The sequence below is a fragment of the Amphritea pacifica genome, from assembly GCF_016924145.1.
GTDB classification, from domain to species: Bacteria; Pseudomonadota; Gammaproteobacteria; order Pseudomonadales; family Balneatricaceae; genus Amphritea; species Amphritea pacifica.
Genome location: NZ_JAFFZO010000020.1, coordinates 1 through 57,671, shown reverse-complemented (window position 1 = coordinate 57,671; position 57,671 = coordinate 1). Strand labels below are relative to the sequence as shown.

Here is a 57,671-nt window from a genome sequence, read left to right as displayed (position 1 = left end):
CCCAGTTTACGGATCAGTTCAGCGACACTCTCCGGTGGCGAACAGATGATCGCCAGGTCCGGCATCTCTGGCAGTTTGGTTAATCCGCTGTAACAGGTGACACCATAAACGGCGTCATAGCCACGCTTGTTAACCGCCATAAGCTTACCCTGAAACCCGCTATCCAGCAGGTTTTGCAGCACCACGCCGCCCATGCTGTTCTCTTTCTCAGAGGCTCCGAACACCGCAATCGATTTAGGCTTAAAAAAACGTTTGAGATATTTTGTACTCAAGAGACTTACTCCGCAGACCTTCAGGACTGTCCCGTTAATCTGATCGAATGACTGAATCTATATCTTCCATATTACGCAGGTGCAGCACAAACATTATTGCGCGAATAACCGTGATTAAAGTCATAAAGCCATGCCAAAGTGGGTAAAAATACACGCTCAAACCAATAATGCTGCCAACTGGTAAGTAAGTTACCAGTTCAGTCTAGCAACGTCTGCCGCACCGGCAACACTTCACAGCGGACAGCCTGCAACCACGGGAGTAACAGCAAAGCTTAATAATCATAAGAGACAATAGCTGTTCTGGCCCCACATTTGCTATATAAATCCATATCAAGCCTGATACCGCCCTCTGGCCGGTCGGCTATCATTACCCGATAACCGTAAATTAATAGAATAAAAGGTAGCACAGATGAAACTCAGCCCTATGATCATGTCCAGTGCAGCACTTATCACACTGATAACCGCTGTGCCAGCAATGGCCCATACCGGTCACAGTGCCGGGTCAGGTCTTCAGTCCGGCCTGCTACACCCGCTCTCAGGCCTTGACCATCTGTTGGCGATGCTGGCAATCGGTTTCTGGGCTGCGATGCAGAACAGAGCGCAGCAGATCAGCATCCCTGTCACCTTTATCCTGTTTCTTGCCGTCGGTTTTTTTATGGCAACCGGAGGCGTAGTGCTGCCCCTGGTTGAGCACACTATCGCAGCCTCTGTGCTGGTTTGCGGCCTGATCATTGCGACCGCCGTGCGACTACCCGCCATCGCAACGCTGACACTGACAGCCCTGTTTGCCTGTGCCCATGGCCAGGCCCACGGCGCTGAGGTATCAGGAGCGTCAGTGCTGCTGTTTGCCGCCGGCTTTATGAGCAGCTCTGCAATCCTTCATCTGACAGGGATGGGAATATTTAAAGCAAGCCGGACATTAACCCCGCGGCTGGCTCATATCGCTGGTGCAGCGATCGCCAGTGTTGGCAGCTATCTGTTGCTAACAATCTGACTGACAGGCCGCTGCAATGCTCTCTCACAGATCACACACCTGATCCTGCTGTCCGGTTTCTCATGGCCCGTCAGCCTGATATGTCTTACGCGTCCCCGTAAGACCTCCGCTGTACTGTTTTGATCACCCAAAACAGCTTAAAGCACTCTTTACAGCCGGGCTCTGCCCGGCTTTTTTTACTCAGATAAAAGAAAACCCGCAGCTAGCGGGTTTCAGGTTGTGCCATCAGCCAGGCTGGTTTACAGCGCGTTCATCTCTTTGAAACGGGCAACCAACTCAGCAGGGTACTGTTTCTTGTTACTGTCATTCAGAACGAAAACAACCGTCTGCCCTTCCGGCCCGGTACCAATCTGCGTCAGGCGGAAAGCGGCTTCACCGTTCTGACGAACCTCCTGCATATCTTCCAGAGTATTAAAAACGTACAAGCGACCATCTTCTGCACGCATTTCACCGTAAAAATCTTTTGCTGCAGGCAGCTTACCATTGTACATATCAACGCCAGCCAGACCTTCAAGCTTCTTCTTGTCTTCGCTGCGCAGACCAAATACCAGAGATTCACCGTGCGGCCCGGCACCGATAAATACTTTACGGAAAGAGGTTTCGCCCACTTTCAGGAAGTCCTGATAAACCGCAAAGTCATCAAAAACATAATGCCGGCCTTCATGATCAACTTCATACAGATCCTGGTTATTCAGGGCTGGTGCCTTAACCATCTCCTGTTTAACTTCATTGGACTGGCATGCAGTCAGTGACAGTGTTACACCTGCAATCGCTGCGGCTACAGCGGCTCGTTTCAGAAAGGACATGTTTTCTCCCGGTTTAATATGGATAGCCTGAACCGATCTATCGTCAGACTGAAAATATTCCACCCGAAGGGTAAACAGGAAAAATGACAATCAGGTTGCTGGGTTATTGCTATTTGATGACAACAGTGAGATCAGCCTCTGTCAGGCTGACTGAATCAACGGTGTATCTTCTCTGCTAAGTGCTTTCACTCAGCTTCATCCAGTAATGAAAAGGAGATAAAAGTGGTGAACAATCCCAGTCCAATCACCACCGGCGGGGCGGGAATGGCCAGCATCAACAGTCCGGAACCGATCCAGATACGATACACCCAGCGCAACCGGGCTTTATAGGCTGAAGTGAATTTTCGCCGGAAGAAATGACTGCTATCAGGGTGAGTGACATGCATCCATTCCGGTAGCATCAGGCGCAGATAGAACCATATTAATTCAAACCCCATAGTGGTACTCCCTTCAAAGCAGTCCTTTAAGCTTATCAAAGAATCTGAATTTTGCCTGTCCGGCAGATCACGTTGTGCAATACAGTGAGGTTTATATCAGTAATCGGCTACCCGGTAGAGAATCGCATCCCGATAGCCTGTAACAATACGGATCAATCCTGAAAGCTGATGGTTAAGCTCGGCATCACCACTGTCAACAATCAGGGGGCGGCCTTCCAGCTCTTTAATCTTGCTCTTGGTTGCCACCACTATAATATTTTCACGGCCGATACGCTTGAGCAGCTCGACACTGAGCTGCTGATTACCCCGACCGATAATATGCCCCTGACCACCAATCACGGTAATCACCAGCCGGGTATCAGCCCCCTCAGTCATATCCAGTAGCTGTTGCGCGGTCAGATCGCTGCCGATCAGTTGACCATTCTCGATCAGATCCACGCCCAGCAGGGTATTGTCCAGCCCCAGATGATCCATAATCGCCTGAACAGTAGAGCCGGACCCCATGATATAGCGCACGTTATCCTGCATGTTTTCAGTAAAGTCGGCGGCGATATCATCCAGCACCAGCTCCTCTACTTCACGACCACCATTTTTAACATGCTGAAGAAAGCGTCCCTCCTCCGGTACCAGCAGTTCACCGTAATACTTAGCCCGGACCCGGCCTGCACGAAACGCCTCTTCGTCGATATCCCGCACCTCCTGATCCGCCAGTGTCACCAGCTCACCCCGCACCAGCATGGCGACGACATCCCCGGCCGCTTTCGGGGTCACCGCGTACACCCCGGAGTGAATTTTGACGCCCGCCGGAATCCCCAGCACCGGGGTAGCATCGCCAATCGCGTGACAGATATTGCGGGCGGTGCCATCACCGCCGGCGAACAGAATCAGATCAACCCCCTGCTTCGCCATCTCCCGGGCCGCACGCTCAGTATCTTCAGCACTGGTGTGACCCGGAGTAATAGCTCCGATCACCCGTGGCTTAAAACCAGCGATACGAGCACTGTCCTCGCCCATCTCGCCGGGATAGGTAATCAGTTCAATATCCAGCCCTGCCAGGGGTTCCAGTGCCTGCTGGGTGCGCAGATTGGCTTTTGGTTCGGCTCCCAGTGCCAGCGCCTTCAATGCGGTCGCTTCACCATCACTGCCTTTAAGGCCTACACTGCCCCCCACACCTGCCAGCGGATTCACAATCAAGCCAAGACGAAACATCTACAACTCCTGTCCGGTCTGATCGAGATTGCCCGTCTCAACCAGAAACTGCTGATAAACAAATGCGGTAATAATCAAACGGGTATCTTCATCCAGATCGAGAAACTTAAAACCATGATTGAGCACACTGCTCGACTCAGCCGGACTGCTGTGCATATTTCTCAACTCAACCGGCACCAGTAAAACCTGATCAATATCACCGATCTGTAAACGTGTCGTCAGATAAAAACGATCCCCTACACTGCCCAGGGCATAGGGCAACTGCAGACAGACGCCTTCGCGGCTGATATCAACACAGAGCGCGTTTGCCGGAAGGCCATCACTTTCCGCCATCTCATCGTAATCATCGACAGAGCAACTGAGATTCACGGGAATCCGGCTGTGCTCCCTGATCTGTCTCAGCTCAATCGTTGCGGGGTATTCCAGCAGCCAGTAACTGAATGGCTGATCGTATTGTTTCAGTATTTTACTGGTGAAGTTGCAGATCCGGTTACCACTGATCAGACGCAGACTGGCGAGATTGCCCTCATTTATCAGTGTCGGCACACCACTTTTCGGCGGTGGCGCTGAGATCATAACCCCGCCGTTCTCCGCATAGCCCAGCAGTTTAGCGGTATATTTTACCCGGGGAGCACGGATCTCTACCCGAACCGGCTCCCCTACCTGCAGACGCAGATCAGCCAGCTTTTTGTCCGTTTGAATGGGTTCCAGTTTCAGCGCCATCAGAGCCTTATCGTGTTGCGGATTATTAAGAAAATATTATACAGATCAGTCAGCTTGCTAAACTAACCCATCAACGCTTATAAATGAAAGTTTTCTCAGCAGACTGCTCAGTCCGGGCAAAACCCCACCGCCTGCAACTGCTTTGCAAGCTCAGGTGAAGGCTTGTCACCAGACAACTTTGCCGCGACAAACTCCCGGCGCACCGGATAGTTTTTCCTTAGCAGATCAAACGCCTGCGGTTGCAGGTCAGTATCCACCAGCGAGGCCATAAAGCGCTGAAAATCGGCCTCCGGCTGATAGATAGCGTGAACGATATCGGTCAGCGTCTCCGACCCATCCAGCTGAATGTCAGGTGCCGGCCCGGCACTGGCCAGACAGTCCGCCAGTTCAATATCCGGGGTTATCCCCTGTTGCTGGCAAAACGCCCGATATAGCATCCAGGTGCCGCGAATTTTACCATCGAGGCTATAACCGGCGATATGTGGTGTGCCGATGCGCACCCGCTGCGCCAGCTGCGAGTCCACCACCGGCTCCTCCTCCCAGACATCCAGTAACAATGTCACATCTGCACGCCCCCGGTGCCAGTTAAGCAGCGCCTTATTGTCGATGACCGGTCCCCGTCCGGCATTCAGTAATATCGCCCCGGGCTTAATATGTTCGAGATTATCCGCATTCAGCAGATGAAAGCTGGGATGATCTCCTGTTTTAGTCAGTGGCGTATGCAGACAGATAATATCGGCCTGCGCTAATAGCGCAGAAAGCGCGATAAACCCGGTTTCGCCTGCAGCAGCCCGGGGAGGATCATTCAATACTAATGTCACCCCCAGATCGGTCAGCCGCTGCTGTAAACGCCGGCCAACATTACCCACCCCGACAATACCAACAACACGCTCTGTCAGCTTAAAGCCCTGTTCTGCGGCTACCAGCAGGAGATTACTGATAACGTACTCAGCCACCGCATCGGCATTACAACCCGGTGCGCTGGAAAAGCCGATGCTATGCGCCTGTAGCCAGTCGGTATCGATATGGTCCGTACCGATAGTCGCGGTGCCGACAAATCTGACCGGGGTATTCTCCAGCAACTGCTGATCTACCCGTGTGACTGAACGCACCAACAGCATGTCAGCCTGTTGCAGATCGCTGTTCTGAATGGTTCTGCCCGGCAACGTGCGAATCTCGCCCAGATGGCCAAATAAACGCGTCAGTGCAGGAATATTTTCATCGGCCACGATGTTCAGTCGGGATAGTTTCAATGATCACTCCAAAGGTTATAAAATCAGCTGGTTAAGGGGCGAAACGCCGATTATAATGGCGCGCCTTACGGTTTGACATCATTTCCGGACAAATTTACTCGGGTAGTTTTTTGATTATTCGCTGGCGCAGACAACAGGATTATTTCATTGTCCGACTCTATCAGGATCTGATGGGGGACTGGGTGCTGAGTGAATCCTGGGGCAATACCCTGAATAACAAAGGGTCTGTGCATCACACCATCTTTCACTGTTACCATGAAGCCCGGGCGCAGCTACGGGAGATCAGCCGAAAGCAGAAATCCCTTGGGTTTAAAAAAACCGTTTCCAAAGAGCAGCAGATCGAACTGGATTTCGGTTAACCTGCGCCGGCTCAACAACCCGGTAATTAATTAGACTCAACAGTTGGCATCTGCGCACCGCAGCGATATATTCCTCTCTACATAATACAATAAATTCAAATAATCGTTGCCGACGGTATCACAACATTGGCCGTCAGATATGAGCTAAGAGAGGTCTTATGAGTAAGTTTGATTTTGCCCCGATGCCAGACAAAGAGGGCTATTTCGGTAATTACGGTGGCCAGATTATCCCCCCGGAACTCAAGCAGGTGATGGACGAGATCGATCAGGCTTATGAAGAGATCCGCAACACAGAAGCGTTCCAGAACGAACTGATGCAACTGAACCAGGACTATGTTGGCCGCCCCAGCCCGATCTACCATGCCAAACGTCTGAGTGAAAAACTTGGCGGCGCACAGATCTACCTGAAACGGGAAGATCTCAACCACACCGGTGCCCACAAAATTAACCACTGCCTGGGCGAAGCCCTGCTGGCAAAATTTATGGGTAAAAAGAAAGTACTGGCGGAAACCGGTGCCGGTCAGCACGGTGTCGCCCTGGCAACCGCCTGTGCACTGGTGGGAATCCCCTGTGAGATCCATATGGGCCAGGTGGATATCGAGAAAGAACATCCCAACGTCACCAAAATGAAAATTCTCGGCTGCAAACTGGTACCGGTCACCCGTGGCACCGCCACCCTGAAAGACGCGGTCGACAGCGCCTTCGAAGAGTATCTGAAAAACCCTGAGGAGTTTATCTACGCCATCGGTTCTGTGGTTGGCCCTCATCCCTTCCCGAAAATGGTGCGTGATTTCCAGAGTATTGTTGGCCGTGAAGCCCGTCAGCAGTTCAACGAGCGGCATGGCAAAAATCCGGATATCATCACCGCCTGTGTCGGTGGCGGCTCTAACGCGATGGGGCTGTTCACCGCTTTCCTGGAAGATGAAGATGTGAAAATCGTCGGCGTCGAGCCGGCCGGTAAAGGTCTGGATACCAAAGATCACTCCGCCACCCTGACAAAAGGCACACCCGGTGCGATCCACGGCTTCAAATGCTATGTCCTGCAGGATGAAAATGGCGAGCCACTGCCGGTTCACTCCATCGCATCCGGTCTGGACTACCCCGGCGTCGGCCCGCAGCACTGTTACCTGAAAGATATCGAGCGGGTTGAATATGAATCGGTCACCGACGAAGAGTGCCTCAACGCCTTTATGACCCTGTCTCAGGTGGAAGGCATCATCCCGGCACTGGAAAGCGCCCACGCCGTCGCCTGGGCGATGCGTGAAGCGCCGAAGCTCGGCAAGGATAAAACCATTCTGATCAACCTGTCCGGCCGGGGCGATAAAGACGCCGATTACGTGGCAGAGAAGCTGGGGCTGTAACGTTAGAAAACAAAGACATATCTTAAAATACAAACGGTTGCACTCGCAGCCGTTTTTTATCATTTCTGCGTATCGTCTCTATATTTCCCTACATTCACACGAAAATCACACAAGCATCACACGAGCACTTCTGTGCGATTTAATTTTGGGAGGAAGTCAGCCCAGCTGTATCTGGCAACAACAATTCTGCGCTATCTTGTGTGACATTTTGTCACCAAGGGTTTATTATAAGCATTTACAGACAGTATATACATCGACTAAATCTCAGATACTAATTGCTAACCATTAAAAACAGAACAAACAAGACAAAGACCAAGAGAACTGACTTATGACAACAACCATTGAGCGTAAATCTGAGCGCATTACCGCTCGCGTAGCGCCAACGGCGCTTGAAAAAATAGAGTATGCGGCATCCATACAAGGCGCTACAGTCAATCAGTTTTTGGTCAGTAGCGCTCTTGAAACGGCTGAAAGTATTATCGAGCATGAGCGACGGATTACATTATCAAAGGCAGAAGCCCAGAAATTCATGTCTATTCTCGCTCGCTCACCACAACCTAATCAGAAGCTAAAAGCAGCATTCCAGAGCTTTCAGGAAGACTCTCTGAATGTCGAACGTAAAGATTGAAGAACTAAGCAAACATCATGATCGCAAGGGCTTTGACTGTGAGGTGGAAGCCCTTAATCATTACTTAAAAACCATGGCTCTACAGCACCATAGTCGTGATATAGCAAAAACCCACGTACTGACCTTTGAAGATGATAGTGGCCCTGTCATTGCTTATGCGACGCTAAACGTCTGTGAGCTAGATCTTTCTGCAGAAAGGCAAACACCTTTGCTAAAGAAACTACCTATAAATGCTCCTGCCGTTCGCCTATGCAGGCTTGCAGTAGACAAAGAACATCAAGGTAAAGGGCTAGGCCAGTACATGCTGGGTTTCACACTGAGTAAAGCGCTAGAGGTCAGTCAAAACGTTGGCTGCAGCGGAATAGTGGTTGATGCCAAAGATGAAAGTGCCCAAACGTTTTATGAGCAGTTTGGATTCATCTCTTTTACATCTAATCCCCTCAGGCTATTCCTGCCGATGAGAACGATTACAGCACTGGTCGAAAAGTAATCATTTCAACAGTTTTCTCCTTTAATACCAATGATACATGCGGCCACTCTCTCGCTAATCTGTGTTGTCGAATCAGGCATGACCACAAAACAATCATAGACCTTCTCAAATGGAATAGGATTATTAATTAAAGTATCTTGCAAATCGGTCAGTAAAATAGCTTTCCGTCCACGCGCTGTAGTCAGTTTCTCGTACCACACTGGACGCACCATCTCCAACCAGAGGTCAGCCAACAGTGACCAATTAACCGCTCGTTGTGTTTCAACCTTCTGCGCTAATACATCAATAAGTTTTTGGTAAAACCGAGCTTGCTCTTCGTCTGCATTTAATATCCATTTGCGTAGAATGAGCTCCATCTCTGACAACGCAACCTGCTTTCGTCTTGGCAGTAAACTTCGCTCAATCGAAGCTAACCGCTCAAGATAGCTTTCCACTCCCCTAAAACAATGCTCTGATCTAAGGTCAAACGCCTCAGTATTCTCTTGAAGATGGGATGATAGAAAACCAGATATCAGTTTCAAATCGATCACAGGGGCTTTATCGGTTTCAGTCAAAAGCACCCATTTCGGTGCGCCAAATTCAGTGCCCGCAATACAGAAGAACCCCCAATTATGATCGGATACCACCGCACTTATCCTTGTACAGGTTTCCTCAGTGGACGCCATACTTTGATAATGCTCATCAGATACCAAACCACGATCACCGCCAATTAATCCCCGAACAGGCTCGAATGCATCCTGTATCCCATCCCAGGTAACACTCTGCTTTTCGGCCAGATCGATTATCTCCTCATAATCGACACGCTTGTCTACCATCTCTTCAGGCAGATAGAAGTTCGAACCTATCAGCATCTCATTCGCTTCAAAACGCTCAATCAAAAGATCATCACTACGAAGGGCAAAAACATCATGATCCATAGGCCAGAACACCTGTATAGACTCATGAATACTGTCCATGCGATCCACTCGCCCAATGCGTTGTTCTACCAGGCGCACAACGGATGGCATATCAAGATGTACCACCACTGAAGCATTCTGAAGGTTATAACCTTCTGACATTGCATCAGAGCAGAATGCCAACACCTGTTCCGTTAATGCATTATCATTATTCAGATAGCGGTCGACCTCTTTGCGCTCGGTTTTGCCTGAATCCCCTGAAGCCCGTAACAGCTTAACACCCTTAAGCATGCCCTCCTTCGCTGCCAGATGACGCAGATATAGCAGTGTCATTGGGTGTCGATCAAATGCGATAACAGCTAACGGGGTGTTTTCATGAAACAAGGATTCAATCAGTCTTAGCTTTGCCAACTCACGTGAATTATCAAGCGTCTCCAGGAGCGTAAGGATCTTTCGATAGATATGGATCTCGTACTCACACGCCTGTTTATAGGCTAGAGGGTCAACCAGCCATTCAGGTATATCACAGTCACAGCTAACCCCTTCGGGAAAGCTGACGCCAGGGGGCTGATCATACTCTTCCAGCTTAGGTATCTTTCCTTATGTCCCTTGAGCTCTTTCGCCTCGATGTCAAAAAAGTCAGCAACAGCATGATCACCTGCAATATGCGCATAAGCGGATACCCTGGAAGAGCGCAGGTGAGACATAATCTGATAGACAGCACTCCGCTTTGCCATCCCCAACCGACGTTTAAAAACGCGTTCAGGTTCTATTGGCTGCCCTTCCGGTGTCAGAAAAGCACTCTGATCAATCTCTCCTGTAATGTAGGCGACACCCCTGAGTTGCTCAGATAATCCCCTGATCTGAAGTCCAATCGCAATTGCCGCTTCAGATTCACCGGTAGCATAAGGAACGGCCTTATGCTCGGGATACCGGCAGGGAACATTATGCTTATTGTGATAAGCCGCAGGTTGTTTATCGATCAGTCGATTCAGCTCACGCTTCGTCCTGCGAACCGTGAAACGTGCTATCTCACTTTTGAGTTGTTCAAGTTGCTCCTCACGCGCAGCACGCATACTCTTTACATCTAATCTAAGCCAGCGATTAAATTGATCGATCACCTGCGGATCGAAGTTATCAGCGCCAAGAATATTGACCAGACACAACAGATCCGAAGCACTCCGATTGATCGGCGTTGCCGTGAAAAGCAGAACATGATCAGCCAGATTGCGTAACAATACCTGAGCCCGTTTAGCCCCCGCATTAAGGTAATTGTGAGCTTCATCGACACTGAGTATCTGCGCCTGCTTAATCGACTGGGTAACAAGATCATCGATCCGTTCCCGATCAGCAAAGCTCAAAGCCGCTTGTGACAGTGGACGATGACTCAGGCCATAGCTGAGAATTTCCTTCTGCCATCCAGCCACAACTCCCGGTGGGCTGATCAGTGACATCCCCCCGCCACGCAGATTGCCAGTTCGCACCAAACGATCAAACACCGCACGTTGCAACGCCGTCCCCATGCGGGTTTTACCACTACCGGTCGCATCTGCCACTAACACACTGCCTAAGTTTTCAATAATCCAAAGGGCTTGTGCTACCCCTTGTCGCTGAGATGGCCATAACGCCATATCGGGATTGCTCAGACTCGTGTATGTTGTGTATTTTTTCGCCCAATGCCCCTCCAACAGTTCAGAACAGGCTCTGGCAATACAATCCTCCCAGCTCGACTCTTTAAGGAGTGATTCCAGCAAAGCCTTCAAATGTTCACGGTAATCATCAGCCAGACTGAACAACGCCTCAGCATAGTCCCTGACTTCCTCATATCGCACTGTCTCATCTTCGCGCTTAAAGCGAACATTGGCTTCAATATTCCGCCTTAACCCCGCATCAGAAAAGTTCGATGACCCAAGCATGGCTATATCATGGGTAATCACCATCTTCGCATGCATCATCCGTCCGGGAATCTCCAGGAAGACCGCGTCCACCTGTCCCATCCGCATCTTCTCAAGGGCGTTAAACACTTCTGGGTATTGAAGCAGTGAGATGCGTTTCTTTAGCCAATACTCCTTAACCTCTTCAGGAAATGTCACCGGTGCAAGTGACATAGGTGCATTGGCTATTGGAAACGGCTCATTACCGATCAGAAGACGCAGATCCTGCTTCTCAGAAAGGCCTGATATGAGTTTTACAACACGCAATAAAGAGGTATAACCAGTGACAATGAAGGGCTCTTTTTCATATTTAAGGTCGGTACTCAGCACCTCATCGACGGTATAACGGCCATAGTTATGCGGCAGACGACTCACTTCAGGAAATGCCCCTTCAGAAGGCTCTCTGCGCTTCTCACTGTCGGGAGAAAATTCATCCTTAAAATACTGGTGGGGTTGGTCAGCCATAATTACCTATCCATGGTTATCTCATCAATAAAAACACTTATGCAAGCGACTCGATGGACTTAATCCAGTCATTAAAATGCGGGCATTGGTCACGCATAGCATCAATGCCTATCTCATTCGCTATCATTGGTCCATGAAGTGTTTTCTTATAGGCGGGAATGGCCGCGAGAATCCGCTTTGACGGGGCGGTTTGAGGACTATCATTTATCTCTTCAGGATTGCCATAAGACGCTTTCACCGTCTCTAAAACAGCGACCGCTCTTTCATCATCAAACCACTCATGAAATTGTGCAGGATCACAAAAAAGCAAAGCTTCAAACTCATGCAAAGCAAGATAGGGTAAAAAATTTCTCTCACTAATATCCTGTGCTAATGCTTGCTCAAGATGCTGAACCCTTTGTACTGCGCTAACATTTCCCTGAGCGAATTGAGGGAAATCGGTTGGTAATCCATAGTAGTCAATCAGAGTCGTGACCCAGGCATTTTTATCCTTTCTGCATAAGCGGGTAACCTGATTCTTAACCTTACCATAGCTAACAATCCCACCTTTATAACCGGGGCTGGTTTCTGCAAGTATAGGGGTTAACCAAATACGTTGACGCTCGAAATAAGGCCCGAGCACATCACGAACGAAGGTTTCTTCCGTTTGACCTTCAACAAAGACGTATACTCTGGTCATCGCTGAGGTCTCCCCCCCAATAAGTTTTTCTTCCAGAGCTCTCCCAGGCTGTAATCTTCTAACCACTCACTTAAATCGCCGGTATTCAGGCGTTTAAAAGTAGACGCTCCATTCTGCTTATCAACCACAATCAGATCTTCAGCATCAAACTGATTTACCAGTTCTACCGATTGCGTCGAGATAATAAGCTGATGTTGATGACTGGCACTTTTAATGAGTTCAGCCAACACATTAATAGCATAAGGATGAAGCCCCAGTTCCGGCTCATCAACAATAATGGCGCTGGGCATATACTCTTCAGGTTGCAGCATAACGGTTGCCAGTAAAATAAACCGCAACGTTCCATCAGAAAGCTCACTCGCTTTGAACGGGACATCCTGCTCTTTCTCTGTCCACTCCAGCTGGATATAGTCTTCATTATCTGGACTTGGCCGCAGATAAAACTCACCAAAGAAAGGAGCCACCATCTGAATAGTTTTCACTATTCGTTTGTAATGGTTTACATGATTCTTCTTTAAGCGGAAGAGAAAAGCGGCAAGATTACCACCATCCTCACGCAGATAATCGTTATCGTTGATACGATGGGATTGCTTCACTCTGGCACTGTCACTCGTATCATGGAAGTGATAGACACGCCAACGCCGCATGATCGGTAATGTATACTGTGTTATCCCTGAGCGGTGCTGGTCTGCTTGGGACTCAAAATGTCCTGAGCTAACACCTTTATCACCACTCATATTCCACCACAGAGCCTCTCGCTGAAACATCATCCGGTTATCATTTGTCGGCTCTAAGGCAAACTTATAACCGTTATTACCGAAGTAGAGCTCTGCATTAAGCGCCTCTGTTTTTTTTCGTCCAAAATGGAGTACAGCGTCTGGGCCTCCGGCTTTACCTACCAAAGACTGTAAGCGATGATCAAGAAGTGTCGCGATCAAACGGAAGAAGCTGATAAAGTTTGATTTACCCGCGCCATTGGCACCAATCAAAACATTTAAACACCCCATCTCAATCTTGCAATGCTCAATGGATTTATAGCCGTCGATCACTATCTCGCTGAGCTGGTCACTGTCGTTAACGGGCTTCATACCTTTGCCTTCTTACGCTTAACTGCTTTTTTAGTCGATTCTAGCACTTCTCGCTCAGATTTTATTTTTTCAAGCAGAGCTTCGGCGCTGCTGTCCCCACTAATAAGATCGGGGTTCTGTGCGCGCCAGTCGGCGGTGAGTTCGCCGCGGAAAGCTTTGGCGAGGATCGACTGAGTGAGGTTATTAACCCGAGACTGGGCATCTTTCACCCTCGCAAGCGCTTCCCCAAGCTGACGAAGTTTGATAAGCGTGGTGTTGGGGTCGCTGGAAAATGACCTTTCTGCTGCATTCGCCAACTGTTGAAAGATCGGATCATACTCTGCCAGGAAGGCAAAGTTGTTCTGTGGTGTTTCAGGTGTCATCAAAGCCATCGTTCCCTCGAAGCACAACTGCGTTGCTTAATTATCAGGCTGTTAACCATGATACTACTAAGCTGCGCTCTGAAGGTCAGTAATAATTTGTAGAAATTGAGTATTTTCATATTGTCAGAGGCTACACAAGTGACCTATCTAATCACCTTTGTCGTCACTGCGTCAGGGATGAGCTATCTGGGTATTGGGGCCGCCTTCTGGGAGGGGGGTTATCGGGCTGCTAAGCTACTCGGTGTTATATCAGAAACAGGAAAATATGAAGGGATGGTTCAAACAAAGCTGATTACTTATAGCAGCACGCAAAAATTGAATGCTTGACAAGCCGTATACAGCCTCCCGTCGATTGGGTTAGCCTGATCGATCCCCTATACTATTTCCATTCATCGTTTAACTCTGTGACTGACTTCGGGAAGCGATGCACGTTCTATAGCTGTGGAAAATGAGAAAAATATAATGAAACAAACAATTCATGAATATCTTGCGGAGTTCGAAGATATACCGGGTACCCGGGTGTATACCGCCCAGCGGGGCAGAAAAGGCTATTGGTTAAACCAGTTTTGCATGAGCCTGATGACACCGGAAAACCGCGAACGCTTTAAAGCGGATGAACGGGCCTACCTCGACGAATGGCCGATGACCGAAGCGCAAAAACAGACCATTCTTAACCGCGACTATAATGCTGCGCTTGATGAAGGCGGCAACATTTACTTTCTGGCTAAAGTGTTTTCAACGGATGGTCTGAGCTTCTTACAGGCAGTAGGCACCATGACCGGCATGACGCCTGAAGACTATCAGGCAATGATGATAGCCGGTGGCCGCTCTCCTGAGGGTCTGCGTTCAATAAAGGATGGGAATTAATCATGGCACGAATTACAGCAGCCATCGCCAGTAGCCATGTCCCCGCCATTGGTGCGGCAATTGATAATGGCAAAACTGAAGACGCGTATTGGAAACCGATTTTCGAAGGCTATGAGTGGACTAAACAGTGGCTGAAAGAAGAGAAGCCCGATGTTGTTATTCTGGTCTACAACGATCACGCCTCAGCCTTCTCGATGGATATTATTCCGACCTTTGCGATTGGCTGTGCTGAGCAATATCAGTCAGCAGATGAGGGCTGGGGACCAAGACCCGTGCCTACCGTCGTTGGCGAGCCGGATCTGGCCTGGCACATCGCTCAGTCCTGTATCCTGGATGAATTTGACCTGACCATTATCAACAAAATGGATGTTGACCATGGTCTGACCGTGCCTATGTCGCTGATGTTTGGTCAGCCAGACGCCTGGCCGGTAAAAGTTGTGCCGATTGCCGTCAATGTTGTGCAATACCCACCGCCAACAGGAAATCGCTGCTGGATGTTAGGCGAGGCAATAGCCCGCGCCGTGGAAAGCTACCCTGAAGACCTCAATGTACAAATTTGGGGAACCGGTGGCATGAGCCATCAGTTGCAGGGGCCACGGGCAGGCCTCATCAACAAAGCGTTTGATAATGCATTTCTCGACGACCTGACTGCAAACCCACAACGGTTAAGAGATATGCCTCACATTGAATATCTGCGTGAGGCGGGTTCTGAAGGCATTGAACTGGTTATGTGGCTGATTATGCGCGGTGCATTAGGTGATCATGTTAAGCCGTTACACCGTCACTATCACGTACCGGGTTCCAACACCGCGGTCGGTCATCTGGTTCTGAAGCCGGAATAACCGGTCTCACGGTTAACACGTCACTTTTGTGTTGTTCTCAGGCCATAGTCCTTATGGCCTGAGAACTTTACCGTGGCGCTTATTACTTTCAACGATGCCGCAACGCACTTTGACAGGAATTCTCACAGAGGATTGTAGTGGCACTCTAATTCATGCCAAAACTCGAAAGGCCATATAGCGCTTGCAGCATGCGCGCTTGGAATGGAGCCGAAGGCGCAATGTAAAGAACGTCGCTATGCCTGCGCTGGTTATGTAGCATCGACTGAATTTACAACCTTTGACATTATTACCTGCTGAATCTCGTAGCAGTTATAAAGGTCAGGCCTTGAGTTTTGCACAAGAGCTAACCCCTATTTCCTTATCCCTGCAAAATTCAATCTGTCCCCTTTATCAAGCCTAGGGCAGGATTGAAGCTGCGAAGCAGCGTAAAGACTGTCCCAGCCCCGCAGGGGCGATAACAGCCGTTTGTTAAGAGTTACTGAACTTTCGGTAAGCAAACGAAACCCCGACAAAAATTACAATTAAAATTGCCGACAGTGGCCAATATGCCATCCATTGCATTGGCAGTCCCGAGGGATCAGGGGGCAACAGCCATACTGAAGTAATTGCAACCAGGGACAAGCTGGCCGCAATATAACCCGAATGTGCCACTATTCTGGGAAGCTTAAGCAAGATATGCAACAAAGCAAAAACAAAGAATGGTGCACAGTAAAATAGGCCCCCATAAATAAACTGAATAAGAACTTCCGATATTTCCCGGCCGTTAGTCAATGAGTAAACTGCTACAGCTAGTGCCAACAATATTGGAAGTCCTATGTATCCTAGTGCGATCTTCATTCCTGGAATGACTCTTAACGCCTTGGTCAGTGGACCAGTGTAGTGGAGTAAATTTTATGGTAAAAAGAGCGAAGTATTAAAGGGGTCAAAGCCCTTTTCAATCAATCGCTCTTTTTGGGCATCCCCGCTTTACCTGTCCAACTATTCCGTAAAAGGGCTTTGACCCCTTAATGTTCAACCTTTGATGCCATAACAGCCAAACGCGGATTGCCACAAGACACTTCCTGTATTCTTTTTTGATATTCTCCATTTTTAATACCAAAGATGGTTTCTGATAGCTCTTTAATCTGATCGTCCGTTAATGGCACCATAACTTGTTCATGAAGTTCAGTATATTTGTTAACTTTTTCTATAACGGAGGTGCGGGCATAATCTCTAACAGTAGCAATTATACGAAAGGTTCTGTATTCATCATTCTCGTTAAGATAATGGAGAAGATAGTCAAGCCTATTATCCAGCCTATTAGCGTCATCCACAAAAATTAAATAATCTCCAGGCTCGCTAAACATGGCCGTTATATCTCTGATTAGGTCTGCGCCTTTATCAAAAAGACAAATTACAATCAGATTACTATTCTCACGTTGAAACTTCTTTGCTAAGGTCACAGAGAATAATGTTTTTCCTAGCCCTGCGGCACCAGAGACGAGTAAAAAATTTTCAGTTTCTAGTGTTTTAGTAGCGCTGCTTAGAAGGTCATCACAAAATAACAATTCATTATCAATAGACGTTGTGAAGTTACTTTTTCCATACCGATCGATAAAGTCTTCAACGCTTAGTAATTGCCCTGTGTCTAATGGTAAACCTAAGTATGTTTCAGAAAGAACTGGATAGGAGTTTTTAATGCTTAACGAAATGGAGTCGAGGCCGTTAAGAGTTAACATGATACCCCTGTCATAGCAGATACTTCTAAGACTATTAATTTCTTTGGTTGTAAGTTTCCCTAAGTAGCAAATAATAATTCCACTTATTTTTTCTATGGGTATACCTGTTTTAACCTCGTCAAAGCACTTACCTATGTCATCTTCTAGTTTTTTTGCTAGGCGCTCTTGTTGAACAGTGTATTCGGAAAAAATATATGTCCCATCTTCCTGCATGAACAAGCAGTCAGGGGTTCCTTTCACTACCCGATCAGTAGTTTTCATCATCCCAATAGGGTTAATATTTTCAAGTCCTTTTCTGTATAACCAATCATCACATAGCCGTTGAAATTTACCGCCTTCCATTTCAAGCAACTTAGATTTAATTTGATTTTGACTTCCCATAATCCCCCCGTATGGAGATAAATTCTAATAAATTAGGTGGTTGGTTCTGAGTTCCTTATAACTATTTACAATCCCACCCATACAAGCTTGAAAGCTTTGCGAACTTACAACTCTAGGAACGAGTAAAAGATGTATCGCAGAAGCCTTAGGTATCAGGAGTATGTGGCTAAATATGCGAAGGCAAGGACTGCCAGAGAAGAAAAAAGGATTATGGTATTCATCCTGAAAACCCGTCTGAACTGTCTTAAGTGCCTGACCGGACTACACAACTAATCAAAATCACAGACTACGATACGGGTACTCCAGTTACCCACCGGATTTAACTATATCCCAGCCTTGTCGATGACTACAACTGCTGTTTTTCTTTGCTTTTTCTAGCGAGGCGCGAAGCGACGTTCTAACAGCTAGCCAGCCGCGAAGCGGCGATCTGACAACAGCAGACCTGCTGCCTCCCCGATTATAAAAAAGGCAGCCGAATGGCTGCCTTTTAAGTGAAATTCAAATCAGCCCTGATCTCCCCCGCCTACCGGCAGAATAGTCCCGGTGATATACGAGGCTTCATCGGAGGCGAGAAAGAGGATCGCACTGGCTTGCTCGCCAGGGGTGGAGTAACGCCCCATTACGGTTGAATCAATGGTCTGGTCAACAATCTGCTGATACCACACCTTTTCATCATCACTCATCGGCTGGCTGTTGCGCGGGATTTTCCGTTCCCCCACATCGGTGCCACCGGGTGCCACCGCATTGACGCGGATACCACGGTTGCCGTTTTCCCAAGCCAGACAGGCGGTGAGAGCGTTTACGCCACCTTTGGCGGCGGCATAGGGAACCCGATTGAGTCCTTTTGTCGCAATCGATGAGACATTCACGATTGAGCCTGAAGCTTGTTTCTGCATGAAGGGCAGCACCGCATGACAACACCAGAGTGTCGGAAACAGTGAACGGCGTATCTCAGTTTCTACCTGTTCCGCTTCATAGTATTCATAGGGTTTAGCCCAGATAGTGCCGCCGACATTGTTGATCAGGCTATCGATACGACCATATTGAGCCACGGCAGCATCCATTACCTTGCAGCACTCGGCGTACTGTTCAAGATTGGCCAGCACCACCAGCGGCGCTGAAAAACCCTGTTCAATAATCTCAGCGGCGACCTCTTCCACCAGGGGTGAAAAATCAACCAGCACCAGCAGCGCACCTTCACGGGCGGCTCTCAATGCCACTTCACGGCCAATGCCCTGAGCGGCCCCCGTGACCACCACAACCTTTTCCTCAAAACGACGTGTAGACATAGAGGTAACCTCAGGCAAATTTTTCGTAATGGAAGCTGGCGGGCGTTATGCCTTTTTCTGAGAAATAGTGGTTAACCGCATCGACCATCGGCGGCGGACCACAGAGGTAGATATCGACATCGCCATCACTGAGGTGCTCGGCTTCGATGTAGTGGGTAACATAGCCCTTTGCAGGGTGTTCGCTCTCCGGTGAAGCAACACAGGTGGTATAGCTGAACAATGGCAGCGCGGCCGCCAGACGCTCCAGCCGGTCGACCTCAACCAGATCGATATCGTTGGTTACGCCGTAGATAAGGTGTACCGGGTATTCAAGACCGTCACGTTGCATCTTTTCAAGCATCGCGGTGAAAGGTGCCAGACCGGTCCCGCCAGCCAGGAACAGTGCCCGGCGATTCATATCCCGCAGATAGAAACTGCCAAACGGACCGGAGATCTCAAGAGACTCGCCCACCTGAGCCGTATCACGCATGTAGCTGCTCATCCGGCCGTCAGGAATAACCCGGATCAGGAAAGAGACCTCATGTGCGTCACTCACCAGTGAGCTGAAAGAGTAAGCACGGGTTTCATCGCTGCCCGGTACTTTAATATTGACATACTGGCCTGGGAGAAAATGCAGGTTAGCCAGCGTGTCACCTTTAACTGAGAATCCGATAGCCGTATCTGAGTGACGGTTAATCGCAGACAGCTCAACCGCATAGGTCTCAGTAACGGTCTTACATACTTTAGAAGATACCGGTACTGAAACAACACAATCGGAAGTTGGCACCATACGGCAGGTAAGTACCTGACCCTGTTCTGCCTCTTCATCAGACAGTGCATCTTCGATGTAATCTTCCAGCGTGTATTTGCCTGATTCGGCATGACACTTACAGGTTCCACAGGCACCATCGCGACAATCCAGTGGAATATTGACACGCTGACGATAGGCCGCATCAGCAACCAGTTCACCCTCGTTGCACTCGATAAAACGAGTTACACCGTCTTCAAAGTTTAACGCAATTTTATAAGACATAATCGATCCCGGCCCCCGTCAAACCGGGGGCCTTATTGTTATTATTAAAGATGATAGATATCGACCACATGATGGATATAGTCGTTTTTCAGGACGACTTTTTTCGCTTTGATCTTCGGACGTTCACCGGAAATATCCAGGGTATAGAAGCTGGTACCGAAGTAGGTGTACACATGCTCATAACGATAGGCATAGTTAACCCAGTTAAAGCGAACTTTACACTGCTCATCAGAGGCTTCGACAATCTCGATATTGCTCAGGTTGTGAGACGTACGCGGCTGAGGCAAGCTGGTGGCACTGGATTTATCTGTGTTGATGCGAAACACCCGGTCTTCCAGACCGCTGCGCGATGCATAATACATCAGCGAAATTTCAGTCTGCGGGTCTTCCGTCAGCTCACCGGTATCATCCCAGGATGGCACCCAGTAGCTGGCATCTGCAGCATACATCTCCAGCCAGCTATCCCACTCTTTATCATCAAGATAACGGGCTTCTTCAAAGAGAAATTTATTTACCTGGTCAATTGAAATAGACATGATTATTTTTCCTCCTGTTCAGACGCCGCTTTCTTCATCACATCAACCCAGTAACGGTGCTGAACGGTATACAAGCCCTCATCTTCCGTTTTAGCGCCGCTCATAATGGGGTTCATGCCCAGTTTTTTAGCCTCTTCATCCGGTCCCTGAATCCAGTGTTCAGCACCACGACACATATCATTCCACTCAAGATTGGTGGCCATAAAGCCTTTCTGGCATGAGCGGAACTCTTCCAGGTCATCCGGGGTTGCCATACCGCTGGCATTGAAGAAATCTTCATACTGACGGATACGCTGAGCACGGGCCTCGGCACTTTCACCCTTCGGCGCGATGCAGTAGATGGTTACTTCAGTCTTATTCACATCGATCGGACGGAACTGGCGGATCTGCGAGCTGAACTGATCCATCAGAAACACGTTTGGATAGAGACACAGGTTCCGCAGATTACCGATCATCCAGTCGGCTCTGGCTTCGCCACTGGTGGCGATAAGTTCGTCACGGCGCTGATAAATTGGACGGTCTTTAGGGTTTGGCCACTGCATCCACAAGCAGATATGGCCATGATCAAAGGCGTAGAAGCCCCCTTTCTGCTTCGCCCAGGTGCTGGCATCCATCGCTTTGGTTTTATCGGTTTCTTTATCCCGGCGACCGGTGGTTGCCACATAGTTCCAGTGCACGGCACTCACGTGGTATCCATCTGCGCCGTTTTCAGCCTGCACTTTCCAGTTGCCGTCATAGACGTAGGTAGAGCTGCCACGCAGCACTTCCAGACCTTCAGGAGACTGATCCACGATCATGTCGATAATCTTGGCCGCTTCACCGAGGTACTCTTCCAGAGAGACGACATCAGGGTTCAGACTGCCAAACAGAAAGCCCTTGTAACTGGCAAAACGGGGCACCTCTTTCAGGTTATGCGAACCCTTGCAGTTGAATGACTCAGGATAACCTGCATCATCCGGGTCTTTAACTTTCAGCAGTTTGCCATCGTTATTGAATACCCAGCCATGGAACGGACAGGTGTGCGCTGCACGGTTACCCTTTTTTGTACGGCACAGCATGGCACCGCGGTGACTACAGGCGTTGATAAAGGCTTTCAGCTCATTGTCTTTGTTACGGGTAATGAAGATCGGCTGGCGACCCATGGTATAGGTGAAGAAGTCATTTTTATTGGGGATCTGACTCTCATGGGCAAGATAGATCCAGTTGCCTTCAAAGATATGCTTCATCTCGAGTTCGAACAGTTCCGGATCGGTAAACATATCCCGCTTGCAGCGATAGATACCCTTCTCAGGATTCTCTTCCATCATCGAATCAATTTTATTAAACAGTGCTGTGTTCATTCGGTCCACCTCTATTGTTTTCCTCAAAGATACTCAACAGAGGGGTGACTCAATATCCGCTTTATGCCGACCTGTATCCTATTTATGCACCTACTGTGCAGAAACCGGATAATGCGTCTTTGCGGACAAAGAAAGGGGCATCGGGGTAGATATTAATAGAACGGTATTCTGCTGTGATAGAAGACGGAGCCATAATCTGAAACAGACTCACCACAGAGGACACAGAGAGCACAGAGAAGACGCTAAACAGGATTTCTCCGTGCCCTCTGTGCGCTTAGTATGCCCTTTGGGGACTGTGCTAAAACCTTTATAGCATCAAGCATCCAGGCTTCCGCCAGCGGGTTTTGCAGTGGCTTCTGCCGTGATAAAAGACGGAGCCATAATCAAAAACAGACTCACCACAGAGGACACGGAGAGCACAGAGAAAACGCTAAACAGGATTTCTCCGTGCCCTCTGTGCGCTTAGCATGCCCTTTGGGGACTGTGCTAAAACCTTTATAGCATCAAGCATCCAGGCTTCCGTCAGCGGGTTTTGGAGTGGCTTCTGCTGTGATAGAAGACGGAGCCATAATCAAAAACAGACTCACCACAGAGGACACGGAGAGCACAGAGAAACCGTTAAACAGCACTTCTCCACGCCCTCTGGGGCTGTGGTAAAACCTTATCCAGACTTAAGTCAGCGGTTTTTGGCGCGACTTCTGCCGTGATAAAACACGGGAGCCATCATCTGAAACAGACTCACCACAGAGGACACGGAGAGCACAGAGAAAACGCTAAACAGGATTTCTCCGTGTCCTCTGTGCGCTTAGTATGCCCTTTGGGGACTGTGCTAAAACCTTTATAGCATCAAGCATCCAGGCTTCCGCCAGCGGATTTTGGAGTGGCTTCTGCCGTGATAGAAGACGGAGCCATCATCTAAAACAGACTCACCACTGAGGACACAGAGAGCACAGAGAAAACCGATGAACAGCACTTCTCCGTGTCCTCTGTGCGCTTAGCATGCCCTTTGGGGACTGTGCTAAAACTTTAAAGCATCAAGCATCCAGGCTTCCGCCAGCGGTTTTTGGAGTGGCTTCTGCCGTGATAGAAGACGGAGCCATCATCTGAAACAGACTCACCACTGAGAACACAGAGCGCACAGAGAAACCGATGAACAGCACTTCTCCGTGTCCTCTGTGTTCTCTGTGGTAAAACCTTTATAGCATCCAGACTCAGGCCAGCGGGTTTTCTTTATCCCCCATAACATCCTATGAACAAGAAAAGGTTCATCGCGCTTTACCGGGAAAGGATTCCATCGTGATAGATAGTAGTGAAGCTATATTTTGCAAGGGTCCTTAAAATCAAAAACAGACTCACCACAGAGGACACGGAGAGCACAGAGAAAACGCTAAACAGTACTTCCCCGTGCCCTCTGTGTCCTCTGTGTTCTCTGTGGTAAAACCTTTATAGCATCAAGACTCAGGCCAGCGGGTTTTCTTTATCCCCCATAACATCCTATGAACAAAAAAAGGTTCATCGCGCTTTACCGGGAAAGGATTCCATCGTGATAGATAGTAGTGAAGCTATATATTGCAAGGGCCCTTAAAATCAAAAACAGACTCACCACAGAGGACACAGAGAAAACGCTAAACAGTACTTCCCCGTGTCCTCTGTGTCCTCTGTGGTAAAACCTTTATAGCATCAAGACTCAGGCCAGCGGGTTTTCTTTATCCCCCATAACAGCCTATGAACAAAAAAAAGGCCTCCGGAAGGAGGCCAAACACATTGCGAAAGGGAGCAAAGCAAGCATGAAAACGCGGTGATACATGAGCCATATGAAACTCAATATATCTGGCTGCGTAGACCGAAAAATCCCTTTTCCGGGCAACGGTGCAGATCAGGTGAGTACTGACAGAAAGCGTTCATTCAGAACCCGGTCATGATAGAAGATCGCCTTGCCCAGATCCTCGGCTTTCCAGATCACCGGCTCATGATCGGGGTAGTGATAATCGCCGCCGCAGAACACTTCGTTACGGTTACCCGATGGGTCGAAGAAGTAGATCGTCTGGCCATGGGTCAGACCGTGACGGGTCGGGCCAATATCGATAGAGGTATTGGTCATAGAGATCAGATCCGCCGCGCGCAGCACGGACTCCCAGGTTTCCAGGAAGAATGACGCATGGTGGAATTTACCCGGCTCCGGACAGTCGATAAACGCAATATCGTGAGCCTTCATGCTGGCTGTCAGGAACGCCGCTACACGGTTTCCTTCCGGATCGATCACCTGTTCTGCCAGATCAAAGCCCAGCACATCGCGGAACAGCGCATAGGTGGCATCAACATTCGGCCCGTACAGCAGGCAGTGATCAAAGCGGGTGGCCTTCATCCCTTTCAGATCCATCGGCCAGGCTTCCGGGTTAACGTTGGATACCCCCCATTTTCCGGTCTGTTCCTTCTCTGCATAGAGTTCAAAGCGGTGTCCGGTCGGTGCTTCAAAACGGATGCGACGACCACAGCCTGTCAGTTCACCCGCAGCAATCTGCTCCACAGTACAGCCGTACGCTGTCAGATCGCTCTCCAGCTGCTCCAGCACGGCGTTGTTGAGCACTTTAAAGCCCATAAAGTCCATACCCGGCTCATCGGCCTGACGCAGGACAACGGAGAACTTATCCACTTCGGTCCAGCCCTTAAGATAGGCGCGCCCCTGATCGTCGCGCCCCATCTCAATCAGTCCCAGCAGGTCCCGATAATGAGCCAGCGCTTCTTCGATATCCAAAACCCGGAGCTGCACATGACCGGGACGCATTACACCCTTTTTCATTTTGTTAATCCTCTGTTGTTATTTTAATCAGGCCGTTTCAACCTGTAGTTGTTTGACAACCTCAATCCGCATATCGGAAAGAGGGTAAACCCGACCAGCGAGCAGATATCCCGCTTCAGCTGACGTTCGCAGATATGGGTTTATCGGCCCAGTGTTTTTGCTGACTGACCACCAATGCCCCAATGTTGCGCAGGCAGATCAGTGATCAACACCCGCACCGACTCCTTCGGGGCATTGATGGCTCTATTTACCGCTTCAGTAATCTCATGAATCAGCAACTCTTTCTGCTGATCCGTTCTGCCTTCAATGATGTTCACATGAATAATCGGCATACTATTTTCCTATTCTTGAAAATTCAGAAGAACCTGCCTCTGATGGTGCCCGGTTTCTGACATCGCGCCCTTTCTGGTCAGAACAGTTCTGATCATCGTGTTGAGAAAACTGGATGCTCAGAAAATCAGCCCGGTGCGTCTCTAACATCTCCACTATCTCCGATCACACGGGGTAAAAAAATCCGTTCAGCGAAACTCTGTATCCGTTTTCTGCAGCGAAGCGAATGCAATGCGCTAGATGGACAAAGCTTGCAACCAGTGGCTATTGGAAAACCCGCTGCAGACATAGGCTGAGTTCGACTTAATCCTCTAACTCTGAGAAATTAGTGATGAACAATAAAAAGAAGATATTCCTGTCAGTTCTACCTGCTACCGTTGCTGCAACCATTATCTCTATGAGCACCGGCTCAATGGCGGCGGACAGTGATCCGATTAAAGTGGGTGTGATGCTGCCCTTCAGTGGTGTCTATGCCGGACTGGGTGAATCGACCCGAAATGGCCTGAAACAGGCGATAAAAGAGCAAGGCAACAATATCGCTGGCCGCCCGGTTGAATTTATCGAGATGGACACCGAAGCCAAACCGGCACGGGCACCCGAAATTACCTCCTCTCTGGTTGATAACCAGCAAGCTGATTTCGTCATTGGCCCGGTACATTCCGGGGTTGCGATGGGGATGATCAAATCGATCAAAGGTAAAGACTCCATCATGATCATTCCGAATGCCGGTGCCAACGCCGCCACCGGTGCATTCTGTCAGCCCAACGTCTTCCGTACCTCGTTCTCCTCATGGCAGACCGCCTTCCCGATGGGTAAAGAAGCGTATGACATGGGTTACAAAAAGATTGTCACCATGAGCTGGAACTACGGTTTTGGTAAAGAGTCGCTGGAGGCTTTCAATGAGTCCTTCACTAAAGCCGGTGGCGAAGTCATTAAAGAGATGCTGGTGCCGTTCCCGAAAACGGAGTTTCAGTCCTATCTGACCGAGATCGCATCCATTAATCCTGATGCGGTGTTTGTCTTCTTCGCAGGCGGCGGTGCGGTGAAGTTTGTTAAGGATTACGATGCCATGGGTCTGAAAGGCAAGATCCCTCTGCTGGGTTCAGGCTTCCTGACAGAAGGAACCACCACGGCACAGGGGCCAGCCGCTGAAGAGGTTATTACCACTCTGCACTACGCCGATGCGCTGGATATTCCGAAGAACAAACACTTTCGTCAGGACTATGAAACACTTTATGGCAAGCCCGCCGATCTGTTTGCTGTGCAGGGGTATGATGCAGGCCAGTTGATCGCTCAGGCGGTCACCGCTACTCAGGGAAATACCTCAGATAAAGCCGCTCTGATCGAACAGATGGAGCAACTTGAAATTGATAGTCCCCGCGGCGCATTCCACTTTTCAAAATCACACAACCCGATTCAGACCATCTACCTGCGCAAAGTCGTCGATGGTCAGAACACCGTGGTTAAAGTCGCACACGAAAATCTGGAAGACCCTGCCCGCGGCTGTAGGCTGTAGGCTGTAAATAGTTGATCCGGGCCTCTGCGGAGGCCCACTCAAAGTTCTTCTTAAGGTAAGCATTTATGGATACTTCTCTTTTCCTGGTACAACTTCTCAACGGAGTTCAGTACGGGCTATTACTGTTTCTGATAGCGTCGGGACTCACACTGGTGTTTGGCGTCATGGGCATTCTCAATCTGGCACATGGTTCGATGTATATGATCGGGGCTTACCTCGCATATTACTTCACCACCCTGACTGATAGCTTTCTGCTGGCCTTTATTATCAGTGGCTCAATTGCGCTGGTGATTGGCATCATCATTGAAAGATTTCTGATTATTCATCTCTATAAGCGGGATCATCTGGATCAGGTTCTGCTGACCGTGGGGCTGATCTTTATCTTTAACGCCACCCAGAGTTTTGTCTGGGGCAATGATCCTCTGGGCATTGAAGTACCGGAACTGCTGTCAGGCTCAATCAGGCTGACGGATATCGTCGAATACCCGGTTTATCGCCTGTTTATCTCGCTGCTCTGTCTGCTGGTTGCTGCAACCATGTACTTCACCATCAATAAGACCAGGCTGGGGATGATGATCCGCGCCGGTGAATCGGATCGGGCCATGGTGGAAAACCTGGGTGTTGATATCAGCAAGCTGTTCACCATTGTGTTTGCCATTGGAGTATTTCTTGCGTCCCTCGCGGGTATCGTTTCTGTCCCTATCGTCAGCCTGGTTCCGGGCATGGGCGAACACGTGCTGATCTCCTGCTTTGTGGTGGTTGTAATTGGCGGTCTGGGGTCGATTAAAGGCGCATTTGTGGCAGCACTGATTGTCGGCATCGCAGATACCTACGCCTCTGTTCTTCTGCCGCAGATATCCAGTATGTCGATCTATCTGCTGATGGCACTGATCCTGCTGGTCAAGCCTCAGGGCTTGTTCAAAAACTGAGGATTTAACTATGTCCATTTTATCTAATAAATCAGAAAAGATTTTTATCTATCTTTTCTTCGCTATCGGTTTGTTTATTCCTCTGTTTCTCGAGGGTAACACTTTTTTTATCAATAAATTCTCAACCATCATCATCCTGGCGATTTTTGTTATGTCACTGGATTATCTGGTGGGTCGTACCGGCCTGATCACCCTGGGACATGCGATGTTTTACGGCCTGGGGGGTTATATATTTACTATTCTCGCCCCCGAATATGAGGCGGTTAACTTCTGGGTTTATACCTTCTATGTAATGCTGATCAGCGGTTTTATCGCCCTGATTGTGGGCCTGATTGTCCTGCGCACCAGCGGCATCTATATGATTATGATCACCCTGGCCCTGGCGCAGATGAGTTTCTACTTCTTCGCAGACTCAATTGAATATGGCGGTCAGGATGGTCTGTTTGTGTATATCAAACCGGAAACCAGCATTTTTGGTCTGAACTTCCTGGATCTGGAAAATGAAACCCATTTTTACTACCTCTGCCTGCTGTCACTGTTTAACTGTTTTGTGTTCTTTAAAATCATCATGAACTCCTCATTCGGACGGGTAATTGATGCTTTGAAGGAGAACCCGGACCGGGCCACAGCGCTGGGTTACAACATCTTTCATTTTCGTTTAATCGCGTATGTTCTGGCCTCCTCACTGGCGGCCTATGCCGGTTATCTGTTTGCCCTGCAATTTGGCTTTGTTAATCCGAGCATGATGTCCTGGGACGTTTCAGCCACCGCGCTGGTGATGGCTCTGCTCGGCGGGCTGGGAACTATTTACGGAGCTATTATTGGCAGCTTTGTGTATGAAGGTCTGCACTACTTCATCGAACATCTGACAGAGTATTGGATGTTCTTTATGGGGGCACTGATTATTGCGCTGGTACTCACCCTCAAAAACGGTATGGCAGGATTCCTCAACACTCTGAGCGGAGGTAAACGGTCATGAGTCAGACAATTCTTGAAGCCGAAAATCTGTGTAAATTCTGGGGGGGACTGAAAGCACTGAATGAACTGAATATACAGTTCAAAGATAAACAGCTGCACAGCATTGTCGGCCCCAATGGCGCAGGCAAAAGCACGCTGTTAAACACCCTCTGCGGCGCCTACCCCGCCACCAGCGGCGTTATTCTGTATCACGGAAAACCGATCACCCACCTGAAGGGGTATGAGTTTTGTCGCGAAGGGATTGGCCGCAGCTTTCAGAAGACCAATATTTTCCATAACGCAACCTGCCTGGAAAACTGCTGTATCGCGGCCCAGCAACGCATCGGCGGCAACTTTAACCTGTTCAGAAAACGCAGCAAAAATCGTCAGATCACCGAGATAGCCCGGAAGGCATTGCAACAGGTCGGCTTAACTGCGCGGGCGGATACCCGGGCAACCGAGGTCAGCTATGGTGAGCAGCGCCAGCTGGAGATCGCTATGGTGCTTGCCACCTCACCGAAAGTCCTGTTACTGGACGAACCAATGGCGGGGATGGGCCATGAAGAATCACAAACCATTATCAGCCTGCTAAAAGAGCTGAAGCAGCAATACTGCATTGTCCTTGTTGAACACGATATGGATGCGGTATTTGAGCTGTCAGATCTGATGACCGTGATGGTTGATGGCCAGCACTTAATAACCGATACCGTTGACAATATCCGCAACAACCCGCTTGTTCAGGATGCGTATCTCGGTAACGATGATGAGGTATTTTAACCATGCAGAATATTCTTGAAGTTCACGGTCTGCAGACACTCTACGGTGAGAGCCATATCCTGCATGGCGTCTCCTTTGATATTAAAAGCGGAGAAACGGTCAGTATTATGGGCCGCAACGGCATGGGAAAATCCACCACCCTGAAATCGATTCTGGGGATCGCACCACCCCGCAGCGGTTCGGTGATTTATAAAGGTGAAGATATCACCCGCCTGCCCACCTGGAAGCGGATGCGCCGGGACATCGCCTATGTTCCCGAGGGACGGGGCATGTTTCACAACCTGACAGTAAAAGAACATCTACAGATGGCCGCGCGGAAAAACTCCAGGGGTGAGGCTAACTGGACCTACGATCAGGTGCTGGACGTTTTCCCCCGTCTGACCGAACGGCTGGTCAACAAAGGCACTCAGCTGTCTGGAGGCGAACAGCAGATGCTGGCCATTGGTCGTGCCCTGCTGACCAACCCTGACCTGCTGATTCTGGACGAGGCAACCGAGGGGTTGGCACCGTTAATTCGTAAAGAGATCTGGCAGGTAATCAGACAGATTAAAGACTCTGGTGTATCCACGGTTATCGTGGATAAGAACATTAAAGTGCTGAATGAACTCTGTGAAAAACATATCCTGATTGTTAAGGGAAAAGTGATGTTTCAGGGAGACTCCAGATCGCTGGATGATAATAAAGAGTTTATTGAACAAAGCCTGGCAGTCTAATACGATAGCGGGAGGCCTGCCTGATAATAAGGGCCTCCTGCTATAAGGAACAAAGCACTGCATGATCGACACTACGATTACCATTCCAAAAGATCAGAAACAGGGCATCAGCTCTTTAGAGCTGGGGCTGAAGATCCTGGAACACATTGCTGAATATGGCAAGCCTGTTACCCTGAAAGCACTCGCCGAGCTTGCGGAGATGTCTCCCAGCCGGTTACATAAATATCTGGTTAGCCTGGTAAAACTGGGATACATCAGCCAGCAAAGTAACTCAAGATACACGCTTGCCACCAGCAGTCTGAAAATCGGCATCTCGGCGTTACGCCTGATCGATCCGATCCAGAGCGCTTTCCTTTGTGCAGAGAAGCTGCACCGGGAATACGACAGAACCATCACCGTCGCGATCTGGAACGGCAACTACCCGCTGGTAATTAAATGGCTTGATTCCAGCCGCTCGCTGAACGTTAATATCCGTCTCGGGTCACAGCTATCGCCTTTTACCTCAGCCTCGGGTCGTATTTTTCTGGCGTTTCTGCCGGATCAACGACGCCAGGAGATCATCGATGAATTTTTTGCGGCACCTCCCGCTCTGCCCAGACATATGGGTAAGCCTCTGAACAAAAGTGCGTTTATAAAACTGCTTGAGGAGATCCGGGAGGAAAAGGTCTGTCGCTTCAAACAGGACTATCTGCCGGATATAAACGTCGTCAGTGCGCCCATCTTTGATGTTGATAACAATATCAGTTCGATTATCAATCTACTCGGCCAGACCAGTGATACACCCGTCGATAAAGGCAGTATCTATGAGCAGGCAGTGCTCAATGCCTGTCAGACAGCGACACAACAACTGAGAGGTTATAGCTGAGTTTGCATCAAAAAAGGCACCCTAAGGTGCCTGAATAAGCTGCCTGATGTAAGACTGACCGGTCGCTAGCCCGACCTTTATGAGCTAGTGCCCCCTCTTCTTCAACGTTTCAGAGGGCAGCTCGCCAAACATCTTACGATACTCGCTGGAAAATCGTCCCAGATGCATAAAGCCAAAATCTAAGGCGACCTCGGTAACATTACGACAACCACCCTCACCATCCTGCAACATCTTATGCACATGCATCAGCTTCTGCTGTTTTATATAGTGCATCGGGGTGACTGACTTATGCCGGGCGAAGATATTATAGAGAGTGCGCTGACTAACCCGGCTAAGCGAAGCCAGATCATCGATGGAAAGGTCATCTTTAATATGATCCGCTATGTAACTGTCAATCGCCGAAAAGCAATGAGGCGCCTGCTCCTCCGCGGGGATCTGAATATTATTGGAAAAGCAGTCCAGTAGTTTCACCGCCAGAAGGCTGCTGTAAGGTGCCAGTTGTGAAAAATCAGATTGTGCTGCTTCGGCTTCCATGAAGATCAGCTCCAGCAAATGGATCAGGGAACGATGGTCAGAAGTTTTACGTACCGCATGATCAAACTTCACCCCCTCCTTCGGCAGATAAGCGACCTTTTCCGCCAGCGCCGAGATCATGACGCTTTTAGGGATCTTAACAATCACTTTCTCACAATCAGCCGAGTAATTGAGATCGACTTTGTCATTAGGATTAAGCAGCAGGACCTCTCCGGCACTGACTCTCAGATCTTTATCCGCCAGGCTCCAGTCACAGACGCCGCTGGTGACTATCTGAAGATGGTATATATCTTCCAGATCCGCAGACTGTACTCTGACATTACCACCATAGGTTATCCGTGAAAGCGCAACATCGGAAAAATCACGATGCCAGATAGACGCTCTCTGATGGCACTCACCCTTAACGGAGATTCTATGCGTTCCAATATGCTGATTGACGTAATCGGATATAACCTGGGGATCCTGCGCCTGATAGATGGCGCTCCCCTGCAGCACTTCGTTAAACATCATGGTTACTCTGTTTTTATTATTTATGAATCAGTTTATATATAATAAATTATTAGCTGTCAATTTACCCTCGGTTTCTGAGACATTTACCTGAATAATTTACATGTTGAAACACAGACCTTGACGCTCGCCTCATATTAAAGCGATGAACGAATATGAATTTCTGTATGGGAGCTAAAGCGGAATAGATAAACTGAGAAATAGGAAGTGTAACCAACCACAACCGAAAAAATGTAATGGCCGTAGAGTTAGAGCCAGAAGACAAACAGAGTGAGAAAAAGTGGCTGCCCTTTACTTTTCTGATCAGGATTGCCTGAAGAATTGTGCCACGACGCTACCGGGCATCACCCAATAGCGTCATAACAGCCGCTGTATGTGTCGTGTGGTTTACACACTCGGCAACAGCTGCGGCGGCATGTAAGCGTTATAGGCAGCGCTCTGAATCAGCTGCTTGGCATTCTCGATATCCGGTGAGAAGTAACGATCCTTATCATAGAAAGGTACGACTTTACGCAGCTGCGCTTTGGCCGCTTCAACCCGTGCTGAAGACTTTAACGGCGCCCGGAAGTCGACCCCCTGACAAGCCGCCAGCAGTTCAACCGCCAGAATACCCGCGGTATTATCTGCCATATCCTTTAACCGGCGAGCGGCGAAGGTGGCCATCGACACATGATCTTCCTGATTGGCTGAGGTTGGCAGACTGTCAACGCTGGCGGGATGAGCCAGTGATTTGTTCTCTGAGGCCAGGGCCGCACCGGTCACCTGGGCGATCATAAAGCCAGAGTTAACGCCGCCATTATTCACCAGAAACGGTGGTAACTTACTCAGATTGGAGTCGATCAGTAGCGCCATACGCCGTTCAGACAGTGAACCAATCTCTGCAATGGCCAGCGCCAGATTATCGGCCACCATGGCGACCGGTTCAGCATGAAAGTTGCCGGCGGAGATAAACTCATCAGTTTCGGTAAACACCAACGGATTGTCAGACACTGCATTGGCTTCTACCAACAGAACCTCTGACGCCTGCCGAATCTGCTGTAAACAGGCGCCCATGACCTGAGGCTGACAGCGCAGTGAATACGGGTCCTGAACCTTTTCACACCCCTCATGGGAGTCTCCGATTTCAGAACGCTCGCCCAGCAGATGACGGTAGGCGGTCGCAGCATCGATCTGGCCCTGTTGACCCCGCACTTCATGCACCCGGGGATCAAACGGCCGACGGCTGCCCAGTGCCGCTTCCACTGACAGGGATCCGGATATAATCGCCGCCGCAAACAGATCTTCGGCAGCAAACAATCCCTGCAGCGCAAATGCAGTAGAGGCCTGTGTACCATTCAGCAGCGCCAGTCCCTCTTTAGGTGCCAGAGCGATCGGCTCCAGCCCCGCAACCCGCAGGCCCTCGGCGCCAGACATGCGCTCACCGTTGTAAGTCACTTCACCTTCACCCAGAAGCACAGTGCTCATATGCGCCAGTGGCGCCAGATCGCCGGACGCCCCTACCGAACCTTTCTGCGGTACACAGGGGTAAACTTCAGCATTCACCAGTTTTATCAGCGCTTCAATAATTTCCAGACGGATCCCGGAAAAACCCCGTGCCAGTGAGTTTATCTTCAGGGTCATCATCAGCCGCACGGTCGATTCGGCCATCAGTTCACCCACACCCGCAGCATGGGACAGGACGATACTGCGCTGTAGCAGCGCCAGATCTTCAACCGCGATACGGGTATTTGCCAAGAGACCAAAGCCGGTATTAATCCCATAGACGACCCGCCCCGCTTCGATGACCCTCTCAACCGCTGCACTGCTGGCATGAATCATTTCATGACAGGCCGGATCGAGAGACAGCGTCACCGGCTCATGGTTAATTCGGCGTAACTCAGCCAGGGAGAGATGCCCCGGGTTAACAGTAAGTTGATACATCAGGATAGTTCCTAAAAAATGATTATCGCTTGCATCGAATCAGGCCTGACGTCGATCAGGCCCGATGCGCAATACACTATTCAGTTATAGTTGATTTTTTATCTGTTCAGCATCGGCAGATCCAGCCCCTGCTCCCGGGCACAATCGATGGCCAGATCATAACCTGCATCCGCATGACGCATCACGCCGGTGCCCGGATCATTGCGCAGCACCCGCGCCAGGCGTTTTTCTGCAGCCTCAGTACCATCAGCCACAATCACCACTCCGGCGTGCTGACTAAAGCCCATACCGACACCACCGCCGTGATGCAATGACACCCAGGTCGCGCCACCGGCAGTATTTAACAGCGCATTCAGCAGCGGCCAGTCGGACACCGCATCGGAACCATCCAGCATCGCTTCAGTTTCCCGGTTTGGACTGGCGACTGATCCTGAATCAAGATGATCACGGCCGATAACCACCGGCGCTTTCAGCTCGCCCTTTCTGACCATCTCGTTAAACGCCAGCGCCAGACGCTGACGATCTTTCAGCCCCACCCAGCAGATTCGCGCGGGTAAGCCCTGAAAAGCGATTCGCTCACGCGCCATATCCAGCCAGTTATGCAGATGCGGATCATCGGGAATCAGCTCTTTCACTTTCTGATCGGTTTTATAGATATCCTCCGGATCACCGGACAGCGCCACCCAACGGAAGGGACCTATTCCCTCACAGAACAGCGGCCGGATATAGGCGGGAACAAACCCGGGGAAGTCGAAGGCGTTCTTAACCCCTTTTTCAAAGGCCATCTGACGGATGTTGTTACCATAGTCCGTCGTCGCTGCACCCTGGCTTTGCAGAGCCAGCATCGCCCGCACCTGAACCGCCATGGACTGTTTTGCCGCATCAACCACCGCCGCTTCATCTTTAAGGCGCATTTGTGCCGCATACTCCAGCGTCCAGCCCTGCGGCAGATAGCCGTTGAGCGGATCATGGGCACTGGTCTGGTCGGTTACCACATCGGGTGTAATACCCCGTTCAACAATCTCCGGGAAGATATCCGCGCAGTTACCCAGCAAGCCCACTGAAACCACTTCGCCGTTCGCTTTAGCGCTCGCGATCATCTCCAGCGCTTCATCCAGAGTATAGGCTTTCTTGTCTACATAGCGGGTCCGCAGACGGAAATCGATGCGGGTTTCGTCACACTCAACCGTAATACAGGAGAACCCGGCCATGGTTGCCGCCAGGGGCTGAGCACCACCCATTCCCCCCAGTCCACCGGTCAGTACCCAGCGGCCAGAGGCATCACCCCCAAAGTGCTTTTTCGCCATCGCAGCAAAGGTCTCGTAGGTCCCCTGAACAATCCCCTGTGAACCGATGTAGACCCATGACCCGGCGGTCATCTGGCCGTACATCATCAGGCCCTGCTTATCTAATTCGTTGAAGTGTTCCCAGGTTGCCCAGTGGGGCACCAGATTGGAGTTGGCAATCAGTACCCGCGGGGCATCCGCATGGGTTTTAAACACACCCACCGGTTTACCGGACTGAATCAGCAGCGTTTCATCCTCTTCCAGTCGTTGCAGTACCTCAATAATCTTGTCATAGCACGCCCAGTTGCGTGCTGCACGGCCGATGCCGCCGTAAACCACCAGATCCTCCGGCTTCTCAGCAACGTCCGGGTGCAGGTTATTCATCAGCATTCGCATCGGCGCTTCGGTCAGCCAGCTCTTACAGCTCAGTTTGGTTCCGGTCGGCGCTTTAATATGACGACTGGCGTCGTGGCGGGTATCATTCATTTTTCTTATCCTCGTTTAACAATACAGTGGAACAGACGCGCAGCTACGCGTGCGGTCCGGTTATCGATATCAAATTCAGGGTTGTATTCGGCAAGATCCGCCAGCCTTAGCTTGCCCGATGCGACAATCGTTTCGATCAGGGGCTCCAGTATCTCCAGCCCTACCCCCCGGGCGGCGGGAGCACTGACACCGGGAGCGACCGGTGCAGGCAGCACATCCAGATCAATTGTCAGATAGAGCTGATCGCAATCAGCCATAAACTGTTGCAGCAAATGGGTTGTTTCAGTCAGCCGGGTAATATCCAGCTCGCTGTCCTTACGGTAAGTCACATTCAGTTGATCGGCCCGCCGGAACAGCGCGGCGGTATTCGACATCTCACTGACACCGAGACAGCAGTAGCTGAACGGCCAGTTAGTGGCCTGACACTGTTGCGCAATCTGATAAAACGGCGTGCCGGAACTTGCGCCATTGCTGTCCGGACGCAGATCGAAGTGAGCATCAAAGTTGATAATGCCGATGTTGGGCATGCTGCCGGATGCATCACTCTGCACCTGCAGATAGTGACTCAATCCACTCCAACTGCCATAGGCGACCTCATGCCCCCCGCCCAGGACAAACGGAAAGTGACCGCCGGTCAGGCACTCGTATACCTTATCTGCCAGCGCCTGATGAGCCGCTTCTAACTCATCGCCCTCGCACACCACATTACCGGCATCCCAGGCCGGCCGGGAAACAGGCCAGGGCAGATTGGCCAGTACCCGGCGTAGCAGATCCGGTGCCCGGCGAGCGCCGATACGGCCCTGATTACGACGCACACCCGCATCGCTGCAAAAACCGATAATCGCCACACTGTCAGACTCTGCAGCTACTGCTCCAACCGTCAGCGGTTGAATCTGCTGATGCAGACGACTGGCCAGTTCCGGCAGTTCTTCCGTATCGGTACGGCCAGTCCAGATAGCGTCAAACGCCGTTGAGTATTCAGACATGGTTTACCTCCCCGGCGACGATTCGCTGGCGGATAGGATTGACGCCAAACTGACTGGCCAGTTCGGCGGGATGACGGATATTCCAGAGCACCATATCGGCCAGCATCCCCTCACGGAGCATGCCAATATCCGCAGCTGAGCCGAGCGCCTGAGCCCCGTGACGGGTAACTCCTTTGAGCGCCTCTTCCGGCGTCAGACAGAACAATGTGCAAGCCATATTCATCATCAGTTGCAGGGATGCCAGCGGTGAAGAACCGGGATTCAGGTCGGTGGCAATGGCCATCGGCACCCGATAGTTACGCAACAGTTCAATTGGCGGCAATTTTGTTTCCCGCAAGAAATAAAAGGCGCCGGGTAACAATGTTGCAACGGTGCCCTGTTCAGCCATCGCCCTGACGCCGGCCTCATCTAACCACTCCAGATGATCAGCCGACCAGGCGCCATAACTGGCCGCCAGTTCCGCACCGTGCAGATTGCTCAACTGCTCGGCATGGGCATGAATACCCAAGCCATTCTCGCAGGCCGCCCGGAACACCCGGTCGCACTGGGCCGGCGTAAAGGCGATGCTTTCGCAGAACACATCCACCGCATCAGCCAGCCCTTCACGGGCAGCGACAGGAATCAGCTCATGACATACCAGATCGATATACCCCTCGGCATCATCGCGAAACTCCGGAGGCAAGGCATGTGCGCCCAGCAACGTCGCCGACACTCTGACCGGGTTTTGTGCAGCCAGCTGTTTAGCGGCCCGCAGCATATTGAGTTCAGCCTCAAGACTGAGCCCGTAGCCAGACTTAATTTCGACCGTGGTCACACCTTCCGCCATTAATGCATTCAGGCGCGGCTGCGACAGCTCAACCAGTTCATCAACTGTCGCGTTACGGGTAGCGCTAACCGTGGATAAAATACCACCGCCCTGACGGGCAATCCCGGCATAACTCACACCCAACAGGCGCTGTTCAAACTCCTCAGCACGATTACCCGCATAGACAAGATGGGTATGCGCATCGATCAGTCCTGGCGTCATCCAGCCGCCCCGGGCATCGATCAGCTCAGCGGTCACCGCCTTCAGATCCAGCTCAGACATCGGCGCTATGACCGCGATCTTACCGTCCAGAACCCCGACCGCCTGATCTTTCAGGCCGCCATAGGGCGCTTCGATATTTGGATCCATCGTTGCACAATTGACGTTGATCCAGATTTTTTCACAGCGATTGAACACAACAACACCTCAGACACACTTTGTATATACATATATATACCATCACAAATTCTGAGAGCCAAACTATTTTTATTAATACTCCTGAGATTAAACCTGAATAAAAATTGATATAACGAAATGATTAACTATAAATACTTGAAATATAAAGATAATAATTTTAAATAATGTTGCAGAATTTTTGTCACACCTTCAGACTCTGACATAGAAAAAGAGTATCTCAACGAACAGTAACGATCAGACTATATGTATAGACATAAAAACAAACCCCTGCGAAGCCCTTATTAAGGGCCCCTTGTGAAAGCAGCATGGATAACTGTAAAGAGAGGTACCGCATACGCGGTCAGACAGATAAGCAATGAGGCAATCGCTGAAAAGTGTTGCTGACTAACGAATAAAAGGGATCGCCAGCCGCAACAGAAAACTCAGATACCCGGTGATGCCAGCGAACGTAGCTTATAACGGGTGCCGGGATAGGTCAGGCAGGCGAAACTGACCAGACGATCATCGGACCAGGTGCGACGGTTGACCAGCAGACAGGGCGTATTGGCGTCGATCTCCAGCAATTGCTGTACATTCGAATCTGGCAGAATCGCTTCAACGATATGCTCGACATTGGACACCGGATACATTTTTGACAAATATTCATGGGGCGTACCGGCGGTGAAATCCTGATTAAGATAATCCGGCAGCAGGCGTGCGATAACAAAACGGTTTTCCAGCTGAATAGGCAGATCGTTTTCCCGATGCACGATCACTGAGCGATACAAAGACGTTCCCACCGGAACACCCATCTGCATCGCGATCACCTCATCCGCTACCGCTTCCTGCAGTGTGATGACCGAACAACTGTAACGATGGCCCCGCTGAACCACCTCTTCAGCGATATTGCGGATATCCACCAGCGGTGATTCCGCTTTAGCATCGGTGACAAAAGTGCCCATGCCCGGATAACGCACTAACAGGTTTTCCTGCACCAGGTCCCTGATCGCTTTGTTCACCGTCATCCGGCTGACCTCAAACTGTTTCGCCAGCTCAACTTCTGCAGGGATTTTACTGCCAGAGGTATAGGTCCCCTGCTTAATGCCATCCAGAATATAGCCTTTAATCTGCTGGTAGCGTGGTCTGTTGCTCACGAGCTCCCTCATCACGGTGCAAAAAACTGATTGTATCCATTCAGACCTGAGTTGTCAGATTTACTTGATCCTGAAGATATTAAGACTGCTTCAACACACCTGGCTGACTGACGGTGACCGGTGTATCCCCTGATGATTTAAAATCTGCAGATTTCAAATTGCGATTCAACGTCGAAACGTTCATCATATAGGCCGTTTTTAACTGTTGACGGTATAGATGCAACCATGAGTAATTTCACCGACGTTTCCTTTCTGAACACTGTTTTTGGCAATCAACTGGGCAACATGAATAATCCGGACTGGGAAAAGGCCGGTAAACAGCTGCACCTGATTCAGGAGGAACTGGCGGAACTGGTTGAGGGGATTCAGAACAGAGATATCGCTGAAGTGCGGGATGCTGTCGCTGATATTCTGGTGGTGACCTACGGTATGGCGCATGTGCTGGGCATTGATGCAGATAAAGATATGGCTGCCGTTCAGGAAAGCAACCTGTCTAAGCTCTGTAAAACCGAAGCCGAGATCGAGGAAACAATGGCCTATTACCGTTCAGAGGTCGGTATCGATGTTTACAGCGGTGGCGAGCTGCCTAAGGCCTTTATCAAATCGTCAGCAGATCAGACCGGTAAAGATGGTAAGTTCTACCCTGCCCACAAGTTTCTTAAATGCATCAACTGGCATGAACCGAAGCTGGAATAAAAAGCCCGCCTGAAGCGTTATCACTATATAGCCAGAAAAACGGTGCCCCAGAGCACCGTTTTTAATTCTGTTACTTTATACTTAGCTCTGTTTCTTACTGCTGGCTGGTGCCCGGGACTTTGCACTGGCTGTTTTTTTAGCCGCAGATGTTTTAGCGGCTGATCTCTTTGCGACGGTTTTTTTAACGCCAGGCTTTTTAGAGGTTGAAGCTCTGCGGGCTCCGCTGGTGCGGCGCTTTTTAGGCGCAGGACTTAGCGCCTTCAGTGTCTCTGGAATTACCACCTCAGCGGACTGCGCAATTAACTGATGCAGACGCTCTGTCAGCGGCTGCATAAAACGACTGTAACTGGTTTCCTGCTGACTGATCCGGCTTAGCTCTGACTCCCAGAGTGCGGTCATATCCGGTGTCGTGGCGCTCTCTGGCAGGCAATCAATCAGCGCCCGCCCCACCGTGGTAGAGCGGATCGCTTTCCCCTGCCGGACAAAAAACCCCCGGGTAAACAGCAGTTCGATGATGCCCGCCCGGGTGGCTTCTGTACCCAGACCATCAGTCTCTTTCAACACCTTGCGGATCTCCGGATCAGCCACATAGCGACTGATGCCGGTCATCGCCGCCAACAGGGTCGCATCGGTGAAATACTTGGGCGGCTGGGTGTTTTTCTCTTCCAGCAGCCCCTCAACACATTGTAACGGCTGCCCTTCGGACAATTGCGGCAGCGAACTATGTTTTGCTTCCGAAGAAGAGAGCAGCAGTTTCCAACCAGAATTCAACGTCTGATGGGCGGTTGCTATAAACTGCCCGCCCGCAATAGTCAGATCAGCCCGGGTATCATCATACTCGTAGGGCGCCATAAACTGGGCCAGATAGTATCGGCTAACCAGATCATATATCTGGCTTTCCGGCTGACTCAGCGAGGCAGGATTTGCCTGCCGGGTGGTCGGTATAATCGCGTGATGGGCGCTGACTTTCTTATCGTTCCAGGCCGATGAGCGACGGGAGGAATCCATCTCGGGAAGAAACGCGTTCAGTGCCTGCTGATTAGCGGTGATAGCACTGATCACTTCACCTGCCTGCCGATGATGCTCTTCAGGCAGGTAGCGGCAATCAGAACGGGGATAGGTCAGCAGTTTGTGTCGTTCATACAATGACTGACAGCTATCCAAAACGGCTTTAGCGCTCATACCGAAACGCTTTGCTGCTTCTATCTGTAGCGCAGACAGGTTGAAAGGCAGCGGCGCATTTTCCTTCTTACGCTTCTGGGTCAGTTTTACCAGCTCTGCGGGCTGTCCTTTGATCCGGGCGATCACATTCTCGGCAAGCTTTCGGTTTAATACCCGCCCCTCTTCATCCTGATAGGGCTGGCAATTCTCACTGGGCTTCCAGCGCGCTTTGAAGTGTTCCCCCGCCTCAGTCTCAATCACCGCCTGCACCTCATAGAACGGTTTGGAGACAAAGTTCTCAATCTCTTTATCACGCCGGACTACCAGCCCCAGCAGTGGCGTCTGCACCCGGCCAACCGAGAGCACACCGTTGTACCCCGCTTTGCGCCCCTGAATACTGTACGCCCGGGTGAGATTGATACCGTAGATCCAATCCGCGCGTGAGCGCGCCAGCGCCGATACAGATAACGGTATAAATTCCGTGTTCGATTTAAGACACCCCAGCGCCGCACTTACCGCCTTAGGGTTGAGATCGCTGATTAACAGCCGCTGTGCGGTTCTCTTCTTGGTCTCACTGGCCCCCAGATAGTTGATCGCCTCATCCACCAGCAGTTGTCCCTCGCGGTCGGGATCGCCCGCATGTACAAGCTGTTTCGACTGCCGAATCAGTTTACGCAACACCGCCAGCTGTGAACGGGTCTGACTACGGGGCTTTAACTTCCACTCATCGGGAATAATCGGCAGGTGTTCAAAGCGCCAGGGTTTAAAATCGGGATTGTAATCCGCAGGATCAGCCTGCTCCAGCAGATGCCCAAGGCACCAACTGACACAGTCGCCATTACCCAGTTCGATATAGCCATCGTGTTTTTTATGGGGTTTGGGTAAAACATCAGCGATCGCCCGGGCCAGGCTGGGTTTCTCTGCAATGTATAGGATCATGTCATGATATCAATAGTTAAGATCTGTAATAAGCAACCGCAGCTTCATCAATAATTTGAGACTACAGCTTTCAAATTGCTAGCTGTTAATTGGGTTCACAAGTGCAAAAAGGAGTTTATCGATTATAAAAAACCGTTCATTGTAAACAGAGAACAGCTCTCGCTTACTCAAGCTCTACGTTTGTAAACAATACTTAGCTTCAACGTATCGGAAAACCTGCATCAACTGCAAGAAACCATATTTAGAGTTTGCATGAAAATAGTCATCTGCTTTAACTGGATTATACTCATGAATCATAAAACCATCATCTTTCACAACATTAGCAGGATAATCTAAAAAATGCAGATCAAGCTCAGACATTGCATTAATAAAGATTTCTCTATAAAGAGCATCAATATACTTATATATCGATTTTCTCTCATTCTTCACAAAGGCTGGATGACTATCTCTTGGTGGAGGAGATGAGATCAGAAAAAAATCAGCTCCCAGAGAATTAATCTCATTAATAAACTCTAGTTTAAATTTCAGGTCATACTTAATAATCTCCAGAATCTGCTTATCTGACACAGGTATTTTTTCATCATTCATGAGGCTGACGGGGGCATAGACTCCCCAGTCTCCACTATTACTTATCCGTTGCGTGGTGGTTCCCAGCAAGATTCCATACACGGTATCATCAGCAGCCCGGATATTAGCAACAATGGAACCATCAGGTCTCTTTACAACCACCTGACTGGTTTCATTACTATAAAAGGGCTGATGGTAGCTGTTATTACTCATCCCCAAAAAACTGACCTCACTCACCCCGTCAGGATGTAAGGCCCGGGCATCCTCTGATTCAACATATGCGTTTCTGATTGCCGCAATGTTAGAGTCTCCAATTAATACAACCTTCATAGCAAACCTGCCTCCAGTAATACTTCATCGCAGATGACATCTTCATCCTGCTGTGATTCGGGGTCTCTCTGATCAGTTTGCTGTTGTTTTTCAGGCAGATGTTCCTGCAAAAAATAACTCAGTACATGCTCAACCCCCTTTGGCACAACTGAGCGCATATTAGGCTCAAAGAACATCGACCTCATCGGCGCTCCGGTAACAAGTTCATAGGATGGGTAGTAATCCACCCGGGGATGATTTTGATACAGCTCTCCAGCGACCGCTCTGAGCACAGATTTAGAATATGTGGTAGCAGTAAGAACATGATTTCCGGTTGCTGTTGCAGTCAGGGGTACAGGAGAAACGGTCAGTATCAGCTTAACCCCTTTGTTTACCTGATTAAGTTTGTTCATAAACTTCAGCATATCTTTGACAATTTCACTGTACGTGAAGTTATGAAATTCATATTTATCGGCGTCAAATGAGCCTGCCACAGTTCCAGGGCAGAGAGGAAACACAGCCCCATCCTCTTTTGAGATCCAGGCTTCTGTAAGCCCCAGTGTAAATATAAACACATCCATATCCAGAAAAAGCTGCCGTACTTTTTTCAGATGGCTCCTGCGGCAAATATGCAGTTCATCCAAAGAAGCGTAGCCTCCTTTCTCGATGGTGGGTCTGAATGGGTCAAAGAAAGCCCCATCATTTTCCCAGTAATCCTCTTTAGGAGTAAACTCATCAAATGCCCGTTCAAACAGCTGAATAAGCTGGCGGGCCGTATAAATATTCCCATATCGTGCAGAATACATCTCATAACCAAAGCCTGCACGAAGTTGCTGGGCCAATATTTTTGGTGCGGGCTCATAATCCATGTAGTTAAAACTATGCTCTCGCAACTTGCGTCCAATATGCTGAGCAAAACAACTACCTGCCGATGCAATTTTATGTTTATTATTGATATTAAACTTTTTCTTATAAATTGATTCAATATTTAATGGGTGTTTTTCGGCAACGGCTTTTCGCCAAAACGCATTATCGGGCAGGTTGTCGTAAGGATTACTCATCATCACATTCCCAAGAAGATTTAATTTAATTAAAAGCAATTAAACCAGCGTTAAAAATTAATTTAAAAAGCTGACATTTAAAACAACTGGTTTAAAAGAGCCATAATATCGCTACGCAGTTCTTTTGATTATATATTCTATAGCATCACACATTTCAATAACTGCATTCAAGTTGCTTTGCTACCGCACCGGTATTCCCTACACCAGGCGCTATGACCGGGCAGGCCGCAGGTTTGATCGCCCGGGCCAGGCTGGGTTTCTCTGCAATGTATAGGATCATGTCGGAAGAAACACTGGTTAAATATACAGATAAGTTATCTTAATATTCACAAAGACACCAGTCTTGGGCGATAAAAAAAGCAGCGTTAAGCTGCTTTTTGTAGATTTGACTCGAGATAAGTCTGTTCGAGATAGTGGATTATATCTGAGGACTCATACATCCAACTGACGTTGCCTTCACCTTCATCAATTCTCAGACAGGGCACTTTTAACTTACCGCCCCCCTCAAGTAGCTCAATGCGATACTGCTCAACATTTTTGGCATCACGCAACTCAATATTAAGGCTATTACGACGCAGTGAACGACGCACTTTAACGCAGAAAGGACATGCTTCGTACTGATAGAGGGAGAGGTTAGTTGTGCGCAGGTCCAATGCACGCTGTTCCTCTGGTGCTCGTTTAAACGGACGAGGACTGAAAATGAAGTTCAACAGCAGGATAATTCTGCCCAGAAACCAACGAATAAATGACACTTTAATAACTCCTCAATTCGGCCTGATAGCAACCGGTTAGTTCGCGCTATAGTATATCACCACCTTTGCAAATCATTTCCTTATAAAAAACAGGGGTTAAAGCGCAGTCATTTGACTGTATAATGTTAAATTATTACTACAATTCGCTGAACTTATCTTTCGCTTGCAGGTCTACCCTGTCCAGCTTTACCTGAAAACCAGGTTTCGGTTTTAGGGGGGGGAAAGCTGAACGTCTATACAAACAGGAAGAACATGAATTCGTTAAACCGACTCCCGAAGAAAACATTGGTCGCGGGACTTTTCGCGATGGCACTGACAACATCGTCTCACGCTGCTAACTATATCAGTGACGACGTTTATACCTTCTATCACGGAGGACCGGGAACAGAGTACCGGATTACCGGCAGGATCCGCAGCGGCACCCCGGTAACGGTATTAAGCCGCAACGAAAAAACCGATTTTATCCAGATTAAAACACCCAGTGGCAAGGTGGGCTGGATGCCGGCTGATAAAATCTCATCGGGTACCAGCCTTGCAGACCGTTTTCCCAAGTTGCAGGAACAGCTGAAACAGAACGAAGCCGATCTGGCCGCTCAGGCTGAAGAGATTGCGGCACTGAAGCAACAAAACCAGACGCTTGCGGGTCAGAATGCCGGAAATGCCGGCAAAGTGTCCGCCCTGGAAGAGGAGATAGTCAGTCTTAACAGAACCATCAACGGCATGGATGAAAGCAATCTGATGCGCTGGTTCACCTATGGAGGACTGGTTGCGTTTGGTGGTTTACTGTTGGGGCTGATGATCCCTTATCTGCCAAAACGCAGAAAGCGGCATGACACCTGGTAACAGCTATTCTACAACCCCGTTAGCTGGGGATTATAATGATTCAGCGATGGCAGGATCACAAAAGGGTGGCTTCAGGCCACCCTTTTTAATTTAAAGCTGAATTTGCATGAAGCTAAGCTGAAGCGTCTAAGGGATCGTCTTCAAGCCACTCTGCTGTCGCTCTTCGAGGCACTCGACTAACTGATCATCGGTATCCCTGAGACGACGACTGAGGTCCCGTGCCATATTCATGAATATCAGAACATACTGTTCCGGATCGGCCTGATAGACAGAAAACAGTTGATCTGCCTTAATCTCTACTGCGCGACAGGGTTCCATCGCCTTCACTATACCGCTGCGGGGATAAACTCCCAGCAAGGCCATGGCACCAAAGCACTCACCCGGTAAAAAAGCGCGGATCTTATACTGTTCGCCAGAGCTGCTTACCTTGAACAGGGCCGCACTACCAGACTCGACAATAAACGAGGAATCCCCCCGTTCACCCTCAAGAAAAAACGGTTCGCCTGCCTCACGCTCAACGTAATGACTACCTTCAAGGATCAGCTTAACGATATCTTCACGCAATCCACCAAATACCGGCATATCTTTAAGCCGGTGGATCGGAATATTTTCTGGCACAGTGTTACCCGTTCATCTCGTTGTACCTATCATTTTAAACCAAGATTGCTTCAACGATAACCTCTGTCTATCTAAAACATTAAAAAAGGCAATTGGTGTTGCAACTGGTAAACTGTTTCAATACATTCAAACAGATTTAAGGAGAGCAGGATATGCAACGAATTACTATATTTGGCCGTAAAGGCTGTGGCTTTTGTACCCGTGCGAAACAACTATGTGAAATGAAAAATCTGGATCACCGCTACATCGATATCCACGAAGAGGGTATCACCAAGCAGGATCTGGAAAAAACTGTCGGCAAACCGGTTGATACTGTTCCCCAGATCTTTCATGGCCAGGAGCATATCGGTGGTTTTACCGAGTTTGCTGCGTTCGTTGATGAACAGGAAGCCAAGGCCTGAAGCTAGCCCCCATAAGTCCCGGAGGACTGCCACAGACGCCAGCTTAATCCGCTGGCTCTCTCTGTCCGCCGGTGACTTCCTTTAATCAGCGCGTCAGTTGTCGCATGTAACACAAACTTACATTTAGCCCTGGTAATGCCCGTATAGATCAGCTCCCGGGTTAATAATGGAGTTTCCTCCGCAGGCAGTATCATTACCACCGTTTCGAACTCTGACCCCTGACTCTTGTGTACGGTCATAGCATATACCGTTTCATGCTCGGGTAAGCGTCCGGGAAGTACTCCCTTCATCGAACCATCAGGCAGTTCAAACCAGACTCTGAGTTTGCCATCCGGATCTGCAACGGTAATACCAATATCACCATTATACAGTCCCAACTGATAGTCATTACGGCTGATCATCACCGGACGCCCAGCGTACCAGGCCCCCGTCACACTGATCAGATTCTGTCGCTGTAGCTGTGCCTCTATCGCCTGGTTGAGCCCCTCCACACCGTAGACTCCCTGACGTACCACCGCCAGCAACTGGATCTGATTGAACGCTTGCAGCAGTTGCTGTGGTGACTCTCCACCCTGCATACGTTTCAGATAATCTGAGTAGCCTCTGGCAACCTCAGCCACCATCTGCTGGTAACCATCTTCAGACAGAGGTACAAAGCCGATATCCTGCCAGTTTTCACTGAATAAACGGACCGCAGCCTCTGCTTCTCCGCGGTTAACCGCTCGGGCCAGTTGACCAATACCGCTGTGTTCATCAAAGCGATAACTTTTTCGCAGCAGCGCCAGCGCATCGGCAACCGGATTATTTCCCGCTGCAGAGGGAGGTGCGGACAGCGAACACACCTGTTGCAGATAGCTTAGCTGTACCGGGCTGTAGCAAAGCTCACCAGAACCCTCCTGCTGTTGCCAGGCACAGATATCTCCCAGCACACTGCCCGCCTCGACTGATGCCAACTGATCCCGGTCACCGATCATAACCAGTTGGGCGTGCTCAGGCAGCGCATCCAGCAAACGATAGATCATCGGCAGATCAATCATTGAAGCCTCATCCACCACCAGCAGGTCAAGATGCAGCGGGTTGTCCCGATTATGACGAAAGTTTTTACTGTCAGGCCGTGACCCCAGCAGGCGGTGCAGGGTAACCGCCTGATCCGGAAGCATCGCCCGCACCGACTCAGTGACAGGTAACCCCTGCTGGGCACGCCCCAGTGACTCACTCAGCCGGGCTGCGGCTTTTCCGGTTGGTGCCGCCAGGCGGATCAGGGGGGCACGCCCCTGCCTGGCACTGAACAGTTCCGCATAGAGACAGAGTAAACGCGCTACGGTTGTCGTTTTGCCGGTTCCAGGACCACCACTGATAACACTGAATCGACGACTCAGTGCCACTGCAACGGCAACCTGCTGCCAGTCGGTCTCACCCGCCGCGGAGGCGTTGAACAATCGCTGCAAAGCGCTGCTGATAGTATCGATTGCAACACTGTCGAAAGTAACCGGCTGCGTCAGCGTTTGAATCCGTTTGGCCACCTGGGTCTCATAGTACCAGTAGCGATACAGATAGAGACGGCCGTGGCTGTACACCAGTGGCGTTTCATTCTGCCCATCGGAGACCACCGCAAACGACAGTAAATGCTCTGCCGGGATATCCCCTAACAGCCCTTTGGCGTGATCCCTCAAAGCAACCGGCCAGCTCTCGATCAACATGCCACAGTTATCCAGAGGCAGACAGACTTCGCCCCGCCCTAACTGAAGACTGACCAGAACCGCCAGCAGCGCCAGCTGTTCACTACTATGACTGTCAGGATTATCCTGCCGTTCTTCATCCCGGATGAAACGCCCAAACTGAAGATCCAGCGGTCTGATTAACTGCAACTGACGTAACTGCTGTAACAGCGCCATCACAGCCCCTCCCTGAACAACCGGTCCAGCTGTTCCACCAGCTCAACCGCTGGACGACAATGAAATACGCCACTGTCGGGAGTTCCCGCCCGCATACCCCGCAAAAACAGGTAAAACACCCCGCCAAAATGCTGCTCGTAACGGTAGTCGGGTTTGCGGCTTTGCAGCAGGCGGTGCAGTGCCAGCGTGTACAACTGGTATTGCAGATCGTAACGGTGATCGATCATCGCGCTGTCCAATGCCGGACCGCTGTATAGTTCTGGCCGGTTACCCAGATGGTTGGATTTATAATCAAGAATGTAATAGCGCCCCTGATATTCAAAGACCAGGTCGATAAAGCCTTTCAACATCCCCAGAAGGGTTTCAAACGCCAACGCTCCCGCCTGGCGGGACAGTGGATCATACTCCCTAATAATCTGATTCAGCCGCGCCGCATCCAGCCTTTTACTGGGCAGCATAAACTCCATCTCCACCAGCCGCTGGCGGTTGCCAATATCGGCCAGCCGGGGCGCAGGCTGATCACTATTCAGGTCACTATCTGCCAGTGGTGTGTGGAGCACATCATCCAGCAACTGCTGTAACACCGGTATCCAGCGCTGCTCATACCCGGCTATCTGACACTTCTGTTCCAGCAGTGCCTCTAAACCGTTGCGGTGGTCGGTAAAATCGATCGCTTCAAACAGTTCATGCAGGAAGGTTCCCGCCTGTGCGCCTTTGGGAAAACTGAAAATATCATCAACCGCTTCAACCGGCTCAGATTCGGGAACATTTTTCTCGTCGATCACCTCCAGATCCAGTCCGGGCAGTGGTGGTGCACTGCTATGATGACTTACCAGCGCGGAGTAACTGGAGATCCGCCAGTCCCGTTTGAGACGACGTGAAAAACGGCGCGCCTCGCAGTGAGGTACAGGCGCCTCGGGCAGATCGAACAGTCCCCGCTGCTGCTCGCCATCCGGGGGCGTAGCAACACTGATCTGCTTATCTTTACAGAGCTGCTGCAACCGTTCCTGCAGATCATTATCGTTATCCGCTCCCCTGAGTAACAGATACCCCAGCGCCGTGCGGTGCAAACCACTTTTGCGGGACTGTCCGTCAGCAATACTGGCCAGTCCGATATAGCAGCCATACACCGAACGGGTCAGGGCAACATAGAGTAACCGCAGATCTTCAGCCAGCCTCTCCTTATCCGCCAGCGCCAGACTATCCGGATCTTTTGGCTGCAGATTGAAACAGAGGCGATCATTCTGATCATGAAACAGGGGCTCACGGGCTTTCTTGAAGGTGCAGGCAAATGGCAGATAGACCAACGGGTATTCCAGCCCCTTACTTTTGTGCACCGTAATCACTGTCACCAGCCCCGAATCACTTTCCAGACGCAGCCGCTGCTCCTCACTTTCACCGTTGGGGTTGCTCAACTGATCACTGTACCAGCGCAACAAAGCCGCGATACCTTCCTGCTCCATACTCGCCCGCTGCAGGATCTCTCCCAGATGCAGAAGATCGGTCAGGCGGCGTTCTCCCTGAGGTTGCTGCTGCAGAGTTTCAGCCAGCTGACGCTGACGCATCAGGCGCCGCAACATCGGCAATACACCCAGTTGCAACCACTTGTCACGGTAGTCGCTGAACTCATCGACCAACTGCTCCCACTGCTGTTCATCGGTACTTAACTGGTCCAGCCAGCTGGCCGGATAGTTGAGCAGTGAGGTCGCCAGCGCGGCGCGTAAACAACTCTCATCCTGTGGTTCTGCCACCGCCTGTAACAGCAGTAGCAGATCAAACGCTTCACGGCTGCTGAATACACTGTCCCGGCCACTGAGATAGACACTGTGGATACCCCGGTCTGAAAGTGCCTCCATGACCGCCGCCGCCTCACCCCGGTTACGCACCAGAATAGCGATATCGCGGGCTTGCAGAGGTTGATCTCCAATCAGTGCAGCCCCCTCTGCGGCGGCCCGCAACTTGTCATCAACATCGCAGGCACAGCCTTGTGCCATCTGTTGCAGATAGTCCTGTCTGGAAACAAAGGCTTCGCCGGAATACCAGAACTGCAACGCCGCCGGTTGCCGGCCATGCAGAGTGAAAGGGGTTTTATCCGCCCTGCCCGCCTCTTTAACCGGCAGAAAGGGAATATCATCGTTATAGATAAAGGGGGAATCACAGTGGCTGAACAGCTGGTTGACCGAGGTGATCATCGCTTTGGATGAACGCCAGTTGGTCTCCAGTGTGTAGTGATCTGCCACTTCTCTGCGGGCTTTAATATAGGTAAAAATATCAGCTCCCCGGAAACCATAGATCGCCTGCTTAGGATCACCAATCATAAACAGACCATTGTCCGGGCCCGGCGGATAGAGCGTGCTGAAAATGCGGTACTGCAGCAGATCGGTATCCTGAAACTCATCGATCATCGCCACCGGAAACTGTTTGCTGATCGCGGCCGCCAACAGACCGCTACGGTCCTGCTGTAAAGCGGCGTCCAGCTGACTCAGCAGATCATCAAAGGAGAGCAGCCGGTAATCCTGCTTGAGCCTATGAAAACGCCTCTCTATCTGTTGCCGGATAAAGGTCAGAAGCAGCTCTCGCAACGGCAACCGATGTTCAAAAAACGCGTCACACAGATCAAACAACGGGTGCTCTGGGACCGTCTTCCCCGAGGGAGTTTTCTCCGCCAGAAGCGACTGACAAAACTTACCGATCTCGGTTTCCGGCACACTGCGACTTTCGCCACGGGCATAACGATAGATCGCTTCAAGCCAGTTGGGTACCGAAGTCTTGCGATAGCTGTTTTTATTGACCCCGGAGGCCTGAATCAGATCCGCCAGATCAACCTCAGAACGTTCCAGATGATCCAGCCACTGCTGACGAAAATCTGCCAGCCAGCGCTGACTTTCCTGCCATTGCTGCTGCAGGTTAGCGGTATCAAGCACGGGGATCAGTTGCAGTTCCGGCCGTCCCAACAGCGGCCGTAGCTCGCCCTGCAGTTTATCCGGCCCTGGCCAGAGCTGCTGAATCGCTTCACTCAGTTCATTATCAGCGGGGTAGATCAGTTCGCGCCAACAATCCAGCAGTGCCTGGCGCAACAGTGGCCCGGTGTCGGTGATCAGTTCAGTTTCAAACAGACTGCCACTCTCGAAAGCATGCTGACGCAGCATCCGCTGACAAAAACCATGGATGGTAAAGATAGCCGCTTCATCCATCTGCCGGCTGGCATACTCAAGCAACCGGGCGGAACGCTGCAGATCACTCTGTTGCTCCGCCAGCTGCTGTAAAAAAGGATCGTGGGTTGCTGCGCCGCGGAACACCAGATAAGCCTCCTGGATACGGCTGCGAATCCGGTCCCGCAACTCCTCTGTCGCCGCCTCGGTAAAGGTGACCACCAGGATCTGATCAACCCGCAGTGCCGATTCCGCCTCATCACTGCCCAGCAGTAAGCGCAGATATAGCGCGGTAATGGTATAGGTTTTACCGGTGCCCGCGCTGGCCTCAATCAGACGCCGCCCCGACAGCGGGAAGCGGATAGGATCAAGAATCGTCACCTTACTCATCATCGGCCTCTCCATCACCCTGCTGTAAAGCCTGTGCTAGCGGCCGGTAGAGTAACTCTGCCAGCGCCACAAAACGGGGCCCCAGTGCGCTGTAATCGGGATAGACCCGGTTAATATAGAGGTCACGGGATTCCCCCATCTGTGTATAAGGATCGATATTAAAACACTTCTGCGCCTCCATCACGGCCCGCTCCTCATCTTTTTCCAGCCGCTTCGACTCCAGTATCCAGGAAGTATCAGCAGGCAGAGGCAGAGGTTCACAAAGCCCCTGACGATAGGCGTTCAGCCATTCCTGCAGATAATCCAGTGCGCGCCCCTGTTCCAGAGGATCAAACCAGTGGCGACCATTGAGTCCGAAAAAGTATGATTGCAGCGGATAGCCACTGGCCGATAACACCAGATGCTCAAGCCATAACTGAACGATATCGCGACCCTTGGCGTTCGCGGCCCGGTAACGCACCAGACCGCCTGAGTGTACCGCAGTCAGCCAGCCATTCAGCGCTACGCCGGTGATATCCAACTGACACTCAACCCGCCCGGGCTGATCGATATGGGGCCGGATTTTATCCGCCATCTCCTGGCAATCCTGGCGCAGTTTTCGGGTTTGCAAGTCAGCTGCAATGCCCACCGGCAACAGACCAGACGCGGTGATACGGGCAAAATATTGACTCTGCTGCTCATTGATAGCGGCATCCAGTAAGCGCTGTTTCAACTGATAGAGGGTCAGACCATCAAGCTGGAATGGCTCTTCATCCTGCAACTCAACCGAAGAGCTATTGAAAAAAACTTTCAGCCGGCGCTGGAAGAAGTGCCTGACCGGATTGCGGGCGAATGCGAGCAGGTCTGCGAGCTCGAGTTCCTCCAGTGGTTCGGCAGCCAGTGGCCGGGAGATGAAGCTCTGTTCTGTATTACCCTGCCGGCGCAACAGCGGCAACCACTCATCAGCATAACTGAACAGTGTCGATTGCGGAGTAAAATAGTGTGGGCTAAAGGGTTGCAACGGATGCTCTGTCAGCAACTGCTGTTTCAGCTCGCCGGTCTCAAAGCGATAGTTTTGCTGACAGTATTCGATCAGTTCGCTCACCAGCACCGAGGGCACTTTCGGGCTATTGTCCTGCACACTGCGCCCGACATAGCTGATATAGAGGGTCTGCCGGGCTGACAGCAGGGCTTCAAGAAACAGATAGCGGTCGTCATCCCTGCGGGAGCGGTCGCCCCGGCGAGGGTGTTCCGCCATCAGGTCGAACCCCATCGGGGGGATGGTGCGGGGATATACGCCATCATTCATCCCCAGTAAACAGACCACCCGGAATGGAATTGAACGCATCGGCATCAGTGTACAGAAATTAACAGCACCAACCATAAAGCGCTGACCGGCGCGGCTATTACCCAGTTCAACGGTCAGATAGTCGCGTATAATTGCCCAGCTGAGCGGCTGCTGATAATGACTATCGCTGAGTTGCTGCTGTAACTGCTCCAATACCTGACGGATCTGGCTGAGCAGAATCTCATCCTGCTCGTCCGGCTGATAGGCCCGCAGCAGAATATCATTGATCACCTCAAACCAATCGGACACCGGTTTTTCCTGCTGCAACCGGTCACAACAGCTTTCCAGCAGTTCGACAAACTCCGCCAGTTGCCCCAGATCCTCAGCCTCCAGCCCCTCAATTTCGGCATAGGGATCGATACCATGCCACAGGCTATCACTCTGGCCCATGGCGAACCCCGCCAGCATGCGACGCAGACCAAAGCGCCAGCTGTTCTGTTCAAATTCAGGCAGCCCCTGATTAACCCGTTGCCGGGCATCGATCCCCCAGCGGATCTGACAGGCTTCGATCCAGCGACAGATACGTTCAAAACGGTCACCGTCCAGACTGAACTGCCGCAATACGGCGGGGACTTCCAGAATCTCCAGAACCTCTGACACCGTTACCCGGCTTTCCGGCAGCCCCAGCAAACGCAGAAAACTCTGCAGCAACGGACTCTCCTGCTGCAGGGTACGGTCTGAGATAGAGAACGGGATATAACGATCAGTTGGGGCATTACCAAACACCGCCTCAATATAGGGCGCATAGGCCGCCACATCAGGCATCATGATAATAATATCCCGGGGGGACAGATCGCTTTGCTCATCCAGCATCGCCAACAGCTGATCATAGAGCACCTCAACTTCCCGCAACGGACTGTGAGTACTGTGTAACTGAAGCGACCGGTCGGCACCCGGCAGCAGCCTTTTCTGCTCAGCTTCCAGTACTCCTGCAGATGAGGGGTCGTCCAGCTCCAGAATATCCTGCTGCACCGATTGCAGCAGGGATAAGCGGTGAATGTCTTCAAACAGCTCGATCTCGGGAGCGCCCAGATCCTGTATCTGATGCAGATAATCCCGCCCCAGCTTACCCATCGATGCCAGTAACGGATTACCATGAGTGTGGTAATTCTCTGTCAGACTCTCAACACTCATACCAGGTTTGGCCAACCAGCGCTGATTGATCCGGGCAAGATATTTTGGATCGACAATATCCCCCCAGTAATATCGGCAGGGGTTGCACACCATCAGGTGCACATCGATCCGCTGACCCAGTGCCTGTAACGCTTCGACAAAATTTTGCGGCAGTGCTGAGATACCAAAGACAAACAAACGGGCCGGCAACTGAGTGAGATCAAACGTGCCAGCGTTCAGCGCTGCGACAAAGCCGTTGAACATATTGCCACGGTGCCAGTGAGATAACCCAAGCCCGAGAATATGTTGCTGCAGGGTACGCCAGAGGATCGGTTGCCAGGGTTGAGACCGGCTGATTTCCGGCAGATCATCGCCCGCTTCCCAACTGGCAATCCACTCCGGCCGGTATACCAGATACTGATCAAAAATATCCGCAATCTTGCCGCAAAGCTGATACAGCTTATACTGGCCCACATCCTGATCCAGATAACGCTGCAAGGGGGCAAACTCCGGCAGACTCAGCTGCTGGGGCAGCAGCTCCATCAGCCCCCAGGTAAGCGCCTCTTTATTAAACGCAGAACGGGGTGGAACATTATCCAGCACCGCCGTAAAACTGCTCCAGAGAAAACTGGCAGGCAATGGAAAGTCGACATTCGCGGCGATCTGCAGGGTTTCAGCCAGCTCCAGTTTGAGCCATTGCGCCATACCCGGGCTTTGTACCAGAATCGTTTCCGGTTGAAAGGGATCGTGTAGCGGGTGTCGGCTAATCAGCTGGACCAACAGATCCTTTTGCAGATCAAGCTTATTGGAATGGTAGATCTGAAACATTCAGCCCGCCCTGTGTAATCCATTGATTTTACGGACTATAAGAATACCTCATGCGGGGATGAGGATGAAGCGGCGGTAACGCTCAACCAAACAGATCAGCGGACTCACTGACGACAGCCTGGGAGGCTGTACCGACTGCAGACAGATCTGACCGGGATTCCGTTTCGCTAGCGTCAGAGGCCGGTTTATCTGCTTCTGGTAGCTGCCATACCTGTTCGGAGGACTCGATTTTGACAACTCCGTCAAAGCGGTTACAAAGATATTCAACCGCCGTATCAAAGTCATCAATTTCACACAGCATCACGCCGCCGCGATCCGTATCAGTTGTAAAGAGGTAACTTTTCATCGACTTTATCCAACATCCGTTATGGGGTGCATTGCACTACACTTTGCTGGCGGACACAAGCCCCACAAACCGATCTGCTCGAATATGCAGAAATTTTCTTGACGGATTCAGAATCCAGACCAATACTGAAACTCCCTGCTACTGAAGCACCCTTTGGAAAGTAAGGCAGCAGGTTAGTCCGTTAGCCTGTGCTGGCAAGTCAGGGAGAGTTGTTGTTATAAACTTATTGAAAAGAAGACCGTTTCAATAGCGGGGATTCCCCAGTAACGTAAAGTAAACTCATCAACATGTATTCATCAACATATGTTGGGCCACAGGCGAGCGTCTGTGGCCCTTTTTTTGTTTACTGTACCAGCTTTAACCAGCGAGGCCCGGCCGGTTTTATAGTGTCGCCAGATGTCGCCCAACCGGCTTGCGATAGACAAACACCACCAGCATGACCCAGAGTAACACCGGAATCATCAGAGTATTTAACATCTGCCACCCCAGGGTCGACTCAAGCCAGCCTGAACTGAATGCTGACAGTGTCACCATGCCAAAAACCAAAAATTCATTGGCCGCCTGACTTTTTGCTTTTTCAGCTGGCAGATAGGCCGAGGTCACCAGTTGAGTCGCACCGATAAACATAAAATTCCAGCCAACACCCAACAGCGCCAGGGCCGCCCAGAAATGCCACTGACTGACACCGTGCAGGTTCAGCGCGATGCAGAGTAACATCAACACCACACCAAGCAACATCACCGGCAACAAGCCCAGGCGACCGATCAGTCGGGGAGTGATAAATGAGGGTAGAAACATCCCCAGCACATGCCACTCAATCACCCAGGCCGAGGTATTGAAATCAAAACCACAGCGCGCCATCGCTACGGGCGTTACCGTCATAATCAGGTTCATGACCGCATAGCTCACCATGCCGATCGTCACAGCGACAATAAATACCGGCTGTAACATAATTTCAAACACTGGCCGGCTACTCTGTTGCGTCTGTAGTGCCTCTCCCTGCCCCGGCATACGCACAAAAGAGAGCAATACCAACGCGGTAATATAGAGCAGTAACAGGCCGATAAAGGCGCCGGTAAAAACACCGTCATCCACCCAGCTGCGGCTACTGATCGCCAGATTGGGCCCCAGAACGGCCGCCAACACCCCACCCGCCATCACCAGTGAGATAGCCCGGCTTTTCTGTGCATCAGGACAGGCTTCAATCGCAGCGAAACGATACAGAGTACCAAAGCCTATACCGATCCCCAGCAAAAAAGTACCGAAACAGAACAGCGAAAAAGCCCCCTGTTGCAAGGCCAGGATGCAGCACAGGGCACCGCTGATACCGACGCTGTTTCCCAGATAAAAGCCATTTTTTCTGCCTATCCGTGCCATCACCAGCGAGGCTGGGATCGTCGCACACATCAGACCGACAAACTGCATCGCTACCGGAACGGTAATCAGCTCCGGTGAAGGCGCCAGTTGCTGGCCTATCAGTGCATTAACCGAGATAAGCAGCACATTCCCGGTCGTCAGTAACGCCTGGCAGAGAGAGAGTAAAACAACAGTGATATTCATAATGAGTCCGTTCGTCCGGTTTCGATCTGCTTCATACCATCCCCTTGTAAGCCCTTTGTGATCATACTGATTTAATTCAACCCGCCGGGCTATCATTCAGCAGGCATTATGACGCCGCTGCTTGATCAGATTATGCCCTGCAGCACCGATTTATCGATAAAGATACCACCGTCGGCATCCAGCACCCCGCTCTGAATCAGCAGATGACGTACCCCTTCATGTTTCAGTGCCCCCTCAAGCGGGTCAAACTTCCGCCCCAGAAATGGCAGCGACTCTAACCGGCTTCGCTGCCAGCGACAATTGTCTGCCCCCACCCAACTGATACCACTGAGACTGAGACGAAGGTTATCAATATAGGCCTGCTCATCACCGGTCATCCACAACGCGGTTGCATCAAGGTGCAGATACTCCTCGGCGTTATATTCCAGATACTGCTGCCAGTAGTCAAAATAGCTGTCGCAGCGGTTTCTCAGCAAGCCTTTAAATCGCACAGCAGCATGCTGATAGCGTTGCAGCGCATCTGCTTTAGTACAGATCAGTGTGGTGTATTCACAGGTTTGCTCGCCTTCATGGCTATACACTTTCTGTAGCTGCAGATCGCTCTCATGAAACAGCATCAGCCAGCACAACGGCAGTTGATAACCCGAACTGGCCAGCTGTCGGTGTGCACCATCGCTGTTGATACTAGTGTAGTGTTTCACTCTTGATGATTCTTAATGTATCCTCAGCTCAAATACCCTGAGAGAATCGGACTTATCGCATGCGAATTGCCACCCCTATTGTGCTTACTGAAGAAGAAAAGGCTGAGCTG

Annotated in this window: 51 protein-coding genes (1 of these 51 running past the window's edge); 16 read left to right on the top strand and 35 right to left on the bottom strand. The window is 50.4% G+C overall.

Annotated elements, in window-relative coordinates; all coding sequences use genetic code 11:
• Positions 1–272, bottom strand: the 5' end (the start) of a protein-coding gene (locus JW499_RS12850; protein WP_205210991.1) for a bifunctional acetate--CoA ligase family protein/GNAT family N-acetyltransferase. It extends 2,464 nt beyond the left edge of the window; 272 of the gene's 2,736 nt are visible here — the first part of the coding sequence; its start codon is at positions 270–272; its stop codon lies beyond the left edge, outside the window.
• Positions 273–681: 409 nt separating this feature from the next.
• On the opposite strand from JW499_RS12850, the gene JW499_RS12845 reads away from it, so the two are divergent.
• The gene (locus JW499_RS12845) at positions 682–1,266 is read left to right on the top strand and encodes a HupE/UreJ family protein (protein WP_205210990.1); all 585 of its coding nucleotides are present in this window, start codon (positions 682–684) and stop codon (positions 1,264–1,266) included.
• A gap of 239 nt (positions 1,267–1,505) precedes the next feature.
• On the opposite strand, the gene JW499_RS12840 is transcribed toward JW499_RS12845, so the two are convergent.
• The 5 genes from JW499_RS12840 to pdxB all read right to left on the bottom strand — a co-directional run bounded on the left by JW499_RS12840 (position 1,506) and on the right by pdxB (position 5,694).
• A complete protein-coding gene (locus JW499_RS12840) occupies positions 1,506–2,072 on the bottom strand; it encodes a hypothetical protein (RefSeq protein WP_205210989.1) in 567 nt (188 codons plus the stop codon).
• Between the two features lie 185 nt (positions 2,073–2,257).
• Positions 2,258–2,509: a hypothetical protein gene (locus JW499_RS12835; RefSeq protein WP_205210988.1), complete on the bottom strand. Its 252-nt coding sequence runs from the start codon at positions 2,507–2,509 to the stop codon at positions 2,258–2,260.
• A 96-nt stretch (positions 2,510–2,605) separates the two neighbouring features.
• Positions 2,606–3,718: an ATP-NAD kinase family protein gene (locus JW499_RS12830; protein ID WP_205210987.1), complete on the bottom strand. Its 1,113-nt coding sequence runs from the start codon at positions 3,716–3,718 to the stop codon at positions 2,606–2,608.
• Positions 3,719–4,441, bottom strand: a complete 723-nt coding sequence (locus tag JW499_RS12825) for a flagellar brake protein (RefSeq protein WP_205210986.1) — start codon at positions 4,439–4,441, stop codon at positions 3,719–3,721.
• A 107-nt stretch (positions 4,442–4,548) separates the two neighbouring features.
• Positions 4,549–5,694 carry a 4-phosphoerythronate dehydrogenase PdxB gene (gene pdxB, locus JW499_RS12820; RefSeq protein WP_205210985.1) on the bottom strand — a complete coding sequence of 382 codons (1,146 nt, stop codon included), beginning with the start codon at positions 5,692–5,694 and terminating at the stop codon, positions 4,549–4,551.
• A gap of 110 nt (positions 5,695–5,804) precedes the next feature.
• Between pdxB and JW499_RS12815 the strand changes: the two genes are divergently transcribed.
• The 4 genes from JW499_RS12815 (at position 5,805) to JW499_RS12800 (ending at position 8,532) form a co-directional block, all read left to right on the top strand.
• Positions 5,805–6,053, top strand: coding sequence for a hypothetical protein (locus JW499_RS12815; protein WP_139203141.1), 249 nt, complete (start codon positions 5,805–5,807; stop codon positions 6,051–6,053).
• 158 nt (positions 6,054–6,211) lie between these two features.
• Positions 6,212–7,414, top strand: coding sequence for a tryptophan synthase subunit beta (trpB, locus tag JW499_RS12810; RefSeq protein WP_205210984.1), 1,203 nt, complete (start codon positions 6,212–6,214; stop codon positions 7,412–7,414).
• Between the two features lie 328 nt (positions 7,415–7,742).
• Positions 7,743–8,042 (top strand): type II toxin-antitoxin system TacA family antitoxin, encoded by a 300-nt coding sequence (locus JW499_RS12805; RefSeq protein WP_205210983.1) that lies wholly within the window; start codon positions 7,743–7,745, stop codon positions 8,040–8,042.
• Entirely contained in the window at positions 8,023–8,532 is a 510-nt protein-coding gene (locus JW499_RS12800) for a GNAT family N-acetyltransferase (protein WP_205210982.1), read from the top strand. Before JW499_RS12805 ends, JW499_RS12800 begins: the two co-directional genes overlap by 20 nt.
• 5 nt (positions 8,533–8,537) lie before the next feature.
• Here the strand turns inward: JW499_RS12800 and JW499_RS12795 are convergent, their stop codons facing one another.
• From JW499_RS12795 to JW499_RS12775, 5 genes are all read right to left on the bottom strand, one after another.
• Positions 8,538–9,812, bottom strand: coding sequence for a helicase C-terminal domain-containing protein (locus tag JW499_RS12795; protein ID WP_205210981.1), 1,275 nt, complete (start codon positions 9,810–9,812; stop codon positions 8,538–8,540).
• A 110-nt stretch (positions 9,813–9,922) separates the two neighbouring features.
• Entirely contained in the window at positions 9,923–11,827 is a 1,905-nt protein-coding gene (locus JW499_RS12790) for an SNF2-related protein (protein WP_205210980.1), read from the bottom strand.
• A 37-nt stretch (positions 11,828–11,864) separates the two neighbouring features.
• Positions 11,865–12,506, bottom strand: a complete 642-nt coding sequence (locus JW499_RS12785) for a DUF4276 family protein (protein WP_205210979.1) — start codon at positions 12,504–12,506, stop codon at positions 11,865–11,867.
• Positions 12,503–13,594 carry an AAA family ATPase gene (locus tag JW499_RS12780; RefSeq protein WP_205210978.1) on the bottom strand — a complete coding sequence of 364 codons (1,092 nt, stop codon included), beginning with the start codon at positions 13,592–13,594 and terminating at the stop codon, positions 12,503–12,505. Before JW499_RS12780 ends, JW499_RS12785 begins: the two co-directional genes overlap by 4 nt.
• Entirely contained in the window at positions 13,591–13,956 is a 366-nt protein-coding gene (locus JW499_RS12775; protein ID WP_205210976.1) for a hypothetical protein, read from the bottom strand. The genes JW499_RS12780 and JW499_RS12775 overlap by 4 nt, the downstream gene beginning before the upstream one ends.
• A gap of 462 nt (positions 13,957–14,418) precedes the next feature.
• On the opposite strand from JW499_RS12775, the gene ligA reads away from it, so the two are divergent.
• Positions 14,419–14,823 (top strand): protocatechuate 4,5-dioxygenase subunit alpha, encoded by a 405-nt coding sequence (ligA, locus tag JW499_RS12765; RefSeq protein ID WP_205210974.1) that lies wholly within the window; start codon positions 14,419–14,421, stop codon positions 14,821–14,823.
• A gap of 2 nt (positions 14,824–14,825) precedes the next feature.
• On the top strand, positions 14,826–15,665 hold the full coding sequence (locus JW499_RS12760) for a class III extradiol dioxygenase subunit beta (protein ID WP_205210973.1): 840 nt from the start codon (positions 14,826–14,828) through the stop codon (positions 15,663–15,665).
• A 1,004-nt stretch (positions 15,666–16,669) separates the two neighbouring features.
• Here the strand turns inward: JW499_RS12760 and JW499_RS12755 are convergent.
• The 7 genes from JW499_RS12755 to JW499_RS12725 all read right to left on the bottom strand — a co-directional run bounded on the left by JW499_RS12755 (position 16,670) and on the right by JW499_RS12725 (position 25,073).
• On the bottom strand, positions 16,670–17,764 hold the full coding sequence (locus JW499_RS12755; protein ID WP_205210972.1) for an nSTAND3 domain-containing NTPase: 1,095 nt from the start codon (positions 17,762–17,764) through the stop codon (positions 16,670–16,672).
• A gap of 503 nt (positions 17,765–18,267) precedes the next feature.
• Entirely contained in the window at positions 18,268–19,053 is a 786-nt protein-coding gene (locus tag JW499_RS12750; RefSeq protein WP_205210971.1) for a 1,6-dihydroxycyclohexa-2,4-diene-1-carboxylate dehydrogenase, read from the bottom strand.
• 10 nt (positions 19,054–19,063) lie between these two features.
• Positions 19,064–20,065, bottom strand: a complete 1,002-nt coding sequence (benC, locus tag JW499_RS12745) for a benzoate 1,2-dioxygenase electron transfer component BenC (RefSeq protein WP_205210970.1) — start codon at positions 20,063–20,065, stop codon at positions 19,064–19,066.
• Between the two features lie 44 nt (positions 20,066–20,109).
• On the bottom strand, positions 20,110–20,601 hold the full coding sequence (gene benB, locus JW499_RS12740; RefSeq protein ID WP_205210969.1) for a benzoate 1,2-dioxygenase small subunit: 492 nt from the start codon (positions 20,599–20,601) through the stop codon (positions 20,110–20,112).
• A 2-nt stretch (positions 20,602–20,603) separates the two neighbouring features.
• A complete protein-coding gene (gene benA / locus JW499_RS12735) occupies positions 20,604–21,941 on the bottom strand; it encodes a benzoate 1,2-dioxygenase large subunit (protein WP_205210968.1) in 1,338 nt (445 codons plus the stop codon).
• A 1,876-nt stretch (positions 21,942–23,817) separates the two neighbouring features.
• Positions 23,818–24,741 carry a catechol 2,3-dioxygenase gene (locus JW499_RS12730; RefSeq protein WP_205210967.1) on the bottom strand — a complete coding sequence of 308 codons (924 nt, stop codon included), beginning with the start codon at positions 24,739–24,741 and terminating at the stop codon, positions 23,818–23,820.
• Between the two features lie 140 nt (positions 24,742–24,881).
• Positions 24,882–25,073: a 2-hydroxymuconate tautomerase gene (locus JW499_RS12725; RefSeq protein ID WP_205210966.1), complete on the bottom strand. Its 192-nt coding sequence runs from the start codon at positions 25,071–25,073 to the stop codon at positions 24,882–24,884.
• Between the two features lie 329 nt (positions 25,074–25,402).
• Here JW499_RS12725 and JW499_RS12720 point away from each other — a divergent pair, with 329 nt between their 5' ends.
• The 6 genes from JW499_RS12720 to JW499_RS12695 all read left to right on the top strand — a co-directional run bounded on the left by JW499_RS12720 (position 25,403) and on the right by JW499_RS12695 (position 30,828).
• Positions 25,403–26,587, top strand: coding sequence for an ABC transporter substrate-binding protein (locus JW499_RS12720; RefSeq protein WP_205210965.1), 1,185 nt, complete (start codon positions 25,403–25,405; stop codon positions 26,585–26,587).
• Between the two features lie 65 nt (positions 26,588–26,652).
• Positions 26,653–27,516 carry a branched-chain amino acid ABC transporter permease gene (locus tag JW499_RS12715; protein WP_205210964.1) on the top strand — a complete coding sequence of 288 codons (864 nt, stop codon included), beginning with the start codon at positions 26,653–26,655 and terminating at the stop codon, positions 27,514–27,516.
• Between the two features lie 10 nt (positions 27,517–27,526).
• A complete protein-coding gene (locus JW499_RS12710; RefSeq protein ID WP_205210963.1) occupies positions 27,527–28,495 on the top strand; it encodes a branched-chain amino acid ABC transporter permease in 969 nt (322 codons plus the stop codon).
• On the top strand, positions 28,492–29,250 hold the full coding sequence (locus tag JW499_RS12705; protein WP_205210962.1) for an ABC transporter ATP-binding protein: 759 nt from the start codon (positions 28,492–28,494) through the stop codon (positions 29,248–29,250). The genes JW499_RS12710 and JW499_RS12705 overlap by 4 nt, the downstream gene beginning before the upstream one ends.
• 2 nt (positions 29,251–29,252) lie before the next feature.
• Positions 29,253–29,963 carry an ABC transporter ATP-binding protein gene (locus JW499_RS12700; RefSeq protein WP_205210961.1) on the top strand — a complete coding sequence of 237 codons (711 nt, stop codon included), beginning with the start codon at positions 29,253–29,255 and terminating at the stop codon, positions 29,961–29,963.
• A gap of 61 nt (positions 29,964–30,024) precedes the next feature.
• The gene (locus JW499_RS12695; protein WP_205210960.1) at positions 30,025–30,828 is read left to right on the top strand and encodes an IclR family transcriptional regulator; all 804 of its coding nucleotides are present in this window, start codon (positions 30,025–30,027) and stop codon (positions 30,826–30,828) included.
• A gap of 84 nt (positions 30,829–30,912) precedes the next feature.
• On the opposite strand, the gene JW499_RS12690 is transcribed toward JW499_RS12695, so the two are convergent.
• The 6 genes from JW499_RS12690 to hutC all read right to left on the bottom strand — a co-directional run bounded on the left by JW499_RS12690 (position 30,913) and on the right by hutC (position 38,902).
• On the bottom strand, positions 30,913–31,872 hold the full coding sequence (locus JW499_RS12690; protein ID WP_205210959.1) for an AraC family transcriptional regulator: 960 nt from the start codon (positions 31,870–31,872) through the stop codon (positions 30,913–30,915).
• A 384-nt stretch (positions 31,873–32,256) separates the two neighbouring features.
• Positions 32,257–33,789 (bottom strand): histidine ammonia-lyase, encoded by a 1,533-nt coding sequence (gene hutH, locus JW499_RS12685; RefSeq protein ID WP_205210958.1) that lies wholly within the window; start codon positions 33,787–33,789, stop codon positions 32,257–32,259.
• Between the two features lie 98 nt (positions 33,790–33,887).
• Entirely contained in the window at positions 33,888–35,561 is a 1,674-nt protein-coding gene (gene hutU / locus JW499_RS12680; RefSeq protein ID WP_205210957.1) for a urocanate hydratase, read from the bottom strand.
• Between the two features lie 5 nt (positions 35,562–35,566).
• On the bottom strand, positions 35,567–36,547 hold the full coding sequence (gene hutG, locus JW499_RS12675; RefSeq protein WP_205210956.1) for a formimidoylglutamase: 981 nt from the start codon (positions 36,545–36,547) through the stop codon (positions 35,567–35,569).
• Positions 36,540–37,721: an imidazolonepropionase gene (gene hutI, locus JW499_RS12670; RefSeq protein ID WP_205211016.1), complete on the bottom strand. Its 1,182-nt coding sequence runs from the start codon at positions 37,719–37,721 to the stop codon at positions 36,540–36,542. Before hutI ends, hutG begins: the two co-directional genes overlap by 8 nt.
• Before the next feature lie 470 nt (positions 37,722–38,191).
• Positions 38,192–38,902, bottom strand: a complete 711-nt coding sequence (gene hutC / locus JW499_RS12665) for a histidine utilization repressor (protein ID WP_205210955.1) — start codon at positions 38,900–38,902, stop codon at positions 38,192–38,194.
• 225 nt (positions 38,903–39,127) lie between these two features.
• Here hutC and JW499_RS12660 point away from each other — a divergent pair, with 225 nt between their 5' ends.
• Positions 39,128–39,598 carry a nucleoside triphosphate pyrophosphohydrolase family protein gene (locus tag JW499_RS12660; protein ID WP_205210954.1) on the top strand — a complete coding sequence of 157 codons (471 nt, stop codon included), beginning with the start codon at positions 39,128–39,130 and terminating at the stop codon, positions 39,596–39,598.
• A gap of 81 nt (positions 39,599–39,679) precedes the next feature.
• Here the strand turns inward: JW499_RS12660 and JW499_RS12655 are convergent, their stop codons facing one another.
• The 4 genes from JW499_RS12655 to JW499_RS12640 all read right to left on the bottom strand — a co-directional run bounded on the left by JW499_RS12655 (position 39,680) and on the right by JW499_RS12640 (position 44,387).
• Entirely contained in the window at positions 39,680–41,698 is a 2,019-nt protein-coding gene (locus tag JW499_RS12655; protein WP_205210953.1) for a DNA topoisomerase III, read from the bottom strand.
• Between the two features lie 174 nt (positions 41,699–41,872).
• A complete protein-coding gene (locus JW499_RS12650; protein WP_205210952.1) occupies positions 41,873–42,595 on the bottom strand; it encodes a hypothetical protein in 723 nt (240 codons plus the stop codon).
• Positions 42,592–43,674, bottom strand: a complete 1,083-nt coding sequence (locus JW499_RS12645) for a GSCFA domain-containing protein (RefSeq protein ID WP_205210951.1) — start codon at positions 43,672–43,674, stop codon at positions 42,592–42,594. Before JW499_RS12645 ends, JW499_RS12650 begins: the two co-directional genes overlap by 4 nt.
• A 326-nt stretch (positions 43,675–44,000) precedes the next feature.
• Positions 44,001–44,387, bottom strand: coding sequence for a glutathione S-transferase N-terminal domain-containing protein (locus JW499_RS12640; protein ID WP_205210950.1), 387 nt, complete (start codon positions 44,385–44,387; stop codon positions 44,001–44,003).
• Positions 44,388–44,639: 252 nt separating this feature from the next.
• Between JW499_RS12640 and JW499_RS12635 the strand changes: the two genes are divergently transcribed.
• Positions 44,640–45,230, top strand: a complete 591-nt coding sequence (locus JW499_RS12635; RefSeq protein WP_205210949.1) for a TIGR04211 family SH3 domain-containing protein — start codon at positions 44,640–44,642, stop codon at positions 45,228–45,230.
• Between the two features lie 126 nt (positions 45,231–45,356).
• On the opposite strand, the gene JW499_RS12630 is transcribed toward JW499_RS12635, so the two are convergent.
• A complete protein-coding gene (locus JW499_RS12630; protein ID WP_205210948.1) occupies positions 45,357–45,848 on the bottom strand; it encodes a Crp/Fnr family transcriptional regulator in 492 nt (163 codons plus the stop codon).
• A 152-nt stretch (positions 45,849–46,000) separates the two neighbouring features.
• On the opposite strand from JW499_RS12630, the gene JW499_RS12625 reads away from it, so the two are divergent.
• Positions 46,001–46,249: a GrxA family glutaredoxin gene (locus JW499_RS12625; RefSeq protein WP_091355779.1), complete on the top strand. Its 249-nt coding sequence runs from the start codon at positions 46,001–46,003 to the stop codon at positions 46,247–46,249.
• A 2-nt stretch (positions 46,250–46,251) separates the two neighbouring features.
• Here JW499_RS12625 and recD read toward each other — a convergent pair whose 3' ends face one another.
• The 6 genes from recD to JW499_RS12595 form a co-directional block, all read right to left on the bottom strand.
• Positions 46,252–48,144 (bottom strand): exodeoxyribonuclease V subunit alpha, encoded by a 1,893-nt coding sequence (recD, locus tag JW499_RS12620; protein WP_205210947.1) that lies wholly within the window; start codon positions 48,142–48,144, stop codon positions 46,252–46,254.
• Positions 48,144–51,689, bottom strand: coding sequence for an exodeoxyribonuclease V subunit beta (gene recB, locus JW499_RS12615; RefSeq protein ID WP_232846384.1), 3,546 nt, complete (start codon positions 51,687–51,689; stop codon positions 48,144–48,146). The genes recD and recB overlap by 1 nt, the downstream gene beginning before the upstream one ends.
• Entirely contained in the window at positions 51,679–54,954 is a 3,276-nt protein-coding gene (recC, locus tag JW499_RS12610; RefSeq protein WP_205210946.1) for an exodeoxyribonuclease V subunit gamma, read from the bottom strand. The genes recB and recC overlap by 11 nt, the downstream gene beginning before the upstream one ends.
• Positions 54,955–55,036: 82 nt before the next feature.
• Positions 55,037–55,300 carry a hypothetical protein gene (locus JW499_RS12605; protein WP_205210945.1) on the bottom strand — a complete coding sequence of 88 codons (264 nt, stop codon included), beginning with the start codon at positions 55,298–55,300 and terminating at the stop codon, positions 55,037–55,039.
• A 381-nt stretch (positions 55,301–55,681) separates the two neighbouring features.
• The gene (locus tag JW499_RS12600; protein WP_205210944.1) at positions 55,682–56,860 is read right to left on the bottom strand and encodes an MFS transporter; all 1,179 of its coding nucleotides are present in this window, start codon (positions 56,858–56,860) and stop codon (positions 55,682–55,684) included.
• Between the two features lie 125 nt (positions 56,861–56,985).
• Positions 56,986–57,561 (bottom strand): hypothetical protein, encoded by a 576-nt coding sequence (locus tag JW499_RS12595; protein ID WP_205210943.1) that lies wholly within the window; start codon positions 57,559–57,561, stop codon positions 56,986–56,988.
• Between the last annotated feature and the right edge of the window lie 110 nt (positions 57,562–57,671).

What these genes read in the sequence shown, in the direction of transcription:
- JW499_RS12845 (WP_205210990.1), top strand. Translation starts at nt 682, where the DNA reads ATGAAACTCAGCCCTATGATCATGTCCAGTGCAGCACTTATCACACTG.
- JW499_RS12840 (WP_205210989.1), bottom strand. Translation starts at nt 2,072, where the DNA reads ATGTCCTTTCTGAAACGAGCCGCTGTAGCCGCAGCGATTGCAGGTGTA.
- JW499_RS12835 (WP_205210988.1), bottom strand. Translation starts at nt 2,509, where the DNA reads ATGGGGTTTGAATTAATATGGTTCTATCTGCGCCTGATGCTACCGGAA.
- JW499_RS12830 (WP_205210987.1), bottom strand. Translation starts at nt 3,718, where the DNA reads ATGTTTCGTCTTGGCTTGATTGTGAATCCGCTGGCAGGTGTGGGGGGC.
- JW499_RS12825 (WP_205210986.1), bottom strand. Translation starts at nt 4,441, where the DNA reads ATGGCGCTGAAACTGGAACCCATTCAAACGGACAAAAAGCTGGCTGAT.
- trpB (WP_205210984.1), top strand. Translation starts at nt 6,212, where the DNA reads ATGAGTAAGTTTGATTTTGCCCCGATGCCAGACAAAGAGGGCTATTTC.
- JW499_RS12805 (WP_205210983.1), top strand. Translation starts at nt 7,743, where the DNA reads ATGACAACAACCATTGAGCGTAAATCTGAGCGCATTACCGCTCGCGTA.
- JW499_RS12800 (WP_205210982.1), top strand. Translation starts at nt 8,023, where the DNA reads ATGTCGAACGTAAAGATTGAAGAACTAAGCAAACATCATGATCGCAAG.
- JW499_RS12790 (WP_205210980.1), bottom strand. Translation starts at nt 11,827, where the DNA reads ATGGCTGACCAACCCCACCAGTATTTTAAGGATGAATTTTCTCCCGAC.
- JW499_RS12785 (WP_205210979.1), bottom strand. Translation starts at nt 12,506, where the DNA reads ATGACCAGAGTATACGTCTTTGTTGAAGGTCAAACGGAAGAAACCTTC.
- JW499_RS12780 (WP_205210978.1), bottom strand. Translation starts at nt 13,594, where the DNA reads ATGAAGCCCGTTAACGACAGTGACCAGCTCAGCGAGATAGTGATCGAC.
- JW499_RS12775 (WP_205210976.1), bottom strand. Translation starts at nt 13,956, where the DNA reads ATGACACCTGAAACACCACAGAACAACTTTGCCTTCCTGGCAGAGTAT.
- ligA (WP_205210974.1), top strand. Translation starts at nt 14,419, where the DNA reads ATGAAACAAACAATTCATGAATATCTTGCGGAGTTCGAAGATATACCG.
- JW499_RS12760 (WP_205210973.1), top strand. Translation starts at nt 14,826, where the DNA reads ATGGCACGAATTACAGCAGCCATCGCCAGTAGCCATGTCCCCGCCATT.
- JW499_RS12755 (WP_205210972.1), bottom strand. Translation starts at nt 17,764, where the DNA reads ATGGGAAGTCAAAATCAAATTAAATCTAAGTTGCTTGAAATGGAAGGC.
- JW499_RS12750 (WP_205210971.1), bottom strand. Translation starts at nt 19,053, where the DNA reads ATGTCTACACGTCGTTTTGAGGAAAAGGTTGTGGTGGTCACGGGGGCC.
- benC (WP_205210970.1), bottom strand. Translation starts at nt 20,065, where the DNA reads ATGTCTTATAAAATTGCGTTAAACTTTGAAGACGGTGTAACTCGTTTT.
- benB (WP_205210969.1), bottom strand. Translation starts at nt 20,601, where the DNA reads ATGTCTATTTCAATTGACCAGGTAAATAAATTTCTCTTTGAAGAAGCC.
- benA (WP_205210968.1), bottom strand. Translation starts at nt 21,941, where the DNA reads ATGAACACAGCACTGTTTAATAAAATTGATTCGATGATGGAAGAGAAT.
- JW499_RS12730 (WP_205210967.1), bottom strand. Translation starts at nt 24,741, where the DNA reads ATGAAAAAGGGTGTAATGCGTCCCGGTCATGTGCAGCTCCGGGTTTTG.
- JW499_RS12725 (WP_205210966.1), bottom strand. Translation starts at nt 25,073, where the DNA reads ATGCCGATTATTCATGTGAACATCATTGAAGGCAGAACGGATCAGCAG.
- JW499_RS12720 (WP_205210965.1), top strand. Translation starts at nt 25,403, where the DNA reads ATGAACAATAAAAAGAAGATATTCCTGTCAGTTCTACCTGCTACCGTT.
- JW499_RS12715 (WP_205210964.1), top strand. Translation starts at nt 26,653, where the DNA reads ATGGATACTTCTCTTTTCCTGGTACAACTTCTCAACGGAGTTCAGTAC.
- JW499_RS12710 (WP_205210963.1), top strand. Translation starts at nt 27,527, where the DNA reads ATGTCCATTTTATCTAATAAATCAGAAAAGATTTTTATCTATCTTTTC.
- JW499_RS12705 (WP_205210962.1), top strand. Translation starts at nt 28,492, where the DNA reads ATGAGTCAGACAATTCTTGAAGCCGAAAATCTGTGTAAATTCTGGGGG.
- JW499_RS12700 (WP_205210961.1), top strand. Translation starts at nt 29,253, where the DNA reads ATGCAGAATATTCTTGAAGTTCACGGTCTGCAGACACTCTACGGTGAG.
- JW499_RS12695 (WP_205210960.1), top strand. Translation starts at nt 30,025, where the DNA reads ATGATCGACACTACGATTACCATTCCAAAAGATCAGAAACAGGGCATC.
- JW499_RS12690 (WP_205210959.1), bottom strand. Translation starts at nt 31,872, where the DNA reads ATGATGTTTAACGAAGTGCTGCAGGGGAGCGCCATCTATCAGGCGCAG.
- hutH (WP_205210958.1), bottom strand. Translation starts at nt 33,789, where the DNA reads ATGTATCAACTTACTGTTAACCCGGGGCATCTCTCCCTGGCTGAGTTA.
- hutU (WP_205210957.1), bottom strand. Translation starts at nt 35,561, where the DNA reads ATGAATGATACCCGCCACGACGCCAGTCGTCATATTAAAGCGCCGACC.
- hutG (WP_205210956.1), bottom strand. Translation starts at nt 36,547, where the DNA reads ATGTCTGAATACTCAACGGCGTTTGACGCTATCTGGACTGGCCGTACC.
- hutI (WP_205211016.1), bottom strand. Translation starts at nt 37,721, where the DNA reads ATGGATCCAAATATCGAAGCGCCCTATGGCGGCCTGAAAGATCAGGCG.
- JW499_RS12660 (WP_205210954.1), top strand. Translation starts at nt 39,128, where the DNA reads ATGAGTAATTTCACCGACGTTTCCTTTCTGAACACTGTTTTTGGCAAT.
- JW499_RS12655 (WP_205210953.1), bottom strand. Translation starts at nt 41,698, where the DNA reads ATGATCCTATACATTGCAGAGAAACCCAGCCTGGCCCGGGCGATCGCT.
- JW499_RS12650 (WP_205210952.1), bottom strand. Translation starts at nt 42,595, where the DNA reads ATGAAGGTTGTATTAATTGGAGACTCTAACATTGCGGCAATCAGAAAC.
- JW499_RS12635 (WP_205210949.1), top strand. Translation starts at nt 44,640, where the DNA reads ATGAATTCGTTAAACCGACTCCCGAAGAAAACATTGGTCGCGGGACTT.
- JW499_RS12625 (WP_091355779.1), top strand. Translation starts at nt 46,001, where the DNA reads ATGCAACGAATTACTATATTTGGCCGTAAAGGCTGTGGCTTTTGTACC.
- recD (WP_205210947.1), bottom strand. Translation starts at nt 48,144, where the DNA reads ATGGCGCTGTTACAGCAGTTACGTCAGTTGCAGTTAATCAGACCGCTG.
- recB (WP_232846384.1), bottom strand. Translation starts at nt 51,689, where the DNA reads ATGATGAGTAAGGTGACGATTCTTGATCCTATCCGCTTCCCGCTGTCG.
- recC (WP_205210946.1), bottom strand. Translation starts at nt 54,954, where the DNA reads ATGTTTCAGATCTACCATTCCAATAAGCTTGATCTGCAAAAGGATCTG.
- JW499_RS12605 (WP_205210945.1), bottom strand. Translation starts at nt 55,300, where the DNA reads ATGAAAAGTTACCTCTTTACAACTGATACGGATCGCGGCGGCGTGATG.
- JW499_RS12600 (WP_205210944.1), bottom strand. Translation starts at nt 56,860, where the DNA reads ATGAATATCACTGTTGTTTTACTCTCTCTCTGCCAGGCGTTACTGACG.